This window comes from Micromonospora sp. A200 (assembly GCF_029893845.1).
In the GTDB taxonomy this organism is placed as follows: Bacteria; Actinomycetota; Actinomycetes; order Mycobacteriales; family Micromonosporaceae; genus Micromonospora; species Micromonospora purpureochromogenes.
This window is the reverse complement of sequence record NZ_JARXXY010000045.1, coordinates 1-42,947: the sequence shown is the minus strand read 5'-3', so window position 1 is coordinate 42,947 and position 42,947 is coordinate 1. Positions and strand designations below refer to the sequence as shown.

The window sequence follows — 42,947 nt, the reverse complement described above, 5'->3', positions numbered from 1 at the left end:
CCGCGTACGAAACCACTGCAACTGCTACCTCGCCGATCAGCAAGGTAGCGTGAGATCAACACATCGACCCTGTCCGTCGAAACGGGTCAAGCCCACATTGACTGGATCACGTCGTCCATGTCGCCCAGTTCCACCATGAGTCGGCTGGACATCGCGGACGTCGCCTCGTTGATGCGTCGCCTCAGCTCCCGGTCGGCTTCCTCGACCGTCTTGCCCCGAGCCCGCGCCCATCTCTCAACATCCACGGATACCGTGAGCTGGATGCTCGCTCTACCCGGCGGGGGAGGAGGGGGTACCTCGGCACCGGGGATGTAGTCCGCGTATCGCCGCTGAGGCTGCTCCTCGCGCTTCCGCTTCCGTAGCCACATGGCCTGCCCCCTCGCTATTGATCGTCAATCATCGGCCGTCGCGGACCTGACCTACAACCCGTTCCGCCAGCTCGCCTTCCATACGGCGAGCCGTGTCGCCCAGGCCGGCGGGCGCTCCGATAATCAGCTCAAGGGATCAACCCTTACTCCCTCAACTGTCGGCTCCGAGGGACGACCAGCCGGCGCAGATGTTCTCGGCATACGCTGTGGGACCAGTCTGCCGCGCGTTGGGTCTTCCGGGTCGGCGGAGACCGTCCACCCGGTGGGCCAGCCGAGGCCATGGGCTTTCTCGAGCCGGTCGAGATGCAGTATCTGTGCGTTGCGGAACACGGAATCGCCGCTGAAAGTCGCCCTGCCGAACCACGCGATGCCGGTGAAGGTTGCCTTGTTGAACGAGCTGGCCCCGGTGCAGTTCGCACCGCCGAACCAGGCGCCGCCGGTGAAGGTCGTCCGGGCGAACCAGGCGCTGCGGGCGAAGTCCGCTGCGGCAGCAGTGTCGGGTGAAAGACAGAGCGCAGGTTAGTTGTCCATGACGTGCACCCGGCGCGGCTCGCCCAGCCCATAGATCTGAGCCCACCACCGAGCCACACCGAGGGCGACCCGCTCGGCCACGGGCTTGTTGTCGGCCACCACCTCAACGCTCAATCCAGTGCCGTCCACGTGCGTGCCAGCGGGGATCAGCCTGGTCGGAGTCTGCTGACCCGACCGGCCGGAGAAGCGACCCTTCCGGCACTGCCCCCACCAGGCGGAACAGTCGCCGCCGCACCGTGGCCTCCTCGTCGTCTGACACGACCCGAGGCTAGGGACGAAAAGCGGGCATTCGCCGGTCGACGGTCACCGGCTGTGGACAAGAACTGGCCCTGTGGACAACACCCTGATCATGCGCCCTGGTGCTATGGGAAGCGGGGGATCAGGTGTACCGCATCCGGCCCGACAGCAGGAGGCCCCGGCCACCCGTGACGGGTGACCGGGGCCTCTGCCGTGTCGAAGTCAGCTCAGGGGACCGATCGCCTTCGCCAGGCCGACGAAGCGCTGCCAGGAGGCCGGCGCGAAGCTCAGCGTGCCGCCGTCGCGGTCCTTCGTGTCCCGCACGAGGACGACGCCCGGGAGATTGTCGGCGACCTCGACGCACGAGCCACCGTTGTTGCCGCTCTTCGTGCTCTTGCGCCACCGCGCGCCGGTCATGTCCATGATGCTGCCGCTTTCTTGATGAGGTCGAGGGACTGGGCCCGAGGTAGAGCCTCACCCACAATGCGCGCCCACCGTCGTTCGAGGGTAGCAATTTCCGGCCCCTGCTCGATGATCTGCGCACGAGCCTGGCCGTCCACATGCGCCACCCGCAGCCCGTCGGGCAGGTCGGCCAGGATGATCGGTCCGCCGAGCCCGGCGTACATGCCGACGTCCCTCGGCACGACGTGGATCTGCACGGACGGCAGCGCGGCGCACTCGATCAGGTAGCCGAGCTGGTCGGCCATGAGCGCGGCGTCTCCATAGGCCGAGCGGTACAACACCGCCTCGTCGACGACGGCGATGAGCAGGGGCGGGCGCTCACGTCGCAGGACGGCCTGCCGGCTGATGCGCGCGGCGACGAGTTGGTCCACCTCATCCGCGGTCAGCGCCTCGCCGGCCAGCGTCGCTTGCGCGTAAGCCTGGGTCTGGAACAGGCCGGGTACCCACGCCAACTCGAACCACCGCAGCGCGACCGCCTCGCGTTCCCAGTCGACCCACGCACGCAACCAGGTTGGTTCCCGTCGTTTGAGTACGTCCGGCCAAAGGTCCTCCATCTCGCGCCCAAGGATCGCGGCGACCTGGGCTCGGTGGCGCGTCTGTGGGATCCGTCCCGGGTTCGCCCACTTCGCTGCCGTCTTCGGGTCGACCCCTATCTGAGCAGCGAGGCTGTCCGCCGTCTCGCCCGCCGCCGACATCGCTTCGATGACCGCGTGGTTCATCCACAGCCTCCCCGGAACGATCCGAACGTCTGAAAAGGATAGTGCAACGCAGTGTATTCATCCCACCACGAAGGGCAAGGCTGGTCGAAACGGCGTGGTTGGTGGAGGCGAAGCCCGGCGACCGCGTTCGTGGGGGTCGCCTCGGCGGGGAGGCGAGGCGGCCCCGCCCGATCTCGACCGCGGGGAGCGATGTGCCGGACAAGAAGAAGTCGGGGCAGGGGTCCCACAACCGCATCCCGGAGTCGCGCTGGTCCGGCCGGTCGACAACGGCGGCCGGATCGCGGCCCGCGCCGACGTTCCGGGCCGGGGACGTGCTGCACCTGACCCGCGCCGCGAGCGTGCAGTTCAGCCGACCGATCGTGGTGCGGGTGATCCGCGACCTGACCGACCGGCATCCGTACCACGGCTGGTCATGGATCGAGGGTTACGAGCTGGATGCACGCGGAACGGCGGTGGCGAAGCGGGAGCTGTTCGTGCTGCTGAACGGCGTGCGCTGGCTGTCCAGAGCCCCGGCCGGGCGCACCGCGCCGTCGGTTCGCGCTGCTCCGCGTGACCGTTGACGGCGGACGCTGAGGCGCGGCGCACGACGTCGGCCGGGGCCGGCCCGGCGAGGGTCAGCGGGCCTCCGGGTCCAGCCCCAGCACCGCCCGTCCCCCGTCGACCGGCAGGGTCACCCCGTTCACGAACGTCGCCGAGAGCAGGTACGCCACCGCCTCCGCCACCTCCTCGACGCGACCGGCCCGGCCGACCGGATGCAGCCGGGCAAGCTCCCCCTCGATCCACTCCACCTCGGCGGGCTCCCGTTCGGCCAGGAACGCGGCATGCCGCTCGGTATGGATCGAGCCGAGCGCGACCGCGTTCGTACGCACTCCCCGGGGCCCGTACTCCACGGCCAGCGCCCGGGTCAGCCCCTCGACCGCCGCCTTGGCGGTGGCGTACGGCAGGCAGCCCGGCACCGGCCGGCGGGCCTGGTGGGACGAGACGTTGACGATCGCACCTCCGGTACCGGCGGCGAGGAACCGGCGTACCGCGGTTGTCGCGCCGACCAGGGCCGGGCGCACGTTCAGTCCGATGAGGTCCCACACCTCGGCCGGTGGCGCGGAGTGCACCGAGGCGTCCCGGAACACCGCCGCGTTGTTGACCCAGCCGGCCAGCGGCGCGGCCCGCTCGGCCAGGTCGGCGGCGTGCTCGGCGGCCTGCTCGTCCGCCGCGTCGCCGAGCACCGGCACCAACCGGTCGGCGGCGGGATGCGCCGGCAGCCACGCCAGCGCGTCCGGGTCCCGCTCGACGACCACCACCGTGCCTCCGGTGTCGAGCAGCCGTTCCGTCACGGCACGGCCGACACCACGGCCACCGCCGGTCACCACGTAAGACATCGTCCACCCACCCCAAATCAGGGGCGGCGGTGCACGACCACGCTGGCCAGGCCCGGCCCGGCGTGGGCGGCGACCACCGCGCCGGCCTCGGAGACGTACGTGTCGTGCAGCCGGTCGCCGAGCCGCTCGGTGAGCGCTTCGAGGAGCTGTTCGGCCCGCTGTGGCGCGGCGAGGTGGTGCACCCCGAGGTCCACTTCGGCGTCGCCGGCCGCCTCGACGGCCAGGTCGACCAGGCGGGCCACGCCCCGGCTGGCGGTGCGCACCTTGTCCCGGATCACGATCGCTCCGTCCGGCATGTGCATGATCGGCTTGACCGAGAGGGCGGTGCCGAGCAGCGCCTCGGCCGCGTTGATCCGGCCGCCCCGGCGGAGGAACTCCAGCGTGTCGACGTAGAAGTAGATGGTGGTGCGGTCGACGGTGTCCTGGGCGGCCTGCCGTACCCCGGGAAGGTCGGCGCCGGCCGCGGCGGCCGTGGCGGCCGCGAGCACCGGGAAGCCCAGGCCCATGCCGGTGGCGCGGCTGTCGACCACCTCGACCCGGTCGCCCAGCTCGGCGGCGGCCAGCCGGGCCGCCTCGACGGTGCCGGAGAGTTCCGCCGACAGGTGTACCGACACCACGCCGTCCGCGCCGGCGTCGAGCAGTTCCCGGTACGTCCGCGCGAACTGCTCCGGGGCTGGGCGGGAGGTGCTGACCGAGACCCGCCGGCCGCCGAGCACCCGGGTGGCGTCGGCGGGGAAGGTCTCGATCCCCTCCAGCCCCTCCGCGCCGTTGAGCACGACGGTCAGGGGCACCACGGTGAGCCGGTGCGCCCGCACCAGCTCGGGCGGGAGGTAGGCGGTGGAGTCGGTGACGACCGCGACGGGCATGCCCGGCACGCTAGCCGATGTCGCGACCACGTGCCCGGGCCGGATGACCAGGAGGCTGCCTCAGAGCGCTTCGCCGGGTGCCGGCCGGGTGATCAGCCCGACGTTGTGGGCGCGCAGGTGCCAGCCCCGGACGTCGTCGTGGCGCAGCTCGGTCCAGTGGCAGTTGGCCAGGGAGCCTACGGTCCGCAGGACCGCGTGGTCCCAGCCGAGCAGGTAGCCACAGCCCTGCCGGGCCCCGCCCCCGTGGGTGGCGACCACGACGGTGCCACCGGGGACGAGATCGGCGGCTTCCTGGAAGGCGGCGCCGACCCGCTTGCCCAGGTCGTCGAGGGTCTCGATCTCCGCGCCCGGGTCCGGGTCGCCGGCCCGCCAGCGGGCGTACTCGTCGGGGAACCGCTCGGCGACCTCGGTCAGCGCCAGCCCCTGCCAGCGGCCGAAGTACCGCTCGCGCAGCCGGACGTCGGTGCGTACCGGAAGGCCGGTGACCGCGGCGAGGGCGGCGGCGGTGTCCGCGGCCCGGCTGAGGTCGGAGGCGATGATGGCGTCCGGACGCAGGGCCGCGAGCAGCGGCGCCGCGGTGCGTGCCTGCTCGCGGCCCAGGTCGTTCAGCGCCACGTCGGTCTGCCCCTGGACCCGGCTGGCGGCGTTCCAGTCGGTGTTGCCGTGCCGCCAGACGATCAGGCGGGTCATTCCGCGGTGGAGGTGCCGGCGGAGGCGTCCGCCTCGACCAGGTCCCGATCCACGAACGGGATCTGGGGGCAGTCCTTCCAGAGCCGGTCGAGGCCGTAGAACTCGCGCTCCTCGGTGTGCTGCACGTGCACGACGATGTCGACGTAGTCGAGCAGCACCCAGCGACCGCCCCGCTCGCCCTCGCGGCGCACCGGCTTGGCCTTCTCCGGCAGCTCGAGCAGCCGCTCCTCGATGGCGTCGACGATCGCCAGCACCTGACGCTCGTTGGGGGCCGCGGCGAGGACGAACGCGTCGGTGATGGCGAGCTGGTCGCCCACGTCGATGATGACGATGTCCTGCGCCTTCTTGTCGGCCGCAGCCTGGGCGGCGGCCATCGCCAGCTCGTGAGCGCGTTCGGAAACTGTCACCGTTCTCCTTCGATCAACCGTACGACCCTCCAAGCGTCTCATACCCGGGGGCGCGACGACTTGTCAGTTCTGGTCGATTATCCGGACAGATGCTCACATACCAGGCCAGTTCACTGCTGGTAGAGCCGGCGTTTCGCGATGTACTGCACCACACCGTCCGGCAGCAGGTACCAGACCGGCTCCCCCCGGGCCACCCGCTCGCGGCAGTCGGTGGAGGAGATCGCCATCGCCGGGACCTGCACCAGGCTCACCGTGTCGGCGGGCAGGTGCTTGTCGGTGAGCTCGAACCCGGGGCGGGTCACGCCGATGAAGTGGGCCAGCTCGAAGATCTCGTCCAGGTCCTTCCAGGAGAGGATCTTCTCCAGCGCGTCCGCGCCGGTGATGAAGTAGAGCTGCACCTTCGGGCCATACTCCGCGTGCAGGTCGCGCAGGGTGTCGACGGTGTAGGTGGGGCCACTGCGGTCGATGTCCACCCGGCTGACCTGGAAGCGGGGGTTGGAGGCGGTGGCGATCACCGTCATCAGGTAGCGGTCCTCGGCGGGGCTGACCGGCTCGTCCACCTTCTGCCACGGCTGACCGGTCGGGACGAAGACCACCTCGTCCAGGCCGAACCGGTCCGCCACCTCGCTCGCCGCCACCAGGTGACCGTGGTGGATCGGGTCGAAGGTGCCGCCCATGATGCCGATCCGCCGGATGTCTTCCTCCACCCGACGATCGTAGGCCGGGGACGGCCGGCGGCCCGTCGGGGCCGCCGGACCGTCCCAACCTCCGGCCCGACTCAGGCGGACGCGGCGGCCACCGCCGTCCGCGCCACCAGCGCGCGGCGCAGGTCGTCGTCCAGGTCGGTGACCCAGCGGCGCAGCCCGGGCGTCAGGTCGTCGCGGGCGAGCAGCGCCGCGGCCAGCTCCCGGGTGGGCTGCGCCACGGCGTACCGGGGGAACGCCAGGGTGGTCACCCGGTCGGCCGTCCAGGCGGTACGCAGCCGCGCGGCCGCCGGCATGTCGGCGAAGTACCGCTCGACGTACAGCGCGGTCAGCTCGGCCTGCTCGGGCTGCCAGAAGCCCTCGGCGGTCGCCTCGACCAGCCGGTTGGACAGTTCGGTGCTGCTGGTCACGATCTCCCAGGCGACCCGCTTGGCCTCGGCGTCCGGCAGCGCCGCCCGGCAGCACGCGGCCCGTTCCGCCCCGGTGGCGCTGCGGTCGGCCGCCGCCTGCGCGGCGATCTCCGGCTCGCCCGCCGCACCCAGCACCACCAGCCGCAGCAGCAGCGCCCAGCGCAGGTCGGTGTCCACCGCCAGCCCTTCCGGCACCCCGTCCCCGGCCAGCCACCCGGCGAGCAGCCCGGTGTCGGTGCTGGCGGCGATCAGGCCCCGCGCGGCGGCGAGCTGCAACGAGCCGCCGGCCGGCGCCCCGGCGAGCAGCGCGGCGCACGCCCCGGCGACCCGCAGCAGCGCGGCGTCGCGGGCCAGCGGGTCGAGGTAGCGGTCGATCAGGCCGCGGCTCAGCGTGAGCACGTCCTCGGCGATGATCACCTCGGTCTCGGCGGGCAGCGCCGCGGCGATCAGCGCGACTACGGCGGCGACCGGGCGCTCGCCGTCCCGGGCGGCGTCCAGCGCCTCACCCCAGAGCAGCGCCCGGGCGAGCGGGTCGGGCAGCCCCGGCAGCACCAGCGGCACCGCGTCGGCGGAGGCGGCGTCGAGGCGGATCTTGGCGAAGGTCAGGTCGCCGTCGTTGGGCAGCAGCAGGCCGGTGGCGGGCTCGCCGATCAGCGCGGTCAGCTCGGTGCGGCCCTTGTCGGTGTCCGGGTCGAGGTCCACCTCGACGCGGCGCACCGTGCCGTCGGGGGCGTACCGGCCCACGCCGACCCGGTGCGGGCGCAGCACGGGGTGGGCGTCCGGGGCGGTCTGCACCAGGGCGGCGTCGACCCAGCGACCGTCGGCGTCCACCGCCGTCTCCATCCGCAGCGTGTTGACCTGGGGGCGGCGCAGCCAGCGTTCCGCCCAGTCGGTGAGGTCCCGGCCGCTGGCCGAGCTGAGGCTGGCCAGCAGGTCGGCCAGGGTGGCGTTGCCGAACCGGTGGGCGGCGAAGTGGGCGTTCAGGCCGGCCAGGAAGGCCTCGTCGCCCAGCCAGGCGACCAGCTGCCGGAGCACGCTGGCGCCCTTGGCGTACGAGATGCCGTCGAAGTTGAGCAGGCCCTGGGCGGCGTCGCGGACCTCCTGCGGAGCCACCGGGTGGGTGGAGGGACGTTGGTCGGCGGTGTACCCCCACGCCTTGCGGCGCATCGCGAAGGTCGTCCAGGCCTGGTCGAAGCGGGTCGCCTCGGCGGTCACCCGGGTGCCCAGGTATTCCGCGAACGACTCGTTGAGCCACAGGTCGTCCCACCACCGCATGGTCACCAGGTCGCCGAACCACATGTGCGCCATCTCGTGGGCGATGGTGGTGGCCCGCAGCTCCCGCTGGGTGTCGGTGACCGCCGACCGGAAGACGTAGTCGTCGCGGAGGGTGACCAGACCCGGGTTCTCCATCGCGCCGGCGTTGAACTCCGGCACGAACGCCTGGTCGTACTTGGCGAACGGGTAGCGCGCGGCGAAGAGCTGATGGAAGCGGTCGAGGCACTGCCGGGTGACGGTCAGGATCTCGTCGATGTCGGCGTCCAGGTGCTCGGCCAGGGAACGCCGGCAGTAGACACCGAGCGGGATGCCGTCGTGCTCGGCGCGGCGTACGTGCCAGGGCCCGGCGATCAGCGAGACGAAGTACGTGGCCAGCGGCGCGGTCGGGGCGAACTCCCAGCGCCCCGGCCGGGGGTTGGCGGCGAGCTGCCCGTTGGCGGCGACCGTCCACTCCGGCGGCGCGGTGACCGACAGGGTCACCGGCGCCTTCAGGTCGGGCTGGTCGAAGGCGGCGAAGAGCCGCTGCACGTCGTCCAGGAAGGACATCGCGTAGAGGTAGGTCTCGCCGTCGGCCGGGTCGACGAAGCGGTGCATCCCCTCGCCGGTGTTCGAGTACGCCATCTCGGCGGTGACCGTCAGCGTGTTCTCCCCGGCCAGCCCGGTCAGCGGCAGCCGGTTGTCGGCCAGCGCCTCCGGGTCGAGGTCCCGGTCGTTGAGGCGCGCCCCGAGCAGTCGGGCGGGTTTGACCTCGACGAAGGTGTCGGCTCCGGGGGTGGCCCGGAACCGGATGGTGGCGGTGGAGCGGAACCGCTCGCCGCCGCCGGTCAGGTCGAGGTCCACGTCGTAGGACTCGACGGTGATCAGCGCGCGACGCGCGGTCGCCTCTACACGGGTCAGGCTCGGCATCCGCTTATCCTGCCCGACGGGGAACCGGACGGGCTCCCCATGACGTGTGGTGATGGAGGACGAACAATGGGTCAGCACCCCAAGGGCGATTTCGACATGTCCCGGGCGGTCTGGCAGCGAGCCGAGGGCGACACCTCCGACAGCGCGGTCGAGGTGGCCTTCGTCGACGACCTGATCGGCATGCGCAACTCCGCCGAGCCGGACGGGCCGGTGCTGGTCTTCACCCAGGCCGAGTGGGACGCCTTCGTCGCGGGCGCGCAGGACGGCGAGTTCGACCTGGACTGAGCGCCGCGCGCCGCAGGGCCGGGGCACGCCCGGTCGACGTCGGGCCGGCGGCCCGGCGGTGTCGCCCGCCATCGGGACACCGCCGGTCGCCGGCCCGCTGCGGCTCACCCGTCACCCTCGCCCCAGCCGAGGCCACCGGGGCCCGCGGCGTGGTGGAAGCCGGGATGACCGGCCACGTCGGCGCAACGCTCGCCGTCCGGCCCCGGCGCGCCGCAGAAGAGCCGCTCGGCCCGGTGCCAGGCGTCGGCCGGTGAGAGGGCTGCCGCGCCGAGCACCAGCTCCGGACGGAGCAGGCTCAACGCCTCGGCGTACGCGACGGCGAGGTCGCGGGCGTGCTCCGGCCCGTCCGCCTCGAAGCCGAGGTGGGCGGTGAAGCGCCGGGGCGGCCGGGGCGCCCGCCGGGCGGCGGTGATCAGCGGTGGACCGTCGGCTCCGCCGGACCGGCCGCTCCCGAACGCCTCGACCACCCGCCGCTGCCGCCAGTACGGCGGCCTGTTGTCCCGCATCGGCCCTCCCCGTCGTCACGCCGGCCGTACACCCGTGGCCGGCCCGGTGACGAGGAAACCAGGTTTCCGGCGTCCTGGGAGGGGCCAGCGGACGGCTCGTCGACTGGCCCACACCCCCGAGGTGTCCCCGACGCCGGTACGGGTGGGATTCAGTGGCCCCGACCTGGGTAACGCCATCCGGTCGACCAGTGCGGCCGGCCGCTGTCACCCGCGTCAGGAGAGTCCGATGGTCACCACTCCCGTCGACCGCAGCCCGGAGGGCTCCCTGGCGTTCCTGCGCGAGGGATACCGGTACATCGGCTCCCGCTGCGACCGCTACGGCAGTGACATCTTCCAGACCCGGCTGCTGCTGGAACGGACGATCTGCCTGCGCGGCCGGCCGGCGACGGTGCTCTTCTACGACCCGGAGCGGTTCCAGCGCAAGGGCGCGATGCCCATTCGGGGCCAGTGGACGCTGACCGGTCGGGGCGGCGTGCAGGGGTTGGACGGTTCGGCGCACACCGACCGCAAGGCCATGTTGCTGTCGATCATGACGCCGAGCGGGGTGCGGCAGCTCGGGCAGCTCTTCGCCGACGAGTGGAACACCCGCATCCCGGTCTGGGAGCAGTCCGGTCGGGTGGTCCTCTACGACGAGGTCGCCCGGATGCTGACCCGGGCGGTCTGCGCCTGGGCGGGCATCCCGCTGGCCTCGAGCCAGGTCGCCCGCCGCACCGACGAGCTGCACGGAATGATCGACGCGGCGGCGGCGCTCGGGCCCCGGCACTGGCGCGGGCTGCTCGCCCGCCGCCGGGGCGAACGGTGGGCCGGCGACGTGGTGGAGCGGGCCCGGGTCGGCACGCTGCCCGCGCCGGAGGGCAGCGCGCTGCGGGCGATCGCCGAGCACCGGGACGCCCAGGGCCGGCTGCTGCCCCGCCGGGTCGCCGCGGTGGAGCTGCTCAACGTGCTGCGCCCCACCGTCGCCATCGACCGGTACGTGGTCTTCGCCGCCCTGGCCCTGCACGACCACCCGGCCTGGCGGGAGCGGGTCCGGGCCGGTGACGAGGCCACCGAGTGCTTCGTGCAGGAGGTCCGCCGCTACTACCCGTTCTTCCCGGTGGTCGCCGCCCGGGTCCGGCGCTCCTTCGACTGGCAGGGCCACCACTTTCCGCGCGGCCGGCGGGTGCTGCTCGACCTGTACGGCACCAACCACCACCCCGACCTCTGGCCGGAGCCGGAACGCTTCCGCCCGGAACGCTTCGTCGGCTGGCGCGACGACCCGTACGGCTTCGTGCCGCAGGGCGGCGGCGAGCACCTGGGCGGGCACCGGTGCGCCGGTGAGTGGATCACCATCGAGCTGATGAAGCGGGCGGTCACCATGCTGACCACCGCCATGCGGTACGAGGTGCCACCGCAGAACCTGGCGCTGAACCTGGGCCGGATGCCGACCCTGCCGCCCAGCGGCTTCGTCATCGACGACGTGCGCCGCACCGGCTGAGCCCCCGGCGCGACGCACGCGCACGTCGGTCAGGCCATCGCCGGGTGCAGGACGCTGCGCAGGCAGGCGTCCTGCTTCTTCTCGAAGATCTCGTAGCCGCGCACGCCCTCCTCCAGCGACATCGGGTGGGTGGCCAGGTAGCCGGGGTCGATCTCGCCGGCGGCGAGGCGGTCCAGCAGCATCGGGATGTAGCGCTGGGCGTGCATCTGCCCCATCCGCAGCACCAGGGCCTTGTTCATCGCCGCGCCGAGGGGGAACTTGTCGACCAGCCCGCCGTAGACGCCGACGATGCTCACCGTGCCGCCCTTGCGGCAGGCCATGATCGCCTGGCGGACGGAGGTGGGCCGGTCGGTGCTCAGCCGCGCGCTCTGCTTGGCCTTGTCGTAGGCGTACGCCGGGCCGACGTCGTGCGCCTCCATGCCGACCGCCTCGATGCAGGCGTCCGGTCCCCGGCCCGCGGTCATCTCCCGCATCGCCTCCAGCACGTCGGTCTCGGCGTAGTTGATCGTCTCCACCCCGAGCCGGTCGGCGGCCGTGGCGAGCCGCTCCGGCAGCCGGTCGATGACGATGACCCGCCCGGCGCCGAGCAGCTGGGCGGCGCGGGCGGCCATCTGACCCACCCCGCCGGCACCCCAGACCGCCACCACCTCGCCGCCGGAGAGCCCGCAGAAGTCGGCCGCCATCCAGCCGGTGGGCATGGCGTCGGAGGCGAAGACGACCGCGTCGTCGGGCACCCCGTCGGGGACCTTGAACGCGCCGATGTCACCGAACGGCACCCGGATGTACTCGGCATGGCTGCCGGAGTAGCCGCCGCCGGCGTGCGAGTAGCCGAGGATGCCGGCCGGCGAGTGGCCCCAGAGCTTCTCCGGCACGACCGGCTGCGGGTTGGAGTTGTCGCAGAGCGAGTACTGCTCGGTGCGGCAGTACCAGCAGCCGCCGCAGGCCACCACCGAGCCGACCACCACCCGGTCGCCGACGCGCAGCCGGCGCACGCCCGGCCCGGTCTCCACCACCTCGCCCATGAACTCGTGGCCGAGGATGTCGCCCTCCCGCATGGCCGGCAGGAAGCCGTTGATCAGGTGCAGGTCGGAGCCGCAGACACTGCTGGCCCGGACCTTGACGATGATGTCCCCCTCGGCCCGGACGCGCGGCTCGGGCACGTCCCGGACCGCCAGCTTGCCGACCCCTTCCCAGCACAGCGCCCTCACGCCCGTCCTCCCGTCGTCAGCCGCTCGCGGACCTGGTCGGTCGCGGCCTCCTGCGCGGGGCTGCGCCCCGAGGGGTCGCGCCGGGTGTCGATCACCTGGCCGGCCTCGATCAGCGACTTGATTCGTCGCAGCGCGTCGCGCAGCGCCAGGTCGGGTTCGTCGCCGCGGGCCAGGCCCAGCAGCCGGCCCAGCGGGCCGCCGGCGCGGTAGCGCAGCTCGGCCCGGATCTCGGTGCCCCGGTCCTGCGGCGCGGGGGTCAGGTCCACGTGTCCCTGCTGCGGCACCGGGCCGTCGGTGACCCGCCAGCTGAGCCGGCCCGGACCGTCGACGGTGATCTCGGCCCGCCATTCGGTGCCGCCACCGGCGGGGTCGCTGGCGACGCAGCGCCACCGGTTGTCGTCGAGCTGTTCGAGGGTGGCCCACTCGACCAGGGCCCGGTCCAGTCGTTCCCGATCGGTCCAGAAGCCGATGACGGCGTCCACCGGCCGGTCCACGGTGATCCCCCGGCGCACCACGTACCAGCCGCCCTGCCGGTCCGGCTGGTGCCGGCGGCGCCGCCGGGCCACCAGCCGGCCGACCCCGACCGCGGTCGCCGTGGTGGCGCCGAGCAGCGCCCACCTCGTTCCGTTGCTGGTCATCACGTCTCCTCCGCCCGAGCGCCCGGAGATGGCGCCCGCATCCCGGTGCGCTACCCGACGTGAACGCGTCGAAACGCCCCGTTTGATCGGTCGGGTTCCGGGCATGCCGTCACGAACACCGTTTCCGGGAGGCAGCGTTGCCCTTCGACGCGAGCGAGTACGGCCGGCACATTCCCGCGGACGTCTACGACCTGGCGTTCGCCCACCTCTCCCCCGATGCGGCCGTGGACCGCCTGGCGGCGCTCGCCGACGGCGGCCCGGTCTGCGAGTTCGGCATCGGCACCGGCCGGCTGGCCCTGCCGCTGCGCGAACGGGGGCTCACCGTGGTCGGGATCGACGGGTCGGCGGAGATGGCCGCCCGGCTGCGGGCCAAGCCGGGCGGCGAGCGGATCGAGGTGTCCATCGGCGACTTCACGCAGGCTCGCGTTCCGGGCCAGTTCGCCCTGGTGCTGCTCGCGTTCAACACGATCTTCGCGCTGCCCGACCAGGACGCTCAGGTCGCCTGCTTCCGCAACGCCGCCGCGCACCTGCGGCCCGGGGGCCGGTTCGTGGTGGAGGCCTGGGTGCCCGACCCGGGCGCGTTCCGGGGCGGCACGGCGCTGCGCCCGGTGCACGTCGCGCAGGACGCGGTGCTGCTGGAGGCGGCCCGGTTGCACCCCGCCGAGCAGCGGATGATCACGACCAAGATCCGACTCGGCAACGACGGGGTGCGGCTGCTGCCCGCCAACCACCGCTACGCCTGGCCCGCCGAGCTGGACCTGATGGCCCGGCTGGCCGGGATGAGCCGGGAACACCGGTGGGTCGACTGGTCCGGCGGCCCCTTCACCGACGACAGCCGGGAGCACGTGTCCGTGTACCGGTGCCCGGAGTCGGCGTGAGCGCCCCGGCCCGGCGCCGGCCGATCGCCGGTCCCGCGCTGGCCGCCCCCGAGCCGTCGGCCGTCGCCGCCGGTCCGGTCCCGGCCCACCCGGCGGACCCGCCCGCGGTCCGCGCGCCGCAGCGCGGCGTCCGCCCGGACCGGCTCCCCGTCGAGTACGTCCTGCCGCTGCGCTGGTCCGACGACGCCGACCTGGCCGAGCTGACCGGGTACCTGCGGTCGATCGCCGCGCTGGTCGACGTGACCGTGGTGGACGGCTCCCCGCCGGAGGTCTTCGCCCGGCACGCCGCCGCGTGGCGTGGCGTCCTCCGGCACGCGGCCCCGGATCCGGCGGTACGCGGGGTCAACGGCAAGGTCCGCGGCGTGCTCACCGGCGTCGCCATGGCCCGGCACGAGCACGTGGTGATCGCCGACGACGACGTCCGGTACGACGAGCCGGGGCTGCGCGCCGTGCACCGGCTGCTCGACACCCACGACCTGGTCCGGCCGCAGAACTACTTCGACCCGCTGCCCTGGCACGCCTGGTGGGACACCGGTCGGACCCTGCTCAACCGGGCGCTCGGCGTCGACTACCCGGGCACCCTGGCGGTGCGCCGGAGCACCTTCCGCGCCATGGGGGGCTACGACCCGGACGTGCTCTTCGAGAACCTGGAGCTGATCCGCACGGTGCGGGCGTACGGCGGGACCGAGGCGGCGCCGGCCGGGCTCTACGTACGCCGGCTGCCACCGACCGCGGCGCACTTCTGGGGCCAGCGGGTCCGCCAGGCGTACGACGACCTGGCCCAGCCGGTGCGACTGCTGACCTCGCTGGCGGTGCTGCCCGGCGTGCTGGCCGCGCTGGCCGCCCGACGGCCCGGTGCGCTGCTGGTGGCCGGCGCCGCGACGGTCGCCCTGGCCGAGCGGGGCCGGCGGCGGGCCGGTGGCGCCGCGGTCTTCCCGCCGACCGCCGCGCTGGCCGCCCCGCTGTGGCTGCTGGAGCGCGGCACCTGCGCCTGGCTCGCCCTGGCCCGGCGGGTCCTGCGCGGCGGCGTCCGGTACGCCGGCGGCCGGGTACGCCGCGCCGCCCACTACGAACACACCCTCCGCCGCCGCCGCGCCGCGCGCTGATCCCCGGGGCCCGCACCGGCGCGGACGAGGAGCGGGTCCGGACGTCACACCACTCGCGGCCACGTCCCGGCGGAAGCCGGGAGTGGCCGCGAGCTGCGGTGTACGACGTAGGTGCCCCGGGTCAGTACCGCACCTGTTCGCGGGACTGCTGCGCCTGGTCCTTGACGTCCTGGGCGGCCGACCTGCTGTCGTCCTTGACCGCGTGGACGGCGTCCTGGGCGGTGGACTTCACCGACTCGGTGGCCCGCTGCGCGGGCTCGCGCAGCTCCTCCTTGATCTCGCCGGCGACCTCGCCCAGCTTCTCCTTCACCACCCCGCTGTGCTCGGTGGCCTTCTCCTTGACCTGGGCGGCCAGCTCCTGCTCCCGGCGGGTGGCCGGGATCAGCGAGGACACCAGCATGCCGACGCCGAAGGCGATCAGGCCGGCGGCCACCGGGTTGCCCTCGGACTTCTGCCGGATCACCTGCGGCGCCCGCTGGGCGGCGTCACCGACCGTCGAGGCGGCCGAGTGGGCCTTGTCGCCGACGGTCGAGGCGGCGGAGTGGGCCTTGTCGCTGACGGTAGAGGCCGCCGAGGAGGTGCGGTCGCCGACCGAGTGGGCGGCGTGGCCGGTGCTGTGGCCGAGGTCGGAAGCGCTACCCATAACCTTTTCCCTCACATTCTGCATCGCGTTGCGCACGCGCTGCTTACGGTCGTCGACGATGCGGCCGGGGCTGACCTTGTACGCCAGCGCGTCCACGTCGGAGCTCAGGCTGTTGCGGGTCGCCTCGATCTCCCGGCGGATCTGGTCGGGATCGGTGCTCATCGGGTGACTCCCTCCGGGTGGGGCTTCAGCGCGTCGGGGATGCGCTGCACGCTGTCGTTGGTCTGCTTGAGGCCGCGAATGCGCTCGGCGTTCTTCTTGGCCATGGAGTAGAGGACGGCGGCGATGACCGCCCAGATCACGGCGACGATCAGCGCGGCCAGGCCCGAATCCAGCACGTTGTCCAGGGCCTGCCACAGCGCGACGGACAGGAACAGCGCCACCATGTAGCCGCCGAAGCCGGCGCCGCCGAAGAGACCGGCGGCCTTGCCCGCCTTCTTCCCCTCCTGGCGGATCTCGGCCTTGGCCAGGTCCACCTCCTGCCGCATCAGGGTGGACAGGTCGGTGGTGACCTGACGCATCAGCTCACCGAGGGAACTGCCCCTGACCTCGTCCGCGGTGTGCGGCGCACCCGCGGGGTGGTACCCGGAGTCCAGTCCGGACCCCTGCGTCGGCATGCTCATGCCGCCGCCTCCCTTCGGATGACTCGTACGCTCACGGACGCGGGTTGCCGGTGCCGCTGGACGGCACGCCCGGCAGCGGGTCGGTCTGGGTCACCGGGGGCAGCGGCTGGCCGGTGCCGCCCGCCGGGTCGGCGTAGCTGGTGGTGCCGCCGTTGTCCGGGTAGGCCGTGCCGGAGTAGCCCGGCGTCGGGTCGTTGAGGTAGCCGCCGTTCGGCACCGCGCGCTGGGCGGGCGGCGTCGGGATGACCGCGGTACGGTCCGGGTCGGCGTAGCCGCCGCCGTACAGGCCGTGGCTGCCGGTCTGGTCGTCGCCGGCGGAGGTGATGCCCTTGGTCAGCCGGCCGGCGAGCACGCCCAGCAGGGCCGCCCCGACCAGGAACGTGCCCGGGTTTCGGCGGGCGTAGGTCTTGACCTCGTTGAGCAGGTCACCCGGCTCGCGCTCCTCCAGCCAGCCGGCCACGCCGTGCACCCGGTCGGCCGCCTGGTGGGCCAGCTCGGTCACCGGGCCGCCCGCGCCGCCGTTCTGCGCCATCGAGCGCATCTCGTCGGCCAGCGAGCGGAGCCCGCCGGCCGCCCGGCGCTGCTGCGCGCCCGTCTGGCTGGCGAGCTGGTTGCGGGCCTCGCCGTAGAGGTTGCGGGCCTGCCGCCTGGTCTCGTCGACCACCTCGCGACCCTGCTCCTTGGCGGTCTGGGCGACCGCGCCACCCGCGTTGGCGGCCTCGGCGCCGACCTGGCGGGCCTGGTCGCGGACGCCACCGCCGTTGCTGTGCTCGCTCTCGTAGGTGGAGGACGAGGATGACAGATCGTAAGTCATGGTTTTCCTTCCGCTCGGCACTTGTGCGGCTCTGCGCTCGGGGGATCGCCGACCGTCACATCGGCGCAAACTTTGACTACCCCCGGTCGTCGGGTCCATGCCTGAATCGCCATTTCTCTACGGTCCGTGTCCTGATGGCTACAGAATGGAGGATCGTCCGGCTGCGACCGGCAGCTGCTGCGTGGAGGTGACATCGATGGCACGAGACGCGCGCGGGCGTGGCACGGCCGGGCCGAAACCCCGGATCCAGCTGGTCGCGCTCGTGGTGGCCGTGATCTTCCTGCTGCTCGGGGTGCTCGGCTTCGTCCCGGGCGTCACCACCGGGTACGGCGACCTGGCCTTCGCCGGTCACCACTCGCAGGCGAAGCTGCTCGGCCTGGTCCAGGTGTCGATCCTGCACAACCTGCTGCACCTGCTCTTCGGACTGCTCGGACTGGTGATGGCCCGCCGGGTGGCCGGCGCCCGGCTGTTCCTGGCCGGCGGGGGTGCCGCCTACCTGGGCCTGTGGCTGTACGGCTTCCTGCTCGACCGGGACGCCGTGGCCAACTTCATCCCGCTCAACGGCGCCGCCAACTGGCTGCACCTGGGGCTCGGCTTCGGCATGCTCACCCTCGGGCTGCTGCTCTCCAACGACGCGGGCACGGGCGGCCGGCTGGACAACGCGATCGACCGCCCCTGAGGCACGGCGCCCGGAGCGGCCGGCGTGTCCGAGTTTGATCCTTGCCGGAACCGGGCACCGAAGCGTCAGGCACAGGGACGAGGAGGTCACGATGCCGCGGTGGATCAGGAACAACGCGCTGAGCATCACCATGCTGGGCGCCTTCTTCGTCTTCCTGTCGCTGCAGAGCGTCTTCGGGTGGCAGACCCACAACGAGGAGCTGGCCGAGTACGGGGCCCAGCCGATCGGCTGGCCGGCGTACCTGGGCACGGGGCACTTCGCCGAGTCCGTCTTCGAGAACTGGGAGTCGGAGTTCCTCCAGATGGGCGGCTACGTGCTGCTCACCGCGTACCTGGTGCAGCGGGGGTCGGCCGAGTCGAAGCCGGAGGGGCAGACCGACCGCCCGGAGGACGACGAGCGCCGGGCCGGGCCGGACTCACCCTGGCCCGCCCGGGTCGGCGGCCTGCCGCTGATGGTCTACCGCAACAGCCTCTCGCTGGCCCTGCTGCTGATCTTCGCCGGCTCGTTCGTCGGCCACCTGCTCGGCGGCGTGGCCCAGTACAACGAGGAGCAGGCGCTGCAGAGCGGTGCCGCCCCGATCAGCGCCTGGCAGTTCCTCGGCACCAGCGACTTCTGGTTCCAGTCCATGCAGAACTGGCAGAGCGAGTTCCTGGCCGTCGGCGCGCTGATCCTGCTGAGCATCGTCCTGCGCCAGCACGCGTCGCCGGAGTCGAAGCCGGTCACCGTGGAGCACGCCCAGACCGGCGCCTGACCTCGTCTCAGGCGGCGACCGGCAGGTGCTTGGCGAAGCAGACGCTGTACGGGTTGTCGACGTACTCGCCGTAGACCGGGATCGGCTCGTACCCGCACGAGGTGTAGAGCCCGATCGCCGCCGGCAGGTACACCCCGGTCTCCAGGCAGACCACCGAGTGACCCCGCTGGAAGGCCAACTCCTCCAGCGCGGTCAGCAGCTGCCGGGCGATACCCCTGCCCCGGTACGCGGGGCGGACGTACATCCGCTTGAGTTCCCCGGTGGCGGCGTCCAGCGACTGGACCCCGCCGCAGGCCACCGCCCGGCCGTCGACGACCACCGCGAGGTAGCGGACGTCGTCGTGCGTGACGGTGACCTGCCCGTCCAGTCCGCCGTCGGCCTCGCGCAGCTCACGCTGCTGGGCGACGACGAGGGCGTCGATCTCCGGGTCGGTGGAAGGACGGGACTCGATCAGCATCCGACCACGCTATGCCGGGCCGATTTCACGGAGGTTTCCGGCGAACGACCCGGACACGGACATGATCGAGCTATTCGAGGTCGTCGTCGTCCAGGTCGTCGGAGAGGTCCGCGTCCAGGCCGCCGGCCTCCAGCTCGTCGGCGGGGCGCTGCCGGCGCGCCTTGCGGGCGGCCAGCCGCTCCGCGGCCGAGGCCCGGGTCGACTTCTCCTCCAGCCGCACGTCCGTGCCCCGGTTGCCGGGCACGAAGTCGACGCCGGCGTAGAGGGTGGGCTGCCAGTCGAACTCCCGCTCGCCGATGCGCACCAGGTCGCCCGGCTTGGCGCCGACCTTGGCCAGCTTGTCCTCGACGCCGAGGCGGGCGAGCCGGTCGGCGAGGAAGCCGATCGCCTCGTCGTTGTCGAAGTTCGTCTGCCGGACCCAGCGCTCGGGCCGGACACCGCGCACCGTGAAGGAGCCGTCCTCCTCCACGTCGATGGTGAAGCCGGCGTCGTCCACCGCCTTCGGGCGGATGACGATCCGGGTCGGCTCGGCCGGCGGAGCCGCCTGGCGGCCCTGCTCGACCACCTCGGCCATCGCGAACATCAGCTCCTTGAGCCCTTCGCGGGTGGCCGTGGAGACCTCGAACACCCGGAAGCCGCGCGCCTCCAGGTCCGGCCGGACGATCTCGGCGAGATCCCGCCCGTCCGGTACGTCGATCTTGTTGAGGGCGACCAGCCGCGGCCGGTCGGCGAGGCCGCCGTACTGGGTGAGCTCGTCCTCGATGGCGTCGATGTCGGCCAGCGGGTCGCGGCCCGGCTCCAGCGTCGCGGTGTCGACCACGTGCACCAGCACGGCGCAGCGCTCGACGTGGCGAAGGAACTCCAGCCCCAGCCCCCGGCCGGTGGCCGCGCCGGGGATCAGGCCCGGCACGTCGGCCACGGTGAAGGTGTGGTTGTCGACCCGGACCACGCCCAGGTTCGGCACCAGGGTGGTGAACGGGTAGTCGGCGATCTTCGGCTTGGCGGCGGAGATCACCGCGATCAGCGACGACTTGCCGGCGGACGGGAAGCCCACCAGACCGACGTCGGCGACGCTCTTGAGCTCCAGCACCACGTCCAGCCGGTCGCCCGGCTCGCCCAGTTCGGCGAAGCCGGGAGCCTTGCGCCGGGCGTTGGCCAGCGACGCGTTGCCGCGACCGCCGCGACCGCCCCGCGCCGCCTCGAAGGTGGTGCCCACGCCGACCAGGTCGGCCAGCACCTCGCCGTCGAGGGTCTGCACCACGGTGCCGTTCGGCACCTTGATCACCAGGTCGTGGCCGTTGGCGCCGTCCCGGTTCGATCCGGCCCCGCCCTTGCCGTTCTCGGCCTTCAGGTGCGGGCGGAAGTGGAAGTCCAGCAGGGTGGTCACCTGCGGGTCGACCACCAGCGACACGCTGCCGCCGTGCCCGCCGTTGCCCCCGTCCGGGCCGCCGAACGGCTTGAACTTCTCCCGGTGGATCGAGGCACAGCCGTGCCCGCCGTCGCCGGCCTGCATGTGCAGGACGACCCGGTCAACGAACGTCGTCACGACGCCAATCCTTCCAGCGGGGTACGCCCCCGCGTGCGAAAAGACGAAGCGGGCCGGGACCCGAGGTCCACGGCCCGCGACGCCTGCGTATTACTGCTGCGGCACGATGCTGACGGTCTTGCGGCCGCGCTTGGTGCCGAACTGGACCGCACCGGCGGCCAGCGCGAAGAGCGTGTCGTCTCCGCCGCGGCCGACCAGGTCACCGGGGTGGAACTTGGTGCCACGCTGACGGATGAGGATCTCACCCGCGCTGACGACCTGACCACCGAAGCGCTTCACGCCGAGTCGCTGGGCCGCGGAATCACGACCGTTACGCGAGCTGGACGCACCCTTTTTGTGAGCCATTGGAGGACGACCTACTTCCCGCTGGAGATGCCGGTCACCTTGACCTGGGTCAGCGGCTGGCGGTGACCCTGGCGCTTGTGGTAGCCGGTCTTGTTCTTGAACTTGTGGATCCGGATCTTCGGGCCCTTGGTGTGCGCGGCGATCTCGCCGGACACCGCGACCGAGGCAAGCTTTGCCGCGTCGGTCACCAGGTCGTCACCGTCGACGAGGAGCACCGCGGTGAGCTTCACCGCGTCGCCGGGGGCACCGGCGAGCTTCTCGACCTCGATCACGTCGCCCTCGGCGACCTTGTACTGCTTGCCGCCGGTCTTGACGATCGCGTACATCGGAGGCGGACTCCCTGTCGTTGAGGCTGCTGGCTGGTCGTTCCCACGGCGACTCGCCGGGTAGCAGTGACACCGGCGGCGCGGGCACGCGGGAACTCGGCACACCAAAGTGCGCCGCAGGCAAGGGTACGCCATGGACCGGGTGACACCCAAACCGGGCCCGCCGGTCAGCGCCCGCAGAGCTGGTCGAGGCGCTGCTGGAGGCGGTCGAGCTCGGTCTCGTCGATCGACTCGACGTCGGCGCCGAGCCTGCCGACCTCGGTGGCCAGGTCGGTGAGCAGGGTCTTCAACTGCGGGTCGGTGGCCTGGGCGGACTGCTCACGCAGCGCCGCCCGCCAGCTGGTCAGCGCCGACTCCGCCCGTTTCCGGGCGGTTTCCGCCCCGGTGCTGTCGTTCGCGCCGACTGCGGCGATCATCTTGCCCAGCTCCTCGACGTACGTCCGCACGGCCGCCGAGGAGGCCTGCTCGGCGGCGGCGCAGACCTGCGGCCCATTGCCTCCCGCCGGGGCGACGCTGACCGGGGCGGACGGCAGCAGGGTCGAGGTGGCCGACGGGCCGGTGGACGGGCCGGTGGTGGCCGGGGCGGCCTCGTCGGACCGGTCGCCGGAGCAGCCGGAGCCGGTCAGCAGGACGGCGGTCACCAGGGTGGCGGCGAGCAGGCGGCGCATTGTCTTCTCCTAGCCGGGGGTGACCGATCGTAGCCGGGGCCGGAGAACGCGACAGGGCCCCTCCCGCCGGCACTGTTGCCGCCGAGAGGGGCCCCGCGAAACGTCGGGCTGGTCAGCCCGTCACGGGCGGGTCCGCCGACGGGGGCCGCCGCGGCGGGACCGGCGCCGGCCGGTGCCGCCCTCGCCGCTCTCTCCCTCGGTGTCGCCCAGCGCGTCCGGGTCGTCCGCCCCGGCCAGCCGGGCCGACTCGCCCTCCAGGCTGTCGGCGACCGCCGGCGCGGCCGGCGTCTCCGTCTCGTACCGGGACAGGTCGTAGCCCATCGTGTCGTGGTACTCGGCCTCCGCCTCGGCCACCCGGTCCACGTCGGCGGCCTCGGTGGTCTCCACCACCGTGCGCTCCGGCGCGGCGGCGGCCTTGCGCGAGCGCCGCCGCGACGGCCCGCCGGCCTGCTCGGTCGCCGGGGCGGCGGCCACCGAGGAGGCGACCGCCTTGACCTTCTCCCCCGCGCCGGCACCGGCACGCGGCTTCTCCGGCACCGGCTCGGTGTGGATGATCAGGCCCCGGCCCTTGCAGCACTCGCAGGTCTCGCTGAACGCCTCCAGCAGGCCCGCGCCGATCCGCTTGCGGGTCATCTGCACCAGGCCGAGCGAGGTGATCTCGGTGACCTGGTGCTTGGTCCGGTCCCGACCCAGGCACTCGGTCAGCCGGCGCAGCACCAGCTCGCGGTTCGACTCCAGCACCATGTCGATGAAGTCGATCACCACGATGCCGCCGAGGTCGCGCAGCCGGAGCTGGCGCACGATCTCCTCGGCCGCCTCCAGGTTGTTGCGGGTGACCGTCTCCTCCAGGTTGCCCCCGGAGCCGGTGTACTTGCCGGTGTTGACGTCGATGACGGTCATCGCCTCGGTGCGGTCGATGACCAGCGACCCGCCGGAGGGGAGAAAGACCTTTCGGTCCAGCCCCTTGATGATCTGCTCGTCGATCCGGTACTCGGCGAAGATGTCGGTGGTGCCGACGTGCCGGCGCAGCCGGGCGACCAGGTCGGGCGAGACGTGCGACAGGTACGACTCGACCATGTCGTACGACTGCTCGCCCTCGATGACCAGCTCGCGGAAGTCCTCGTTGAACAGGTCCCGGACGACCCGGATGACCAGGTCCGGCTCCTCGTAGAGCAGCACCGGGGCGCCACCCTCGGTGGCCTTGGCCTGGATGTCCTCCCACTGGGCCTGGAGCCGCTTGACGTCGCGGGCCAGCTCGTCCTCGCTCGCCCCCTCGGCGGCGGTCCGGACGATCACGCCGGCGCCGTCCGGCACCAGCTTCTTCAGCACGTCCCGCAGCCGCTTGCGCTCGTTGTCCGGCAGCTTCCGGCTGATCCCCGAGGCGTTGCCGTTCGGCACGTAGACCAGGTGCCGGCCGGAGAGCGCGATGTGGCTGGTCAGCCGGGCGCCCTTGTGCCCGATCGGGTCCTTGGTGACCTGCACCAGCACCGAGTCGCCGGAGCGCAGCGCCTGCTCGATCGAGCGGGCCCGCCCCTCCAGTCCGCTCACGTCCCAGTTGACCTCACCGGCGTACAGGACGGCGTTGCGGCCGCGCCCGACGTCGACGAAGGCCGCCTCCATGCTGGGCAGGACGTTCTGCACCTTGCCGAGGTAGACGTTGCCGGCCATGGTGCCGGAGGAGTTGCGGGTGACGTAGTGCTCGACCAGCACGCCGTCCTCCAGGACGGCGATCTGGGTGCGGTCGCCGCGCTGGCGTACCGCCATCACCCGGTCGACCGCCTCCCGGCGGGCCAGGAACTCCGACTCGCTGAGGATCGGCGGCCGGGTACGGCGCTGCTCGCGGCCGTCCCGACGGCGCTGGCGCTTGGCCTCCAGCCGGGTCGAGCCGGAGACGCCCTGCACCTCGTCGACGGCCTTGCGGGGCTCGCGGATCTTGACCACGGTGGGCACGCCGTCCTCGGCGCCTCCCTCGACGTCCCCGGCGCCCCGGCGGCGACGACGGCGCCGGCGGCGGGTCAGCCCGTCGCCCTCGCCCTCCTCTTCCTCGGGCTCCTCGGCCTCGCCGCCCTCGGCCTCAGCCTCGGCCTCGGCCTCGGCCTGGACGGCCTCCTCGGCCTCCTCCTCGTCGCTGTCCTCGGCGCCGCCCTTGCCGCGACCGCGGCCCCGGCGACCACGACGACGGCGACGGCGGGCCGCGGCGCTCTCGTCCTCGTCCTCGGCCTCGGCCTCGGCGGCCTCCTCGGCCTCGCCGGTGGGCTCCTCCTCGACCTCGAGCACCTCGACCGGCTCGACCTCGCGGCGACCGCGGCGACGCCGGCGACCGGTCTCGGCCGGCTCCTCGACGGCCTCCTCGGCCGCCGCCGGGCCGGGCTCGACCACGCGGACGGCCGGCAGCTCCTCGGGCAGCGGGGCCATGAACAGCACGGTGGGCGCGGAGAGCGCGGCCCGCCGACGGCGGGTACGCGGCTCCGGCGCGACCTCCGCCGGCTCGGCGCCGGGCACCGCGACACCGGGCGCGACCTCGCCGGCCCGGCTCTCGGCGCCGGAGGCGGCGACGGCCGGCTCGGCGGCACCCGGCCGGGCCTCCTCGGTGGCGGCCTCGGCGGCCTCGGCGGCCTCGGCCTCGTCGACCGCGGTGGGCTCGGTGGGCGCCGCCGCCTCGACGGCGGGCTCCTCCTCCTCGACCGGCTCGACCACCGGCGCGGCCTCCACGGCGGGCGTGGGGGCCTCGGCCGGGATCTCGGCGGCCGGCTCGGCGGCCGCCGGGGCGGCGGCCTTCTTGCGCCGGGTACGGGTGACCTTCACCGGCGGGACGACCTCCGCCGAGTGATCCTCGGCGCCGGTGGCCACCTCCGGCTCCTCGGCGGCCTTGGCGGGCGTCGCCTTGCGCCGGCGACGGGTGGTCTTGGGCGGGGTGTCCAGTTCACCGGCGACCGGGGCCAGTACCTCGCCCTGGTGCGCCTCGTCGGTGGCGGACGCGGCGGCCGCCGACGCCTCGGCGGGCGCCTCGACCTGCTCCGGCTGGTTCAGCGGGGCCGCCTTGCGCCGGGTGGTGCGCCGGCGCTTCGGCGCGGCCTCGGCGGCGCTGTCGGTGGCGGCACCCTCGGCGCTGGTGCTGTTGGTGGCGGCACCCTGGGCGCTGGTGCTGTTAGTGGCGTCGGCGGTCTGGCCGGCCGACTGTGCGCCGGTCCGTTCGCCGCCCTCGGGCTCGTTCTCGAGCATGGACGTTCTCCAGTTCTGGCCGCCCCGGGCGCGGGTGAGCGCTGCCACGCAGGGTTGCCGCAAAAGTGTTTCCGCCGGGCGCGCGAGGTGCGCGACCGCCGAAGTCTGCCTGCCTAGAGCACCGACCGTCGGTCAGTGCTCACCGATGGTTGCCCCGTCGCGGTCCGCGTCCAACGGATCCACGATCGCACCCTGCGCGGTCAGCGTGCCCTGCGCCAGCCGGATCACCCTCGGCGAAACCGGCGGCACCAGGTCGGCCACCACGCGGAGGCCGGAAAGGACGTCATCGGGCCGTACGGACGGGGTGACCTGCCGCACGACCAGTTCGAGTATCGCACACGCGGAGCCCGGTACCCCGGAAGGCGTCTCCGCGGGCGGCACCACATCGATACGCATGACGGCGGCCCGGGCGTCGAAGGTGCGCCGGCCCTGCTTGGTCATCCGCTCGACCTGGATCTCGTCGGCGGCGGTGAAGGCGGCGACGGCGTGGTGCAGCGCGGCCGGCTCGACCTCGGGCAGCTCGATGCGCCAGTGCGAGGCCTCGATCCGGTCGGCCAGGCTGCCGCTCGCGGCGATCACCGCGTCCAGCACGTCCAGCCCCGGCGAGAGCGCGGCGTCCAGCGCGTCGCGCAGCTGCTCCGGGTCGACCGGCTCGCGTAGGCCGATCTCGAGGTACTCCGCCTCGCTCGCCACACCGGTGGGGGCCGCGCTGGCGTAGGAGATCTTGGGGTGCGGCGTGAAGCCCTGGGAGAAGGCGATCGGGACGCCGGCCCGGCGCAGCGCGCGCTCGAAGGCCCGGGCGAAGTCCCGGTGCGAGGTGAACCGGAGCGGGCCGCGCTTGGCGTACCGGATCCGGACGCGCTGGACGACCGGCGCCTGCCCGCCCTCCGGCTGTGGTTTCCTGCTGATCGTCGTGCTCCTCGGTGTCAGGACCGGTCGGTCATGAAGGTGCCACGGATGCCGGTGACAATAACTTCATGATCGCCGGGGCGGGGCGGGTGGCGCGCCCACGCGCGGCGCACCCGCCCCGGTACGGTCACTGCTGGGCGCCGGTGGGGACCTTCAGGCCGTTGACCGGGGTGAGCGGGAGCAGCTTACGGCCGGTGGGGCCGATCTGGATCTCGGTGTCCATCGACGGGCAGACGCCGCAGTCGAAGCACGGGGTCCAGCGGCAGTCGTCCTGCTCGTACTCGGACAGCGAGTCCTGCCAGTCCTGCCAGAGCCAGTCCTTGTCCAGGCCGGAGTCGAGGTGGTCCCAGGGCAGGACCTCCAGCTGGTCGCGCTCCCGGGTGGTGTACCAGTCGAGGTCCACGCCGAACGTCGGCAGCGCCTCGGCGGCGGCGTCCACCCAGCGCTGGTACGAGAAGTGCTCGCTCCAGCCGTCGAACCGGCCGCCGTTCTCCCAGACCTTGCGGATCACCGCGCCGACCCGGCGGTCACCGCGGCTGAGCAGGCCCTCGATCAGCGACGGCTCACCGTCGTGGTAGCGGTAGCCGATCGCCCGGCCCAGCGAGCGGTCCGAGTTGATCGCCTGCTTGAGGATCTTGAGCCGGTGGTCGATCACCTCGGGACGCTCCATCGGCGCCCACTGGAACGGGGTGTGCGGCTTCGGCACGAAGCCGCCGATGGAGACGGTGCAGCGGATGTCCTTGGAACCGGTGGCGGCCCGGCCGGCCTTGATGACCTCGTGCGCCATGTCGGCGATCTCGAGGACATCGTCGTCGGTCTCGGTGGGCAGGCCGCACATGAAGTACAGCTTCACCTGCCGCCAGCCGTTGGTGTACGTGGTGACGACGGTGCGGATCAGGTCTTCCTTCGACACCATCTTGTTGATGACCTTGCGGATCCGCTCCGAGCCGCCCTCCGGGGCGAAGGTCAGGCCGGTACGCCGGCCGTTGCGCGACAGCTCCTGGGCCAGGTCGATGTTGAACGCGTCTACCCGAGTCGACGGCAGCGACAGGGACACGTTGGTGCCCTCGTACTGCTGCGCGAGGCCCGAGCACATGTCGCCGATCTCGGAGTGGTCGGCGGAGGAGAGCGACAGCAGGCCCACCTCGTGGAAGCCGGAGAACTCCAGCCCGTCGCGGACCATCTGGCCGACGGTGGTGATCGAGCGCTCCCGCACCGGGCGGGTGATCATGCCGGCCTGGCAGAACCGGCAGCCCCGGGTGCAGCCCCGGAAGATCTCCACCGCGTACCGCTCGTGCACGGTCTCGGCGAGCGGCACGAGGGGCTTCTTCGGGTACGGCCAGGCGTCCAGGTCCATCGTCGTGCGCTTGTGTACCCGGAACGGCACGTCCGCCCGGTTCGGCACGACCCGCTGGATCCGGCCGTCGGGCAGGTAGTCCACGTCGTAGAAGCGCGGCACGTAGACGCTCTCGGTGCGGGCCAGCCGCAGCAGCAGCTCGTCGCGCCCGCCCGGGGAGCCCTCGGCCTTCCACTCCCGGACGATCGTGGTGATCTCCAGGACCGCCTCCTCGCCGTCACCCAGCACGGCGGCGTCGACGAAGTCGGCGATCGGCTCCGGGTTGAACGCGGCGTGCCCGCCGGCCAGGATCACCGGGTCGGCGTCGGTGCGGTCGGCGGCGAGCAGCGGGATGCCGGCCAGGTCGATCGCGGTGAGCAGGTTGGTGTAGCCCAGCTCGGTGGAGAACGAGACGCCGAACACGTCGAAGTCGCGCACCGAGCGGTGCGCGTCGACGGTGAACTGCGGCACGCCGTGGGCGCGCATCAGCTTCTCCAGGTCCGGCCAGACCGCGTAGGTGCGCTCGGCGAGCACGTCGGGCAGCTCGTTGAGCACCTCGTAGAGGATCTGCACGCCCTGGTTGGGCAGGCCGACCTCGTACGCGTCGGGATACATCAGCGCCCAGCGCACGGTGGCCGCGTCCCAGTCCTTGACCACCGCGCCCAACTCGCCACCGACGTACTGGATGGGCTTGGTCACCTGGGGCAGCAGCGGCTCCAGCTGGGGCCAGACGGAATTGGCCGCGGCGGGGCGCGGCGTCGTGGACGGGGCACTCATGATGCCCAAGGGTACGCGCTCGTCGGCCGTCCACCGCGCCGCACCGTCCGCCACCCCCCGACGGAACCCACCCGGAGCGCACCCCCCTGCCCCGCCCAGGTCAACACCCCCCGCCGGAACGCCCGGCTCGGTCTGACCCGTTACGACACCCTCACCCGGCGTCGCCCGAGGGCGACCGACGGTGGACGGGTTCGTCGCTGGTGGCATGCCGGTACTAACCTCGCAACCGGCGCGAGAGGAGATTGCCGCGATGCCGCAGCCGCAGCCGGGGGCGGACCGGCCGGCCGACGGGAGCCCCCCGGTCACCGACGTCGGCCGGGAGCCGGCCGTCGCCGAGGAGCCGACCCCCTCGCCCGTACCCGCCGACGCCGGGCCCCGCACGGGCCCGGAGGGCACCCGTGAGCTGCCCGTCGACCGGGCCACCGCCCCGGGCGACCCGGAGCGGACGGCGGCCGAGCCGGCCCCCGCGTCCCCGGACGAGCCCACCGCGCCGACCTCACCCGCCCCACCAGTCGAGGGCCGGACGCCCGACGACCCGGAGTCCGCCCCGGCCGAGGCCGCCCCACCGGCGGAACCCGTCGACGACGTCCCGCCCACCCGGGTCGACACCGGTCCGCCGCCCACCGGCAGCGATGACCCGCCCGCCACCCCGGAGCCCACGCGGGTCGACACCCGGGCCCCCGCCACCCCGGACCCCACGCCGGTCGAAACCGGCGCCCCCGCCACCCCGGACCCCACGCGTGTCGAAACCGGCGCCCCCGCCACCCCGGAACCGACCCGGGTCGAACCGGAGCCGCCCGCGCCGCGCTGGACCGGTTCGGCGGCGGTCCCGCCCCCGCCGCCCCGCCGCCGCGTCTGGGGCGAGTCGGCGGAGCCCACGCCCGTCCCGCCCACCCCGGTCGAGCTGCCCGAGCACCGCACCCCGGTGGACCCGTGGGCCGGCGCGGACACCGGCTCCTGGGAGCTGGAGCACCACCACCATCTCCCCGCGCTCCCGCCGACCCTGCCCTACCCCGCGCCCCCGCTCACCCGGCCCTACGGGGCAACGCCGCCGGCCACCCGGCCCTACGAGGCCGCGCCACCGCCGTCCCGCCCGTACCCGCCGCCCGCCGCGCACCCGGTGTCGCCGCCGCCGGCCGCCCCGCCCCGGCCGGGACCGCCACCTCCCCCGCCGCCCGCGCCGGCCCCGCCACCGAAGCAGCGCCGGGGTCGCCGGCCGAAGACGGTCACCCCGCCACCGGGGTGGGAGGCGCCCCGCGGGTACGTCCCGGTGCCGGTCCCGCGTCGTCGGCGCTGGCCCTGGGTGCTGCTGCTGAGCCTGGTCTGCTGCTGCGGCTGCCCGGCCTGGTTCGGCAAGCCGATGTGGGAGCAGTACCCGGCCGACGCCGCGCTGCCCGGCCAGGTGGCCGACCTGACGCTGCGGCAGGACGCCGGCAGCCAGGCCACCGCCAAGCGGCTCAAGGCCGAGGTACGCGCGGCGAACCTGCTCTCCGAGGATGTCTTCGCCGGGGTCTACGGCACCGGCGACGGCAAGCGGGTCACCGTGTTCGGCGGCACCGGCTTCCGGTTCAACCCGGAGTCCGACGCGGACGACGAGATGACCCGGCTGACCGAGACCTACCGGCTCGCCGCCCCCCAGGCGGTCGAGACCGGGGTGCGCGGCCGGTACGAGCGGTGCGCCACCGGCCGGTCGGACGGCGCCGACGTGGTGGTCTGCACCTCGGTCGACTACGGCAGCATCACCACCGCCGTCTTCACCCGGCTCTCCGTCGACGACAGCGCCCGCCTGCTGGACACCCTGCGGGAACAGATCGTCACCCCGGCGCCGGCGCAGCCCTGAGGTTCGCCGGGGAGTTGTCGCCGGCCGGGCAGCGCCCGCGCAGGCGCCTGGGCGTCAGACGGCGCCGGGCTCCCCGGCCAGCGGCGGGTGGGCGCGTGGCGGGGCGTAGCGCGGCACGTACTCCTGGCCGGTGAGCTTCTGGATCTCGGCCATCAGCTCGTCGGTCATCGCCCGCAGCGAGGTCCGGTCGTCGGACCGGCCGGTGAAGTCCAGCGGCTTGCCGAACCGTACGGTGATCTTCGCGCGGCCGGGCCGGGGTACCCGGGCGCCGATCGGCTGGGCCTTGTCCGTGCCGATCATGCCGACCGGGATGATCGGCACGCCGGCCGCCACCGCCAGCCGGACCGTGCCGGTACGCCCCCGGTAGAGCCGCCCGTCGGGCGAGCGGGTTCCCTCCGGGTAGACCGCGACCAGGTCGCCACCCTGCAACGCGGGGATGGCGGCGTCGAACGCCGTCAGCGCCGCCCGGCCGCCGGCCCGCTCGACCGGGATGGCGCCCAGGCCGGTGAGCACGAACTTGGAGAAGGCGCCCTTGGGCCCGGTGCCCTTGAAGTACTCCGACTTGGCCCAGAAGGCCAGGTGCCGCGGGACCACGGTGCCGAGGAAGAGCTCGTCGGCGACCGAGAGGTGGTTGCCCGCGAAGATCGCACCACCGGTTTCCGGGATGTGCTCCAACCCCTCCACGGTCGGACGGAAGGCCAACCGGAGCGCGGGCGCCACGGTGAGCTTGCCGATGGTGTAGAGCAGGGGCACTGGTCCTCCGGCGGTCGTACGTGAACAGGCGGTGTCACGGTAGCGGACGGATGCACGGGGCCCCGCGCGGGTGGCGGGCCGGCCGGCTGGTGAGCGGGCCTGTCGGGGCGCGGGCGGAGCCGGTGGCGGCGGCCCGGCGGAACACCGCCGGACCGCCGCCGCACTACCTCATACCCGGCGGACGGCCACCGTCACGCGCTCGCCCTCGCCGACCTCGCCGGCGAAGCCGTCGACGCCCTCGGCGAAGTCGACCGTGTCGGCCAGCACCTCCCGGGCCACGAAGTCGGTGTACGCCGACACCGCCGCGCGTACCTCGGCGGAGGCCGACACCGACACCACGATCCGGTCCGAGACGTCCAGGTCGGCGTCCCGGCGGGCCTGCTGCACGACCCGGACCACGTCCCGGGCCAGGCCCTCGGCGGCCAGCTCCGGGGTGACCTCGGTGTCCAGCACGACCACGCCCTCCCCGCCGGGCAGCGGCGCGGAGTGCTCGGCGTCGGCGGCGACCAGCCGCAGCTCGTACTCGCCCTCGGCCAGGGTGACGCCGGCGGCGACCGGGGCGCCGTCGACCAGCTCCCACTCCCCCGCCTTGACCGCCTTGATCACCTGCTGCACCGCCTTGCCGACCCGGGGGCCGAGCGCGCGCGGCACCACGGTCAGCACCTGCTGGCAGTACGCGGACACCTCGTCGGAGAAGGCGACCTCCTTCACGTTGACCTCGTCGGCGACCAGGTCGGCGAAGGGCCGCAGCTTCTCCGCGACCGGGGAGGCCACGGTCAGCTTCGACAGCGGCAGCCGCACCCGCAGGCCCTTGGCCTTGCGCAGCGACAGCGCCGCCGAGGCGACCGCGCGCACGTTGTCCATCGCGGACACCAGCTCGTGGTCGGCCGGGAACTCCTGCGCCGACGGCCAGTCGGTCAGGTGCACCGACCGCTCGCCGGTGAGGCCACGCCAGATCTCCTCGGCGGTCAGCGGCGCCAGCGGCGCCACCACCCGGCAGAGCGTCTCCAGCACCGTCCACAGGGTGTCGAACGCCTCGGCGTCACCCGACCAGAACCGGTCCCGGGAGCGACGCACGTACCAGTTGGTCAGCGCGTCCAGGTAGGACCGGACGGTGGCGCAGGCGCCGGAGATGTCATACGCCTCCATCTGCGCGCCGACCGTCTCGACCAGCTCGTTCGTCTTCGCCAGCACGTACCGGTCGAGCAGGTGGGTGGAGTCCACCCGCCGCTTCGCGGTGTACCCGTCGGCGTTGGCGTAGAGCGAGAAGAAGTACCAGACGTTCCACAGCGGCAGCAGCACCTGCCGGACGGCGTCCCGGATGCCCGCCTCGGTGACCGGCATGTCACCGCCGCGCAGCACCGGCGAGGACATCAGCATCCAGCGCATCGCGTCCGAGCCGTACGCGTCGAAGACGTGGTAGACGTCCGGGTAGTTGCGCAGGCTCTTGGACATCTTGCGCCCGTCCGAGCCGAGCAGGATGCCGTGGCTGAGGCAGTTGCGGAACGCCGGCCGGTCGAACAGCGCGGTGGCCAGCACGTGCATCGTGTAGAACCAGCCGCGGGTCTGCCCGATGTACTCGACGATGAAGTCGCCCGGGTAGTGGTGCTCGAACCAGTCCGCGTTCTCGAACGGGTAGTGCACCTGGGCGAACGGCATCGAGCCGGACTCGAACCAGCAGTCCAGCACCTCCGGCACCCGGCGCATCATGGACTTCCCGGTCGGGTCGTCCGGGTTCGGGCGGACCAGCTCGTCCACCGCCGGCCGGTGCAGGTCGGTCAGGCGTACGCCGAAGTCCCGCTCGATGTCGGCCAGCGAGCCGTACACGTCCAGCCGCGGGTAGTTCGGGTCGTCGGACTTCCACGCCGGGATCGGCGAGCCCCAGAACCGGTTCCGGCTGATCGACCAGTCGCGGGCGTTGGCCAGCCACTTGCCGAACGAGCCGTCCTTGATGTGCCCCGGCGTCCAGTTGATCTGCTGGTTGAGCTCGACCATCCGGTCCTTGAACTTGGTCACCGCGACGAACCACGACGACACCGCCTTGTAGACCAGCGGGGTGTCGCAGCGCCAGCAGTGCGGGTACGAGTGGGTGTACGTGTCCTGCTTGAGCACCACCCCCCGGTCCTTGAGTTCGCGGATCACCGGCTTGTTGACGTCGAACACCTGCTCGCCCTGGTACGGCGGCACCAGCGCGGTGAACCGGGTGTGGTCGTCCACCGTGACGACGGTCGGGATGCCGGCGGCGTTGCAGACGTTCTGGTCGTCCTCGCCGAAGGCCGGGGCCAGGTGGACGATCCCGGTGCCGTCCTCGGTGGTGACGAAGTCCGCCCCGAGCACCTGGTACGCGTTCTCCCCGGCCTGCTCGACCAGGAAGTCGTAGAGCGGGACGTACCGGCGCCCGACCAGGTCCCGGCCGTACACCGTGCCGACCTGCTGGTAACCCTCCAGCTCCTTGGCGTACGCGGCCAGCCGCGCGGCGCCCACGACGTAGCGGTCCCCGTCGCGCTCCAGCACCGCGTACTCGATGTCCGGGCCGACGGCGAGCGCCAGGTTGGACGGCAGGGTCCACGGCGTGGTGGTCCAGACGCCGAGCCGGACCGGCCCGCGCACCAGCTCGGGGGCGGACTCGTCCGGGGTCAGCCCGAACCAGACCGAGAGGGTCGGGTCGTGCCGGTCCCGGTAGACGTCGTCCATCCGGGTCTCGGTGTTCGACAGCGGCGTCTCGCAGCGCCAGCAGTACGCCAGCACCCGGAAACCCTCGTAGACCAGACCCTTGTCGTGCAGGGTCTTGAAGGCCCACATGACGCTTTCCATGTAGTCCAGGTCGAGGGTCTTGTAGTCGTTGGCGAAGTCGACCCAGCGGGCCTGCCGGGTGACGTACCGCTCCCAGTCCTGGGTGAACTCCAGCACCGAGGTGCGGCAGGCCTCGTTGAACCGGGCCACGCCGAGGTCGATGATCTCCGCCTTGCTGGTGATGCCGAGCTGCTTCTCGGCCACCACCTCGGCGGGCAGGCCGTGGCAGTCCCAGCCGAAGCGCCGCTCGACGTGCCGGCCGCGCATGGTCTGGTAGCGCGGCACCACGTCCTTGACGTACCCGGTGAACAGGTGGCCGTAGTGCGGCAGGCCGTTGGCGAACGGCGGGCCGTCGTAGAAGACGTACTCGTTCTTGCCGTCGGTGCCGGCCGGACGGGCCTCGACGCTGGCCTCGAAGGTCTTGTCGGCCGTCCAGTGCTCCAGGACCCGGCGCTCGACCGCGGGCAGGTCCGGGCTCGCCGGGACACCGGCGGCGGTCGGGTCGTGCATCGGATAGGCCATCGGGGGTCGCTCTCCTCGCGCAGCTCACTCATCTGTGGTCTGCGAGGACGAGCCTTCCGGGTACGCCTCGACGGCGTGCCCGAGCGGCCCGCGGTACCACCCCGCTTGGCGGTCGAGGTGCGACCGCCCGCTCGTTGGCCGGCTGTGACGGGCCGGACCCGTCCGGTTCTACTGGGCCGGTCACCCGGCTGTTCTTCCGGAGGCTCGCCGGTGATGGCCGGGTCATCGCCTTACGGTCGCCAAGGATACTCGACCGGCGGGGGAGATCGCCGCCGAGTAATCGTCATCCCCCCGACGGCGCCGGGGCAGCTGCCATGACCACCGTCACAGCCCGCCGCCGTCACGCCCCCGGCCGCAGTCCCGTCGTGTCCGTGCAACCGACGGAACACAGGGAGGCCGCAATGAGTCGGATGGACATGGGCCAGGTCGCGCCGGAGGCGTACCAGGCGGTGCTGGGCCTGGAGAAGTACGTCCGGGCGAACGTCGACCACCGGACGCTGGAGCTGGTGAAGCTGCGCGCGTCGATGCTGAACGGCTGCTCGTTCTGCGTGGACATGCACAGCCGGGACGCGCTGGACGCCGGCGAGTCGAGCCGGCGGCTCTTCGCGGTGGCGGCCTGGCGGGAGGCGCCCTTCTTCGACGAGCGGGAGCGCACCGCGCTGGCGCTCACCGACGCCGTCACCCGGCTCGGCGAGCACGGCGTACCCGACGAGGTGTGGGACGCCGCGGCGAAGCTCTGGTCGGAGAAGGAACTGGCCGACCTGGTGATGGCGATCGCCACCATCAACGTGTGGAACCGGATCGCGGTGACCACCCAGGCGCAGCCGCCGCTGGAGGTCTGACCCACCGCCACACGGGGCCGTCCTCCCCCGCCGGAATGTCCTAGAGTCGCTTGCGGACACGCCGACGGGGGAGGATGCGCGTGCGTTCCCGATCGATCTCTGCAGCCCTGGTGGCGGCTCTCCTGCTCGCCGGCTGCGGCCCGAGCGGGTCGTCCACGGCGACGGCCACCGCCAGCCCGTCCCCGAGCCGCTCGGCGGAGCCGGCCCCGGAACACGACGGCGAGGCGCTCGCCGCGGCGGTCCGCCGCGCCGCGGCCGGGCTGGGCACGGTCAAGGAGGTGACCGCGCCCGTGTACCGGCCCGACTCCACTTCCGTGGTGCAGATGGCGCTGTGCGACACGCCGCGACCGCTCAACGGCGGTTACGGCACCCCGGTCGACGTCAGGTCCTTCTTCTCCTCGTCGCCAAGACCCGACCGGCGGCGTACCGCTCCGGGGGGCAGCGGGCCGAGGCCCTCGGCGAACTGCGCGTAGCCGCGGTCCGGTCGGGCTCCAGGGGCGGGCCGGAGCGCTACTTCGACGCGCTGCGGGCGCAGAAGTGCACCGGGGGTTCCGTGCACCGGGTCGATGTGCCCAGCCCCGGTGCGATCGGGTACCGGTCCGCCAGTGGCGCGGCGAAGGTCGGCGGCGGCACCGCAGCGGTGGCCACCATCAGCATCGACGCCGACGAACTCGACGCGGGCGGCACGTATCCCCTGCTCGGGCACGCCCGGGTGATCATCCGCCACCGCGGGTACCTCATCGAGGCGTCCGTGCTCTGCGCCCGCCCCGGCCGCCCCGGCGAGGGGCGGAAGACGACGGCGGAGGCCCGCAGCCGGGCGCTGGCCATGGCGGAGCGGACCGTCAAGGAACTGGACGCGCTCGCGCCACGGCCCACCGCCTCGGTCACCGGCTGAACCCGCCGGTCGGCCGTGGCGGTTCAGCTCAGCTCGGGGAACCAGAGGCCGATCTCGCGCTTGGCGCTGTCGATGGAGTCCGAGGCGTGCACCAGGTTCTCCCGGTTGGACAGGGAGAGGTCGCCGCGGATGGTGCCGGCGACGGCCCGACGGCCGTCGGTGGCGCCGACCAGGCCGCGCACCACGTCGATCACCTGGTCGCCGGAGAGGATCAGGGCGACCAGCGGGCCGCTGGTCATGAAGTCCTTGAGCGGCGGGTAGAACGCCTTGTCGACATGCTCGGCGTAGTGCTGGTCGGCCAGTGCGGCGTCCATCGTCCGCGTCACCATGGCGTCGATCCGCAGGCCCTTGCGCTCGAAGCGGGAGATGATCTCGCCCACCAGGCCGCGGCGGACCGCGTCGGGCTTGATCAGTACGAGCGTGCGCTCATCCGGGCTGCTGCTGGACACGCTGGGTTCCTCCTGTGCGCGGAAGACGGCCGGGCTGGGTACGGTCAGCCTAGCGACCCGGTCCCGGCGTCGGCGCGGCGGCTGCTCTTTCCAGCGGTCGCCCATCCCGCCTAGCCTGGTCCTGACCCCTGGGAGGTCCACTGTGGCGAATGGCGGGAACCGCACCATCGCGCCGGTACGCAAGCTCATCGCCGCGGTCCTCGGCACCGTGGCGACGTTCGTGGTCCTGTTCGGGCTGGGCATGACCAGCTGGTCGATCGTGGCCCTCGGCGTGGCCCTGCTGGTGCTGGCGATCGCCCTGGCCACCGTCCGCGGCGGCGGGCGCACTTGGGTGATCGGCGTCGGGCACGTGCACAGCGCCTCCGAGCCACCCACCCAGTACGCCTTCGGCCGCTGCGAGCTGCAACTGGTGATCGACGCGCCGGGCCTGCCGCCCCGCTCCAAGAAGATCATCGAGCCGCGGGTGCCGGTGTCCAAGTGGCCCTCGCTGGGGCAGACGCTGCCGATCCGGGTCGCCCTGGACGACCAGCGGCACGTCCGGGTGCTCTGGGACGAGGTGCCCACCCACGCGGAGAACGCCGCCGCCGCCGACCTGCCACCCGAGTACGCCGACGCCGAGCCGGTCGACGAGGTGCTCATCGTCCAGGAGGCCCCGCCGTGGGCCGGCCGTACGCCCGACGACGACTTCCACGACGACCTGCGCGAAGAGTTCCGCGACCCACCCCCGGCCGACCCGCTGCGGCCCGAGCCGGTGGTGCTGCCCGACGAGCGTGAACCGGTGGTGGTGCACCAGCGCCCCGGCGGTCCGGTCGTGCTCGAGGGCACCCTGGTCGAGCCGCCGCCGGCCGGCGGGCTGCCGCGCCGGGCGGCCACCACCCCGTCCCCCCGCCCGCCGGTGGACGAGCGCTTCGACGCCCCGGTGGTCGACCCGGTGGACGTGCCGCTGGACGACCCGGAGCCCCGGGACCGGATCGACCCGGACGAGCTGGACGAGGCGATCTTCGGGTACGACCCGGCGGCGGACCCGGTCGACCAGGGCGCTCCGATCAGCGGGGTCGGGCTGACCCTGCTGGTCACCGACCTGTCCCGGTCGCTGGACTTCTACCGGTCGCTGGGCTTCGGCGAGATCGACCGGGGCTCCGGCAACGCGGTGCTCGCCTCCGGCGCCACCCGCCTGGTGCTGCGCGAGGTCACCGGCGCCGCCCCGATCAGCCGCCGGCTGGTGCACGTCAACCTGGAGGTGGACGACATCGACGCGGCCTACCGGCGGCTGAAGGACTCCGGGGTGAAGTTCACCTACGCGCCCCGGGTGGTCAACCGGGGCACCAAGCTGGAGGTCTGGGCGGCCGCCTTCCGCGACCCGGACGGGCACGGCATCGCGCTCACCCAGTGGCGGGAGCGCGCCGAGGCCTGACGTCCGGCTCAGCCGAGGATGACCCGGCGGACGTGCAGGGCGTACGCCCAGACCAGCCCGAAGATGATCCCCAGCGCCAGCAGCGACCAGTGCAGCAGCCCGGAGAGCAGCAGCAGGCCCTGCACCACCGTGCCGGCCGGCCAGGCCCAAGGCCGCCCCATCCGGCCGGCCAGCACCACGCAGACGACGGCCAGCGCCACGATCGCCGCGATGGCCGCCCCGCTCAGGTCGCCGCCGACCACCCGGATGGGCTGGATGGCGAGCAGCAGCACCAGCGCTTCCAGGGCCAGCGTCCCGGCGCCCAGGCCGCGCACCGCCTTGTCGGGGTTGCGCAGCCCGGAGCGCCGCTCCCCCGGCGCGGCCGGGTCGGCGACCGGGTCGGCGACCGGGTCGCGGCGGTCCTCGTCGGGGGCGCTCATCGCTTGAGCAGCCGTCGGGCGTCGGCCACGGTCACCACCGAGCCGGTGACCAGCACCCCGACCCCGGCCAGCTCACCGGGCACGTCGGACTCGGCCTCGGCGACGGCCGCCTCGATGGCGTCCGGCATCTCGTCGGCGACCTCCACCCGATCCGGCCCGAACACCTCGCGGGCCAGCGCGGCCAGCTCGTCGGCCGGCATCGCCCGGGGCGAGCTGTTGCGGGTCACCACCACCGTGTCGAGCACCGGCTCCAGCAGCTCCAGCAGGCTGCCCGCGTCCTTGTCGGCCAGCACGGCGAGCACGCCGACCAGCTTGCTGAACGCGAACTCCTCCTGCAACGCGGTGACCGTGGCGGTCATCCCGTGCGGGTTGTGCGCCCCGTCCAGCAGGATCGTCGGGGCGGTACGCACCTTCTCCAGCCGGCCCGGCGAGCTGGTAGTGGCGAAGCCCTCCCGGACGGCCTCCACGTCGAGCTGCCGGTTCGTGCCAGCCCCCAGGAACGCCTCGACGGCGGCGAGCGCCACCGCCGCGTTCTGCGCCTGGTGCGCGCCGTGCAGCGGGATGAACACCTCCTCGTACACGCCGCCGAGGCCCTGGATGGTGAGCACCTGCCCGCCGACGGCGACGGCCCGGCGCAGCACCCCGAACTCGGTGCCCTCCCGGGCGACGGTCGCGCCGACCTCGACGCAGCGCGCCAGGATCGGGCGGGCCGCCTCGTCGTCCTGCGCGGCGCAGATCACCGTGGCGCCGGGGTGGATGATCCCGGCCTTGTGCAGGGCGATGTCCTCCAGGGTGTCGCCCAGCCACTCGGTGTGATCCAGCCCGATCGGGGTCAGCACGGCCACCCCGGCCTGGAGCACGTTGGTGGCGTCCTCGGCCCCGCCGAGCCCCACCTCGACCACCGCGACGTCGACGGGCGCGTCGGCGAAGGTGGCGAAGGCCAGCGCGGTGGTCATGTCGAAGTAGGTCAGCGGCTCCGACGAGCGCTGGTCGACCAGCTCGGCCAGCGGCTTCACCTCGCGGTACGTGGCGACGAAGCGTTCCTCGCTGACCGGCTCCCCGTCCAGGGCGATCCGCTCCCGCACCGTCTCCAGGTGCGGGCTGGTGTAGCGGCCGGTGTGCAGGCCGAAGGCGCGCAACAGCGAGTCGATCATCCGGGCCGTGGAGGTCTTGCCGTTGGTCCCGGTCAGGTGGATCGACGGGTACGCCCGCTGCGGGCTGCCGAGCAGGTCGAGCAGGGACTCGATGCGGTCCAGCTCGAAGACCATGCGGGTGAAGCCCCGCCCGGCCAGCTCGGCGTCGACGTCGGTGAACTCGGTGGGATCGGTGCGGTCGGTCACGAGGGAAGCGCCTCCAGGGCGGCGTCGATCCGGGTCAGGTCCGCCTCGGCCACCGCCAGCCGGTCACGGATCTTGGCGACCACCGGTTCGGGGGCCTTGCCGACGAAGGCCGGGTTGTCGAGCTTCGCCCGGGCCTGCGCGACCTCCTTCTCGGCCGCCGCGCGGTCCTTGGTCAACCGGGCCCGCTCGGCCGCCACGTCGATCGAGCCGCGGGTGTCCAGCTCGACGCTGACCTCGCCGGGCATGGCGAGGGTGGCGCTGGCCTGGAAGTCGCCGGCGGGGGCGTCGAGCCGGACCAGCGAGCGGATCAGCGGCTCGTGCGCCGCGATCCCGGCCACGGCCAGGCCGTCGAGCCGGGCCGCGACCCGCTGGGTCGGGCGCAGCCCCTGGTCGGAGCGGAACCGCCGGATCTCGGTCACCACCCGCTGAACGGTGCCGACCTCGCCCTCCGCGGCGTCGTCGATCCGGGTACGGTCGGCCACCGGCCAGGCGGCCGTCATCACCGTCTCGCCGCCGGTGAGCGCGATCCACAGCTCCTCGGTGACGAACGGGATGACCGGGTGCAGCAGCCGCAGCAGCTGGTCCAGCACGTGCCCGAGGACCCGTCGGGTGGCCTCGGCCGCCGGCCCGCCCTCGGCGAGCACCGGCTTGCTCAGCTCGACGTACCAGTCGCAGACGTCGTCCCAGGCGAAGTGGTACAGCAGGTCGCAGACCTTCGCGAACTCGTACGCCTCGAACTGGTCGTCCACCTCGGCGGTGACGTGCGCCAGCCGGGACAGGATCCACCGGTCGACCGTCGACAGCTCGGCGGCGGGCGGCAGCTCCCCCTCGGTGTGCGCGCCGTTCATCAGCGCGAACCGGGTGGCGTTCCAGAGCTTGTTGCAGAAGTTCCGCGAGCCCTGGCACCACTCCTCGCTCACCGGCACGTCCTGGCCGGGGTTGGCGCCCCGGGCCAGGGTGAACCGGGTGGCGTCGGCGCCGAAGCGGTCGATCCAGTCCAGCGGGTCGACGACGTTGCCGAACGACTTGGACATCTTCTTGCCGTGCTCGTCGCGGACCATGCCGTGCAGGGCGACCACGTCGAACGGCTGCCGGCCGTCCATCGCGTACAGGCCGAACATCATCATCCGGGCGACCCAGAAGAAGAGGATGTCGTAGCCGGTCACCAGGACGCTGGTCGGGTAGAACTTCGCCAGGTCCGGGGTCTGCTCCGGCCAGCCCAGGGTGGAGAACGGCCACAGGCCGCTGGAGAACCAGGTGTCCAGGACGTCCTCGTCCTGGTGCCAGCCCTCGCCGGTGGGCGGCTGCTCGTCCGGGCCGACGCAGACGATCTCGCCGGCCGGGCCGTACCAGACCGGGATGCGGTGGCCCCACCAGAGCTGCCGCGAGATGCACCAGTCGTGCATGTTGTCGACCCAGGCGAAGTAGCGCTTGGCCAGCTCGGCGGGCTCGATCTTCACCCGGCCGTCCCGCACCGCATCCCCGGCGGCCTTGGCCAGCGGGGCGGTGTTGACGAACCACTGCAACGACAGCCGGGGCTCGACGGTGGTCTTGCAGCGGGAACAGTGCCCCACCGCGTGCACGTACGGCCGCTTCTCGGCGACGATCCGGCCCTGCTCGCGCAGCGCGGCCACGATCGCCGGGCGGGCCTCGTACCGGTCCAGGCCCTGGAACGGGCCGTGGGCGGTGATGACACCGCGCTCGTCCATGATCGTCAGCGCGGGCAGGTCGTGCCGCTGGCCGATCTCGAAGTCGTTGGGGTCGTGCGCCGGGGTCACCTTCACCATGCCGGTGCCGAAGCTCGGGTCGACGTGCTCGTCGGCGACGATCGGGATCCGCCGGTCGGTCAGCGGCACGGCCACCTCGGTGCCGATGAGGTGCTGGTAGCGGGCGTCGTCGGGGTGCACGGCCACCGCGGTGTCACCGAGCATCGTCTCGGCCCGGGTGGTCGCCACCACCACCTCGTCGCTGTACCGGATCGAGATGAGCTCGCCCTCGTCGTCGGTGTGCTCCACCTCGATGTCGGAGAGCGCGGTCAGGCAGCGCGGGCACCAGTTGATGATCCGGTTGGCCCGGTAGATGAGGCCGTCGTCGAAGAGCTTCTTGAACATGGTCTGCACGGCCCGGGACAGGCCCTCGTCCATGGTGAAACGCTCACGGTCCCAGTCGACCGCGTCACCGAGGCGGCGCATCTGGCCGAGGATGGCCCCGCCGGACTCGGCCTTCCACTGCCAGACCCGCTCGACGAACTTCTCCCGGCCCAGGTCGTGCCGGGACAGCCCCTCGCCGGCGAGCTGCCGCTCGACCAGGTTCTGGGTGGCGATGCCGGCGTGGTCCATGCCGGGCAGCCACAGCGCCTCGTACCCCTGCATCCGCTTGCGCCGGTTCAGGGCGTCCATCAACGTGTGCTCGAACGCGTGGCCCATGTGCAGGGAGCCGGTGACGTTCGGTGGCGGGATGACGATGGTGAAGGGCGGCTTGTCGCTCTGCGCCGACGCCCGGAAGTGGCCGGCGGCTACCCACTGCTCGTACCGTCGCTGCTCTACCTCGCCGGGCTGGTACTGGCCGGCAAGGGTCGGGGCGTCGGGGCGTCGGGCATCCAGTCTCTCGGTCACCCTGAAAGTCTACGGAGCGCTTCCGCGGACCCGACGTGCGCCACCTGTCATTCGCGTACGGTGGCGGACATGTCCGACGCACATCTCACCGAGCGTCAGCTCGCCGAGGGGCCCGACCCGGTCGATCTGACCGACGAGCCGATCCAGCTGAGCCACCGGGACCCGGCGAGCGACCCGATCCGCCGGGCGCCGGCCTCCCGCCGTCGGCGGATCGTCCTGGCCGTGGCGCTCGCCGTCGGCCTGGCCGGCGCCGCCGCCCTCGGCACCGCCGGCTGGCGGGTGGCGCAGCAGAAGGACACCCGGCTGAGTGCCCCGGACCAGGTCGCCGGGCTGACCCGGGACGACTCGGAGCGGGCCCGCAGCACGGCGGACTACCTGCGCAGCGGGTTCGCCGCGGACATCGACCTGGACGCCAGCTTCGGCACCGTCTACCGGGATCCGGCGGACGAGACCCGCGCGGTGCTGCTCTTCGGTGGCAAGACGCTGCTGTGGCAGCCGGAACGCGACCTGGACAGCCTCTTCGGGCTGATGGCCGACGAGACCGGCCGGGTGGCCGGCCTGCGCGAGGTGCCCGCCGGCAAGCTGGGCGGGGTGATGAAGTGCGGCACCACCAGCGGGGACGGCGGTGACTTCGCGATCTGCGGCTGGGCGGACCACGGCAGCGCCGCGATGGCGATGTTCCCCAACCGCTCCGTCGACGACGCCGCCGGCCTGTTCCGTCAGATCCGCGAGGGCGTCCAGACCCGCGGCTGAGCCGTCGCGAAAGGGCCGTGGCGTCGCGACGCCGCGGCCCTTCTTCGTGTACGCCTCGCGCCCGGCACGGACTCCGGGGGTGGATATGCCAATCAGGGCCACCCCTTGAAAGGGGTGGCCCTGATCGAATGGTTGTCCGGCGGTGTCCTACTCTCCCACACCCTCCCGAG

43 protein-coding genes and 1 pseudogene are annotated in these 42,947 nt (G+C 73.0%); 14 read left to right on the top strand and 30 right to left on the bottom strand.

Going from position 1 to position 42,947, the window contains the following annotated elements:
* Positions 1-86: 86 nt before the first annotated feature.
* Together M2302_RS29345 and M2302_RS29340 are read right to left on the bottom strand one after the other, a co-directional pair.
* Positions 87-245: a hypothetical protein gene (locus M2302_RS29345; protein WP_280841062.1), complete on the bottom strand. Its 159-nt coding sequence runs from the start codon at positions 243-245 to the stop codon at positions 87-89.
* Positions 246-491: 246 nt separating this feature from the next.
* Positions 492-767: pseudogene (locus M2302_RS29340) on the bottom strand (pentapeptide repeat-containing protein); the annotation flags it as partial.
* Between M2302_RS29340 and M2302_RS29335 the strand changes: the two are divergent.
* Complete coding sequence (locus tag M2302_RS29335; RefSeq protein ID WP_280841061.1) at positions 688-891, top strand: hypothetical protein; 204 nt, start codon at positions 688-690, stop codon at positions 889-891. The pseudogene M2302_RS29340 and the gene M2302_RS29335 sit on opposite strands and share 80 nt — an antisense overlap.
* A 467-nt stretch (positions 892-1,358) precedes the next feature.
* On the opposite strand, the gene M2302_RS29330 is transcribed toward M2302_RS29335, so the two are convergent.
* Both M2302_RS29330 and M2302_RS29325 read right to left on the bottom strand, forming a co-directional pair.
* Entirely contained in the window at positions 1,359-1,553 is a 195-nt protein-coding gene (locus M2302_RS29330) for a DUF397 domain-containing protein (protein WP_280841060.1), read from the bottom strand.
* A complete protein-coding gene (locus M2302_RS29325; RefSeq protein WP_280841059.1) occupies positions 1,550-2,317 on the bottom strand; it encodes a DUF5753 domain-containing protein in 768 nt (255 codons plus the stop codon). The genes M2302_RS29330 and M2302_RS29325 overlap by 4 nt, the downstream gene beginning before the upstream one ends.
* 311 nt (positions 2,318-2,628) lie before the next feature.
* Between M2302_RS29325 and M2302_RS29320 the strand changes: the two genes are divergently transcribed.
* Positions 2,629-2,877: a hypothetical protein gene (locus M2302_RS29320; RefSeq protein WP_280841058.1), complete on the top strand. Its 249-nt coding sequence runs from the start codon at positions 2,629-2,631 to the stop codon at positions 2,875-2,877.
* A gap of 54 nt (positions 2,878-2,931) precedes the next feature.
* On the opposite strand, the gene M2302_RS29315 is transcribed toward M2302_RS29320, so the two are convergent.
* The 6 genes from M2302_RS29315 to pepN form a co-directional block, all read right to left on the bottom strand.
* Complete coding sequence (locus tag M2302_RS29315) at positions 2,932-3,693, bottom strand: SDR family oxidoreductase (protein ID WP_280841057.1); 762 nt, start codon at positions 3,691-3,693, stop codon at positions 2,932-2,934.
* A 17-nt stretch (positions 3,694-3,710) separates the two neighbouring features.
* Positions 3,711-4,559, bottom strand: a complete 849-nt coding sequence (locus M2302_RS29310) for a DegV family protein (protein WP_280841056.1) — start codon at positions 4,557-4,559, stop codon at positions 3,711-3,713.
* Positions 4,560-4,619: 60 nt separating this feature from the next.
* Positions 4,620-5,249, bottom strand: coding sequence for a histidine phosphatase family protein (locus M2302_RS29305; RefSeq protein ID WP_280841055.1), 630 nt, complete (start codon positions 5,247-5,249; stop codon positions 4,620-4,622).
* Positions 5,246-5,656 carry a ribosome silencing factor gene (gene rsfS / locus M2302_RS29300; protein ID WP_280841054.1) on the bottom strand — a complete coding sequence of 137 codons (411 nt, stop codon included), beginning with the start codon at positions 5,654-5,656 and terminating at the stop codon, positions 5,246-5,248. Before rsfS ends, M2302_RS29305 begins: the two co-directional genes overlap by 4 nt.
* A 110-nt stretch (positions 5,657-5,766) precedes the next feature.
* A complete protein-coding gene (gene nadD, locus M2302_RS29295; protein WP_280841053.1) occupies positions 5,767-6,363 on the bottom strand; it encodes a nicotinate-nucleotide adenylyltransferase in 597 nt (198 codons plus the stop codon).
* Between the two features lie 71 nt (positions 6,364-6,434).
* Positions 6,435-8,951, bottom strand: coding sequence for an aminopeptidase N (pepN, locus tag M2302_RS29290; protein ID WP_280841052.1), 2,517 nt, complete (start codon positions 8,949-8,951; stop codon positions 6,435-6,437).
* Between the two features lie 66 nt (positions 8,952-9,017).
* On the opposite strand from pepN, the gene M2302_RS29285 reads away from it, so the two are divergent.
* Positions 9,018-9,236 carry a DUF397 domain-containing protein gene (locus tag M2302_RS29285; protein ID WP_280841051.1) on the top strand — a complete coding sequence of 73 codons (219 nt, stop codon included), beginning with the start codon at positions 9,018-9,020 and terminating at the stop codon, positions 9,234-9,236.
* Positions 9,237-9,340: 104 nt separating this feature from the next.
* On the opposite strand, the gene M2302_RS29280 is transcribed toward M2302_RS29285, so the two are convergent.
* Entirely contained in the window at positions 9,341-9,742 is a 402-nt protein-coding gene (locus M2302_RS29280; RefSeq protein WP_280841050.1) for a hypothetical protein, read from the bottom strand.
* A 226-nt stretch (positions 9,743-9,968) separates the two neighbouring features.
* Between M2302_RS29280 and M2302_RS29275 the strand changes: the two genes are divergently transcribed.
* Positions 9,969-11,216: a cytochrome P450 gene (locus M2302_RS29275; protein ID WP_280841049.1), complete on the top strand. Its 1,248-nt coding sequence runs from the start codon at positions 9,969-9,971 to the stop codon at positions 11,214-11,216.
* A 29-nt stretch (positions 11,217-11,245) separates the two neighbouring features.
* On the opposite strand, the gene M2302_RS29270 is transcribed toward M2302_RS29275, so the two are convergent.
* Positions 11,246-12,424: a zinc-dependent alcohol dehydrogenase gene (locus M2302_RS29270; RefSeq protein WP_280841048.1), complete on the bottom strand. Its 1,179-nt coding sequence runs from the start codon at positions 12,422-12,424 to the stop codon at positions 11,246-11,248.
* The gene (locus tag M2302_RS29265; RefSeq protein WP_280841047.1) at positions 12,421-13,062 is read right to left on the bottom strand and encodes a cyclase; all 642 of its coding nucleotides are present in this window, start codon (positions 13,060-13,062) and stop codon (positions 12,421-12,423) included. Before M2302_RS29265 ends, M2302_RS29270 begins: the two co-directional genes overlap by 4 nt.
* Before the next feature lie 137 nt (positions 13,063-13,199).
* On the opposite strand from M2302_RS29265, the gene M2302_RS29260 reads away from it, so the two are divergent.
* Both M2302_RS29260 and M2302_RS29255 read left to right on the top strand, forming a co-directional pair.
* On the top strand, positions 13,200-13,940 hold the full coding sequence (locus M2302_RS29260; protein ID WP_280841046.1) for a class I SAM-dependent methyltransferase: 741 nt from the start codon (positions 13,200-13,202) through the stop codon (positions 13,938-13,940).
* Positions 13,937-15,046, top strand: coding sequence for a glycosyltransferase family 2 protein (locus M2302_RS29255; protein ID WP_280841045.1), 1,110 nt, complete (start codon positions 13,937-13,939; stop codon positions 15,044-15,046). Before M2302_RS29260 ends, M2302_RS29255 begins: the two co-directional genes overlap by 4 nt.
* Positions 15,047-15,167: 121 nt before the next feature.
* On the opposite strand, the gene M2302_RS29250 is transcribed toward M2302_RS29255, so the two are convergent.
* The 3 genes from M2302_RS29250 to M2302_RS29240 are packed head-to-tail and all read right to left on the bottom strand — an operon-like array spanning position 15,168 to position 17,126.
* Entirely contained in the window at positions 15,168-15,851 is a 684-nt protein-coding gene (locus tag M2302_RS29250) for a DUF3618 domain-containing protein (protein WP_280841044.1), read from the bottom strand.
* Entirely contained in the window at positions 15,848-16,312 is a 465-nt protein-coding gene (locus M2302_RS29245; RefSeq protein ID WP_280841043.1) for a phage holin family protein, read from the bottom strand. Before M2302_RS29245 ends, M2302_RS29250 begins: the two co-directional genes overlap by 4 nt.
* A gap of 31 nt (positions 16,313-16,343) precedes the next feature.
* Positions 16,344-17,126, bottom strand: a complete 783-nt coding sequence (locus M2302_RS29240; RefSeq protein WP_280841042.1) for a hypothetical protein — start codon at positions 17,124-17,126, stop codon at positions 16,344-16,346.
* Between the two features lie 196 nt (positions 17,127-17,322).
* On the opposite strand from M2302_RS29240, the gene M2302_RS29235 reads away from it, so the two are divergent.
* Both M2302_RS29235 and M2302_RS29230 read left to right on the top strand, forming a co-directional pair.
* Entirely contained in the window at positions 17,323-17,805 is a 483-nt protein-coding gene (locus M2302_RS29235) for a DUF4383 domain-containing protein (RefSeq protein WP_280841041.1), read from the top strand.
* A gap of 91 nt (positions 17,806-17,896) precedes the next feature.
* Positions 17,897-18,556 (top strand): DUF6766 family protein, encoded by a 660-nt coding sequence (locus M2302_RS29230; protein WP_280841040.1) that lies wholly within the window; start codon positions 17,897-17,899, stop codon positions 18,554-18,556.
* Positions 18,557-18,563: 7 nt separating this feature from the next.
* On the opposite strand, the gene M2302_RS29225 is transcribed toward M2302_RS29230, so the two are convergent.
* The 8 genes from M2302_RS29225 to M2302_RS29190 all read right to left on the bottom strand — a co-directional run bounded on the left by M2302_RS29225 (position 18,564) and on the right by M2302_RS29190 (position 28,142).
* Complete coding sequence (locus M2302_RS29225; protein WP_280841039.1) at positions 18,564-19,013, bottom strand: GNAT family N-acetyltransferase; 450 nt, start codon at positions 19,011-19,013, stop codon at positions 18,564-18,566.
* Between the two features lie 70 nt (positions 19,014-19,083).
* The gene (gene obgE / locus M2302_RS29220; RefSeq protein WP_280841038.1) at positions 19,084-20,559 is read right to left on the bottom strand and encodes a GTPase ObgE; all 1,476 of its coding nucleotides are present in this window, start codon (positions 20,557-20,559) and stop codon (positions 19,084-19,086) included.
* A gap of 90 nt (positions 20,560-20,649) precedes the next feature.
* Entirely contained in the window at positions 20,650-20,904 is a 255-nt protein-coding gene (gene rpmA / locus M2302_RS29215; RefSeq protein WP_088975624.1) for a 50S ribosomal protein L27, read from the bottom strand.
* 11 nt (positions 20,905-20,915) lie between these two features.
* A complete protein-coding gene (gene rplU / locus M2302_RS29210) occupies positions 20,916-21,230 on the bottom strand; it encodes a 50S ribosomal protein L21 (RefSeq protein WP_088960746.1) in 315 nt (104 codons plus the stop codon).
* A 167-nt stretch (positions 21,231-21,397) separates the two neighbouring features.
* Positions 21,398-21,898, bottom strand: coding sequence for a hypothetical protein (locus M2302_RS29205; RefSeq protein WP_280841037.1), 501 nt, complete (start codon positions 21,896-21,898; stop codon positions 21,398-21,400).
* Between the two features lie 120 nt (positions 21,899-22,018).
* Positions 22,019-25,120 (bottom strand): Rne/Rng family ribonuclease, encoded by a 3,102-nt coding sequence (locus M2302_RS29200; RefSeq protein ID WP_280841036.1) that lies wholly within the window; start codon positions 25,118-25,120, stop codon positions 22,019-22,021.
* 132 nt (positions 25,121-25,252) lie between these two features.
* Positions 25,253-25,972, bottom strand: a complete 720-nt coding sequence (locus tag M2302_RS29195; RefSeq protein WP_280841064.1) for a TIGR03936 family radical SAM-associated protein — start codon at positions 25,970-25,972, stop codon at positions 25,253-25,255.
* 184 nt (positions 25,973-26,156) lie between these two features.
* On the bottom strand, positions 26,157-28,142 hold the full coding sequence (locus M2302_RS29190; RefSeq protein ID WP_280841034.1) for a TIGR03960 family B12-binding radical SAM protein: 1,986 nt from the start codon (positions 28,140-28,142) through the stop codon (positions 26,157-26,159).
* A 250-nt stretch (positions 28,143-28,392) separates the two neighbouring features.
* Here M2302_RS29190 and M2302_RS29185 point away from each other — a divergent pair, with 250 nt between their 5' ends.
* Positions 28,393-29,982, top strand: a complete 1,590-nt coding sequence (locus M2302_RS29185) for a hypothetical protein (RefSeq protein ID WP_280841033.1) — start codon at positions 28,393-28,395, stop codon at positions 29,980-29,982.
* Positions 29,983-30,036: 54 nt separating this feature from the next.
* Here M2302_RS29185 and M2302_RS29180 read toward each other — a convergent pair whose 3' ends face one another.
* Positions 30,037-30,735 carry a lysophospholipid acyltransferase family protein gene (locus tag M2302_RS29180; protein ID WP_088960741.1) on the bottom strand — a complete coding sequence of 233 codons (699 nt, stop codon included), beginning with the start codon at positions 30,733-30,735 and terminating at the stop codon, positions 30,037-30,039.
* 168 nt (positions 30,736-30,903) lie between these two features.
* Positions 30,904-34,050, bottom strand: a complete 3,147-nt coding sequence (gene ileS, locus M2302_RS29175) for an isoleucine--tRNA ligase (RefSeq protein ID WP_280841032.1) — start codon at positions 34,048-34,050, stop codon at positions 30,904-30,906.
* 401 nt (positions 34,051-34,451) lie between these two features.
* Between ileS and M2302_RS29170 the strand changes: the two genes are divergently transcribed.
* The 3 genes from M2302_RS29170 to M2302_RS29160 all read left to right on the top strand — a co-directional run bounded on the left by M2302_RS29170 (position 34,452) and on the right by M2302_RS29160 (position 35,787).
* Entirely contained in the window at positions 34,452-34,892 is a 441-nt protein-coding gene (locus M2302_RS29170; RefSeq protein ID WP_280841031.1) for a carboxymuconolactone decarboxylase family protein, read from the top strand.
* Positions 34,893-34,972: 80 nt separating this feature from the next.
* Positions 34,973-35,365 (top strand): hypothetical protein, encoded by a 393-nt coding sequence (locus M2302_RS29165; protein WP_280841030.1) that lies wholly within the window; start codon positions 34,973-34,975, stop codon positions 35,363-35,365.
* A gap of 80 nt (positions 35,366-35,445) precedes the next feature.
* Positions 35,446-35,787 carry a hypothetical protein gene (locus M2302_RS29160; RefSeq protein ID WP_280841029.1) on the top strand — a complete coding sequence of 114 codons (342 nt, stop codon included), beginning with the start codon at positions 35,446-35,448 and terminating at the stop codon, positions 35,785-35,787.
* 23 nt (positions 35,788-35,810) lie between these two features.
* On the opposite strand, the gene ndk is transcribed toward M2302_RS29160, so the two are convergent.
* Positions 35,811-36,236, bottom strand: coding sequence for a nucleoside-diphosphate kinase (gene ndk / locus M2302_RS29155; protein ID WP_280841028.1), 426 nt, complete (start codon positions 36,234-36,236; stop codon positions 35,811-35,813).
* 142 nt (positions 36,237-36,378) lie between these two features.
* Between ndk and M2302_RS29150 the strand changes: the two genes are divergently transcribed.
* Positions 36,379-37,650, top strand: a complete 1,272-nt coding sequence (locus M2302_RS29150; RefSeq protein WP_280841027.1) for a VOC family protein — start codon at positions 36,379-36,381, stop codon at positions 37,648-37,650.
* An 8-nt stretch (positions 37,651-37,658) separates the two neighbouring features.
* Here the strand turns inward: M2302_RS29150 and M2302_RS29145 are convergent, their stop codons facing one another.
* The 3 genes from M2302_RS29145 to M2302_RS29135 all read right to left on the bottom strand — a co-directional run bounded on the left by M2302_RS29145 (position 37,659) and on the right by M2302_RS29135 (position 42,024).
* Entirely contained in the window at positions 37,659-38,069 is a 411-nt protein-coding gene (locus tag M2302_RS29145) for a DUF4233 domain-containing protein (RefSeq protein ID WP_280841026.1), read from the bottom strand.
* Positions 38,066-39,337 (bottom strand): folylpolyglutamate synthase/dihydrofolate synthase family protein, encoded by a 1,272-nt coding sequence (locus M2302_RS29140; RefSeq protein WP_280841063.1) that lies wholly within the window; start codon positions 39,335-39,337, stop codon positions 38,066-38,068. The genes M2302_RS29145 and M2302_RS29140 overlap by 4 nt, the downstream gene beginning before the upstream one ends.
* A 68-nt stretch (positions 39,338-39,405) precedes the next feature.
* Positions 39,406-42,024 carry a valine--tRNA ligase gene (locus M2302_RS29135; protein ID WP_280841025.1) on the bottom strand — a complete coding sequence of 873 codons (2,619 nt, stop codon included), beginning with the start codon at positions 42,022-42,024 and terminating at the stop codon, positions 39,406-39,408.
* A gap of 69 nt (positions 42,025-42,093) precedes the next feature.
* Between M2302_RS29135 and M2302_RS29130 the strand changes: the two genes are divergently transcribed.
* Positions 42,094-42,777, top strand: coding sequence for a hypothetical protein (locus M2302_RS29130; protein ID WP_280841024.1), 684 nt, complete (start codon positions 42,094-42,096; stop codon positions 42,775-42,777).
* The last annotated feature ends 170 nt before the right edge of the window (positions 42,778-42,947 follow it).

Bases quoted from the DNA above. Each gene is read 5' to 3' on its own strand.
- M2302_RS29330 (WP_280841060.1), bottom strand. From the start codon at position 1,553: ATGACCGGCGCGCGGTGGCGCAAGAGCACGAAGAGCGGCAACAACGGT.
- M2302_RS29325 (WP_280841059.1), bottom strand. From the start codon at position 2,317: ATGAACCACGCGGTCATCGAAGCGATGTCGGCGGCGGGCGAGACGGCG.
- M2302_RS29315 (WP_280841057.1), bottom strand. From the start codon at position 3,693: ATGTCTTACGTGGTGACCGGCGGTGGCCGTGGTGTCGGCCGTGCCGTG.
- M2302_RS29310 (WP_280841056.1), bottom strand. From the start codon at position 4,559: ATGCCCGTCGCGGTCGTCACCGACTCCACCGCCTACCTCCCGCCCGAG.
- M2302_RS29305 (WP_280841055.1), bottom strand. From the start codon at position 5,249: ATGACCCGCCTGATCGTCTGGCGGCACGGCAACACCGACTGGAACGCC.
- pepN (WP_280841052.1), bottom strand. From the start codon at position 8,951: ATGCCGAGCCTGACCCGTGTAGAGGCGACCGCGCGTCGCGCGCTGATC.
- M2302_RS29285 (WP_280841051.1), top strand. From the start codon at position 9,018: ATGGGTCAGCACCCCAAGGGCGATTTCGACATGTCCCGGGCGGTCTGG.
- M2302_RS29280 (WP_280841050.1), bottom strand. From the start codon at position 9,742: ATGCGGGACAACAGGCCGCCGTACTGGCGGCAGCGGCGGGTGGTCGAG.
- M2302_RS29275 (WP_280841049.1), top strand. From the start codon at position 9,969: ATGGTCACCACTCCCGTCGACCGCAGCCCGGAGGGCTCCCTGGCGTTC.
- M2302_RS29265 (WP_280841047.1), bottom strand. From the start codon at position 13,062: ATGACCAGCAACGGAACGAGGTGGGCGCTGCTCGGCGCCACCACGGCG.
- M2302_RS29250 (WP_280841044.1), bottom strand. From the start codon at position 15,851: ATGAGCACCGATCCCGACCAGATCCGCCGGGAGATCGAGGCGACCCGC.
- M2302_RS29245 (WP_280841043.1), bottom strand. From the start codon at position 16,312: ATGAGCATGCCGACGCAGGGGTCCGGACTGGACTCCGGGTACCACCCC.
- M2302_RS29240 (WP_280841042.1), bottom strand. From the start codon at position 17,126: ATGACTTACGATCTGTCATCCTCGTCCTCCACCTACGAGAGCGAGCAC.
- M2302_RS29235 (WP_280841041.1), top strand. From the start codon at position 17,323: ATGGCACGAGACGCGCGCGGGCGTGGCACGGCCGGGCCGAAACCCCGG.
- M2302_RS29230 (WP_280841040.1), top strand. From the start codon at position 17,897: ATGCCGCGGTGGATCAGGAACAACGCGCTGAGCATCACCATGCTGGGC.
- M2302_RS29225 (WP_280841039.1), bottom strand. From the start codon at position 19,013: ATGCTGATCGAGTCCCGTCCTTCCACCGACCCGGAGATCGACGCCCTC.
- rpmA (WP_088975624.1), bottom strand. From the start codon at position 20,904: ATGGCTCACAAAAAGGGTGCGTCCAGCTCGCGTAACGGTCGTGATTCC.
- rplU (WP_088960746.1), bottom strand. From the start codon at position 21,230: ATGTACGCGATCGTCAAGACCGGCGGCAAGCAGTACAAGGTCGCCGAG.
- M2302_RS29205 (WP_280841037.1), bottom strand. From the start codon at position 21,898: ATGCGCCGCCTGCTCGCCGCCACCCTGGTGACCGCCGTCCTGCTGACC.
- M2302_RS29200 (WP_280841036.1), bottom strand. From the start codon at position 25,120: ATGCTCGAGAACGAGCCCGAGGGCGGCGAACGGACCGGCGCACAGTCG.
- M2302_RS29190 (WP_280841034.1), bottom strand. From the start codon at position 28,142: ATGAGTGCCCCGTCCACGACGCCGCGCCCCGCCGCGGCCAATTCCGTC.
- M2302_RS29185 (WP_280841033.1), top strand. From the start codon at position 28,393: ATGCCGCAGCCGCAGCCGGGGGCGGACCGGCCGGCCGACGGGAGCCCC.
- ileS (WP_280841032.1), bottom strand. From the start codon at position 34,050: ATGGCCTATCCGATGCACGACCCGACCGCCGCCGGTGTCCCGGCGAGC.
- M2302_RS29170 (WP_280841031.1), top strand. From the start codon at position 34,452: ATGAGTCGGATGGACATGGGCCAGGTCGCGCCGGAGGCGTACCAGGCG.
- M2302_RS29145 (WP_280841026.1), bottom strand. From the start codon at position 38,069: ATGAGCGCCCCCGACGAGGACCGCCGCGACCCGGTCGCCGACCCGGTC.
- M2302_RS29140 (WP_280841063.1), bottom strand. From the start codon at position 39,337: ATGGTCTTCGAGCTGGACCGCATCGAGTCCCTGCTCGACCTGCTCGGC.
- M2302_RS29130 (WP_280841024.1), top strand. From the start codon at position 42,094: ATGTCCGACGCACATCTCACCGAGCGTCAGCTCGCCGAGGGGCCCGAC.